At 74.4% G+C, this 41,691-nt stretch carries 36 protein-coding genes, 1 tRNA gene and 1 pseudogene; 22 read left to right on the top strand and 16 right to left on the bottom strand.

The features are described from left to right. Positions 1 to 212: 212 nt before the first annotated feature. On the bottom strand, positions 213 to 437 hold the full coding sequence (locus ACFCZN_RS12800; protein ID WP_429762645.1) for a DUF3107 domain-containing protein: 225 nt from the start codon (positions 435 to 437) through the stop codon (positions 213 to 215). 239 nt (positions 438 to 676) lie between these two features. Between ACFCZN_RS12800 and ACFCZN_RS12805 the strand changes: the two genes are divergently transcribed. Together ACFCZN_RS12805 and ACFCZN_RS12810 are read left to right on the top strand one after the other, a co-directional pair. Next, complete coding sequence (locus tag ACFCZN_RS12805; protein ID WP_430557033.1) at positions 677 to 4,057, top strand: PD-(D/E)XK nuclease family protein; 3,381 nt, start codon at positions 677 to 679, stop codon at positions 4,055 to 4,057. Further along, positions 4,054 to 7,806, top strand: a complete 3,753-nt coding sequence (locus tag ACFCZN_RS12810; RefSeq protein WP_430557034.1) for a UvrD-helicase domain-containing protein — start codon at positions 4,054 to 4,056, stop codon at positions 7,804 to 7,806. The genes ACFCZN_RS12805 and ACFCZN_RS12810 overlap by 4 nt, the downstream gene beginning before the upstream one ends. A gap of 3 nt (positions 7,807 to 7,809) precedes the next feature. On the opposite strand, the gene cynS is transcribed toward ACFCZN_RS12810, so the two are convergent. The 3 genes from cynS to ACFCZN_RS12825 all read right to left on the bottom strand — a co-directional run bounded on the left by cynS (position 7,810) and on the right by ACFCZN_RS12825 (position 10,262). Next, positions 7,810 to 8,259 carry a cyanase gene (gene cynS, locus ACFCZN_RS12815; protein WP_430557035.1) on the bottom strand — a complete coding sequence of 150 codons (450 nt, stop codon included), beginning with the start codon at positions 8,257 to 8,259 and terminating at the stop codon, positions 7,810 to 7,812. 51 nt (positions 8,260 to 8,310) lie between these two features. Next, positions 8,311 to 9,171 carry a formate/nitrite transporter family protein gene (locus ACFCZN_RS12820; protein ID WP_429762641.1) on the bottom strand — a complete coding sequence of 287 codons (861 nt, stop codon included), beginning with the start codon at positions 9,169 to 9,171 and terminating at the stop codon, positions 8,311 to 8,313. Between the two features lie 167 nt (positions 9,172 to 9,338). Next, positions 9,339 to 10,262 (bottom strand): macrolide 2'-phosphotransferase, encoded by a 924-nt coding sequence (locus tag ACFCZN_RS12825; RefSeq protein ID WP_429762640.1) that lies wholly within the window; start codon positions 10,260 to 10,262, stop codon positions 9,339 to 9,341. 120 nt (positions 10,263 to 10,382) lie between these two features. Here ACFCZN_RS12825 and nudC point away from each other — a divergent pair, with 120 nt between their 5' ends. Continuing rightward, the gene (gene nudC / locus ACFCZN_RS12830) at positions 10,383 to 11,384 is read left to right on the top strand and encodes an NAD(+) diphosphatase (protein WP_430557036.1); all 1,002 of its coding nucleotides are present in this window, start codon (positions 10,383 to 10,385) and stop codon (positions 11,382 to 11,384) included. A 19-nt stretch (positions 11,385 to 11,403) separates the two neighbouring features. On the opposite strand, the gene ACFCZN_RS12835 is transcribed toward nudC, so the two are convergent. Then, complete coding sequence (locus tag ACFCZN_RS12835) at positions 11,404 to 11,673, bottom strand: mycoredoxin (protein ID WP_429762638.1); 270 nt, start codon at positions 11,671 to 11,673, stop codon at positions 11,404 to 11,406. Between the two features lie 73 nt (positions 11,674 to 11,746). Between ACFCZN_RS12835 and ACFCZN_RS12840 the strand changes: the two genes are divergently transcribed. The 3 genes from ACFCZN_RS12840 to ACFCZN_RS12850 all read left to right on the top strand — a co-directional run bounded on the left by ACFCZN_RS12840 (position 11,747) and on the right by ACFCZN_RS12850 (position 15,269). Continuing rightward, positions 11,747 to 13,783, top strand: coding sequence for an ATP-dependent DNA helicase UvrD2 (locus ACFCZN_RS12840; protein ID WP_429762637.1), 2,037 nt, complete (start codon positions 11,747 to 11,749; stop codon positions 13,781 to 13,783). Positions 13,784 to 13,892: 109 nt separating this feature from the next. Next, entirely contained in the window at positions 13,893 to 14,408 is a 516-nt protein-coding gene (locus ACFCZN_RS12845) for a hypothetical protein (protein WP_429762636.1), read from the top strand. Between the two features lie 489 nt (positions 14,409 to 14,897). After that, positions 14,898 to 15,269 (top strand): WhiB family transcriptional regulator, encoded by a 372-nt coding sequence (locus ACFCZN_RS12850; protein ID WP_429762635.1) that lies wholly within the window; start codon positions 14,898 to 14,900, stop codon positions 15,267 to 15,269. 130 nt (positions 15,270 to 15,399) lie between these two features. On the opposite strand, the gene ACFCZN_RS12855 is transcribed toward ACFCZN_RS12850, so the two are convergent. Then, on the bottom strand, positions 15,400 to 16,485 hold the full coding sequence (locus ACFCZN_RS12855) for a ThiF family adenylyltransferase (RefSeq protein WP_430557037.1): 1,086 nt from the start codon (positions 16,483 to 16,485) through the stop codon (positions 15,400 to 15,402). Between the two features lie 144 nt (positions 16,486 to 16,629). Between ACFCZN_RS12855 and ACFCZN_RS12860 the strand changes: the two genes are divergently transcribed. Next, the gene (locus tag ACFCZN_RS12860; protein ID WP_429762695.1) at positions 16,630 to 17,169 is read left to right on the top strand and encodes a SprT-like domain-containing protein; all 540 of its coding nucleotides are present in this window, start codon (positions 16,630 to 16,632) and stop codon (positions 17,167 to 17,169) included. Between the two features lie 69 nt (positions 17,170 to 17,238). Here the strand turns inward: ACFCZN_RS12860 and ACFCZN_RS12865 are convergent, their stop codons facing one another. Further along, complete coding sequence (locus ACFCZN_RS12865) at positions 17,239 to 18,711, bottom strand: zinc-dependent metalloprotease (protein WP_430557038.1); 1,473 nt, start codon at positions 18,709 to 18,711, stop codon at positions 17,239 to 17,241. A 227-nt stretch (positions 18,712 to 18,938) separates the two neighbouring features. On the opposite strand from ACFCZN_RS12865, the gene ACFCZN_RS12870 reads away from it, so the two are divergent. From ACFCZN_RS12870 to ACFCZN_RS12890, 5 genes are all read left to right on the top strand, one after another. After that, on the top strand, positions 18,939 to 20,108 hold the full coding sequence (locus ACFCZN_RS12870; RefSeq protein ID WP_430557039.1) for a PDZ domain-containing protein: 1,170 nt from the start codon (positions 18,939 to 18,941) through the stop codon (positions 20,106 to 20,108). A gap of 118 nt (positions 20,109 to 20,226) precedes the next feature. Beyond that, positions 20,227 to 23,307 carry a UPF0182 family protein gene (locus ACFCZN_RS12875; RefSeq protein WP_429762631.1) on the top strand — a complete coding sequence of 1,027 codons (3,081 nt, stop codon included), beginning with the start codon at positions 20,227 to 20,229 and terminating at the stop codon, positions 23,305 to 23,307. A gap of 194 nt (positions 23,308 to 23,501) precedes the next feature. Next, positions 23,502 to 23,578: transfer RNA gene (locus tag ACFCZN_RS12880), tRNA-Met, on the top strand. Between the two features lie 154 nt (positions 23,579 to 23,732). Next, a complete protein-coding gene (locus ACFCZN_RS12885) occupies positions 23,733 to 24,002 on the top strand; it encodes a DUF7218 family protein (protein ID WP_429762630.1) in 270 nt (89 codons plus the stop codon). 88 nt (positions 24,003 to 24,090) lie between these two features. After that, positions 24,091 to 24,585 (top strand): dsRBD fold-containing protein, encoded by a 495-nt coding sequence (locus ACFCZN_RS12890; protein WP_430557040.1) that lies wholly within the window; start codon positions 24,091 to 24,093, stop codon positions 24,583 to 24,585. A 19-nt stretch (positions 24,586 to 24,604) separates the two neighbouring features. Here the strand turns inward: ACFCZN_RS12890 and ACFCZN_RS12895 are convergent, their stop codons facing one another. From ACFCZN_RS12895 to ACFCZN_RS12905, 3 genes are read right to left on the bottom strand one after another with little or no spacing between them, the layout of a single operon-like run. Further along, on the bottom strand, positions 24,605 to 25,846 hold the full coding sequence (locus tag ACFCZN_RS12895; RefSeq protein ID WP_430557041.1) for an RNA polymerase sigma factor: 1,242 nt from the start codon (positions 25,844 to 25,846) through the stop codon (positions 24,605 to 24,607). A 22-nt stretch (positions 25,847 to 25,868) separates the two neighbouring features. Further along, positions 25,869 to 26,219 carry a YciI family protein gene (locus ACFCZN_RS12900; protein ID WP_430557042.1) on the bottom strand — a complete coding sequence of 117 codons (351 nt, stop codon included), beginning with the start codon at positions 26,217 to 26,219 and terminating at the stop codon, positions 25,869 to 25,871. After that, positions 26,216 to 26,602, bottom strand: coding sequence for a YciI family protein (locus tag ACFCZN_RS12905; protein WP_430557043.1), 387 nt, complete (start codon positions 26,600 to 26,602; stop codon positions 26,216 to 26,218). Before ACFCZN_RS12905 ends, ACFCZN_RS12900 begins: the two co-directional genes overlap by 4 nt. A 178-nt stretch (positions 26,603 to 26,780) precedes the next feature. On the opposite strand from ACFCZN_RS12905, the gene ACFCZN_RS12910 reads away from it, so the two are divergent. The 3 genes from ACFCZN_RS12910 to ACFCZN_RS12920 are packed head-to-tail and all read left to right on the top strand — an operon-like array spanning position 26,781 to position 29,324. Continuing rightward, positions 26,781 to 27,641, top strand: coding sequence for an ABC transporter substrate-binding protein (locus ACFCZN_RS12910; RefSeq protein WP_429762624.1), 861 nt, complete (start codon positions 26,781 to 26,783; stop codon positions 27,639 to 27,641). A gap of 7 nt (positions 27,642 to 27,648) precedes the next feature. Continuing rightward, complete coding sequence (locus tag ACFCZN_RS12915) at positions 27,649 to 28,554, top strand: ABC transporter permease subunit (protein WP_429762623.1); 906 nt, start codon at positions 27,649 to 27,651, stop codon at positions 28,552 to 28,554. Continuing rightward, on the top strand, positions 28,551 to 29,324 hold the full coding sequence (locus tag ACFCZN_RS12920) for an amino acid ABC transporter ATP-binding protein (protein WP_429762622.1): 774 nt from the start codon (positions 28,551 to 28,553) through the stop codon (positions 29,322 to 29,324). The genes ACFCZN_RS12915 and ACFCZN_RS12920 overlap by 4 nt, the downstream gene beginning before the upstream one ends. 128 nt (positions 29,325 to 29,452) lie before the next feature. Here ACFCZN_RS12920 and ACFCZN_RS12925 read toward each other — a convergent pair. After that, positions 29,453 to 30,004 (bottom strand): annotated as a pseudogene (locus ACFCZN_RS12925) (response regulator); the annotation flags it as partial. Between the two features lie 51 nt (positions 30,005 to 30,055). Then, complete coding sequence (locus ACFCZN_RS12930; protein ID WP_429762620.1) at positions 30,056 to 31,282, bottom strand: sensor histidine kinase; 1,227 nt, start codon at positions 31,280 to 31,282, stop codon at positions 30,056 to 30,058. A 241-nt stretch (positions 31,283 to 31,523) separates the two neighbouring features. Here ACFCZN_RS12930 and ACFCZN_RS12935 point away from each other — a divergent pair, with 241 nt between their 5' ends. The 4 genes from ACFCZN_RS12935 to ACFCZN_RS12950 all read left to right on the top strand — a co-directional run bounded on the left by ACFCZN_RS12935 (position 31,524) and on the right by ACFCZN_RS12950 (position 35,267). Next, on the top strand, positions 31,524 to 32,306 hold the full coding sequence (locus ACFCZN_RS12935) for an Ltp family lipoprotein (RefSeq protein ID WP_429762619.1): 783 nt from the start codon (positions 31,524 to 31,526) through the stop codon (positions 32,304 to 32,306). 53 nt (positions 32,307 to 32,359) lie between these two features. Next, positions 32,360 to 32,761, top strand: a complete 402-nt coding sequence (locus tag ACFCZN_RS12940) for a hypothetical protein (protein ID WP_429762618.1) — start codon at positions 32,360 to 32,362, stop codon at positions 32,759 to 32,761. Between the two features lie 149 nt (positions 32,762 to 32,910). After that, the gene (locus ACFCZN_RS12945) at positions 32,911 to 33,789 is read left to right on the top strand and encodes an NAD(P)-dependent oxidoreductase (protein WP_430557044.1); all 879 of its coding nucleotides are present in this window, start codon (positions 32,911 to 32,913) and stop codon (positions 33,787 to 33,789) included. A 116-nt stretch (positions 33,790 to 33,905) separates the two neighbouring features. After that, on the top strand, positions 33,906 to 35,267 hold the full coding sequence (locus tag ACFCZN_RS12950; RefSeq protein ID WP_430557045.1) for a DUF2235 domain-containing protein: 1,362 nt from the start codon (positions 33,906 to 33,908) through the stop codon (positions 35,265 to 35,267). Here ACFCZN_RS12950 and ACFCZN_RS12955 read toward each other — a convergent pair. Both ACFCZN_RS12955 and ACFCZN_RS12960 read right to left on the bottom strand, forming a co-directional pair. Then, positions 35,221 to 36,636 (bottom strand): alanine/glycine:cation symporter family protein, encoded by a 1,416-nt coding sequence (locus ACFCZN_RS12955; RefSeq protein WP_430557046.1) that lies wholly within the window; start codon positions 36,634 to 36,636, stop codon positions 35,221 to 35,223. The two genes, ACFCZN_RS12950 and ACFCZN_RS12955, sit on opposite strands and share 47 nt — an antisense overlap. Before the next feature lie 91 nt (positions 36,637 to 36,727). Then, positions 36,728 to 37,114 carry a universal stress protein gene (locus ACFCZN_RS12960; protein WP_429762613.1) on the bottom strand — a complete coding sequence of 129 codons (387 nt, stop codon included), beginning with the start codon at positions 37,112 to 37,114 and terminating at the stop codon, positions 36,728 to 36,730. 80 nt (positions 37,115 to 37,194) lie between these two features. Between ACFCZN_RS12960 and ACFCZN_RS12965 the strand changes: the two genes are divergently transcribed. Beyond that, positions 37,195 to 37,590: a zf-TFIIB domain-containing protein gene (locus tag ACFCZN_RS12965; protein WP_430557047.1), complete on the top strand. Its 396-nt coding sequence runs from the start codon at positions 37,195 to 37,197 to the stop codon at positions 37,588 to 37,590. 29 nt (positions 37,591 to 37,619) lie between these two features. On the opposite strand, the gene ACFCZN_RS12970 is transcribed toward ACFCZN_RS12965, so the two are convergent. Together ACFCZN_RS12970 and ACFCZN_RS12975 are read right to left on the bottom strand one after the other, a co-directional pair. Next, complete coding sequence (locus tag ACFCZN_RS12970; protein ID WP_429762611.1) at positions 37,620 to 38,063, bottom strand: SufE family protein; 444 nt, start codon at positions 38,061 to 38,063, stop codon at positions 37,620 to 37,622. Between the two features lie 101 nt (positions 38,064 to 38,164). Further along, positions 38,165 to 39,091, bottom strand: coding sequence for a sulfurtransferase (locus ACFCZN_RS12975; RefSeq protein WP_430557048.1), 927 nt, complete (start codon positions 39,089 to 39,091; stop codon positions 38,165 to 38,167). 432 nt (positions 39,092 to 39,523) lie between these two features. Between ACFCZN_RS12975 and ACFCZN_RS12980 the strand changes: the two genes are divergently transcribed. After that, a complete protein-coding gene (locus ACFCZN_RS12980; RefSeq protein ID WP_429762609.1) occupies positions 39,524 to 40,048 on the top strand; it encodes a nucleoside deaminase in 525 nt (174 codons plus the stop codon). 27 nt (positions 40,049 to 40,075) lie between these two features. Then, positions 40,076 to 41,566: an NCS2 family permease gene (locus ACFCZN_RS12985; protein ID WP_430557049.1), complete on the top strand. Its 1,491-nt coding sequence runs from the start codon at positions 40,076 to 40,078 to the stop codon at positions 41,564 to 41,566. Positions 41,567 to 41,691: the final 125 nt, after the last annotated feature.

Raw genomic sequence — 41,691 nt, forward strand, 5'->3', positions numbered from 1 at the left:
CTCGCGCCGCACCTCCCGTTGCCCGCGCTGCCCCCCCGCGCGCGGGCGGCCAGCGACGACGGCGGCGCGTCCGCGCAGGCGTGGCTCGTCTCGCGGCTCACCGCCGAGCACACGCGCCGGATGGACCGCCTCGGCCTCGCCGCCTGACGCCGACCGACGCCGCCTGACGCCGACCGACGCCGACCGACGCCGCGCCGACGCCGCGCCGACGGTCAGAGGGCGCCGAAGCCCACCCGGGCCTGCTCGGTGGCGCCCACCTCGACGTAGCCGATCGTGGCGGTCGGCACGAGGATGGTGCGCCCCCGCGAGTCGGTGAGCTCCAGGAGCCCCCCGTCGGCGATCGCGCTGCGCACCGCGGCGGTCACGTCCTCCGCCGTCTGGTCGGTCTCGACGACCAGCTCGCGGGCCAGGTTCTGCACACCGATCGTGATCTCCACGTTGTCTCCTTCGCGAGCCGCGCCGGTCGTGCCGGCGCGTGTCTGTCGGCCGTCTAGCGGCCGTCCGTCGTTCCCGGTCGTCCCGGACGTCTCGTCGATCCTAGCCACGGCCGCGCGCCGCGACCGGCCCGGACGGCGCTTGTCAGCGGAGGGTGAAACTGCTCGTCGCACGGGGCGGGGCGGTCGGGTCGGTCGGGCTGTCGGTGGGGCTGTCGGTGGGGCATGGTCGAATCGGTCCCGTGACGTCAGCTCCCTCCACCGCCGTGCGCCTCGTGGCGCCGGAGCCCGCCGCCGTCGGTAGCGCCGACGTCGTGCTGGACGCCACGCAGGAGGCGGCCGTGGAGAGGGCGCTCGCCGGCGACGTCACGCTCGTGGTCGGCGCGCCGGGCACGGGGCGGACGACGGTCGCGACGGCGGTGGCGGTGCGGGCCATGGCGGGCGGCGAGGGGGTGCGCGGCGTCGATCCGTCGCGCGTGCTGGTGCTCGCGGCGTCGCGCCGGTCGGCCGCACGGCTGCGCGACGAGGTGGCCGCGCGCGCGGGCCGCACGGTCGGGGCCCCGATGGTGCGCACGCCCGCGTCGGCGGCGTTCGCGGTGCTGCGGTCGCGGGCTGCGGCGCACGGTGACGCCGCGCCGACGCTGGTCTCCGGGCCGGAGCAGGACCTGGTGCTGGCCGAGCTGCTCGAGGGGCACCTGTCCGGGGAGGGGACCGACCTCGCGCTGCCGCCGGGGCTGCCCGAGGAGTCGCTCGGCCTGCGCGGGCTGCGGCAGGAGCTGCGCGACCTGCTCATGCGCGCCGCAGAGCGCGGGCTCGGCCCGGTGGACCTCGACGAGCTGGGCCGCCGGCACGACCGCCCCGAGTGGGTGCTCGCCGCGCGGCTCTACGAGGAGTACCTGGACGTCACGACGCTGCGCCTCGGCACGCCGGACGCGGGCGCCCGGTACGACCCGGCGGGCGTGATCGACGAGGCGGCGCACGCCCTCGCGGGCTGGGACGACGAGCTGCCGGACGTGCCGCGCCCGTCCTGGGACCTCGTCGTCGTGGACGACTACCAGGAGGCGACCGTCGCCACGGCGCGGCTGCTGCACGTGCTGCACGACGCCGGGGCCCGGCTCGTGCTGCTGGCCGACCCGGACTCCGCGGTGCAGGGGTTCCGCGGCGCGTCCCCGGGTCTGGTCGGGCGCGCCGCCGCGCCCGCGCGCGCCGGCGTCGTGGGGGCGTTCGACGCGCGCACCGTGGTGCTGGGCACCGCGTGGCGGCAGCCGGAGGGGCTGCGGGAGGTGACGCGGGCCGTGACGTCGCGCATCGCGACCGTCTCCGGCGCCCTGCACCGCGGCGCCGCCCCGCGGCCCGACGACGACGGTCCGGTGGGTGACGGCGGCCCGGACGCGGACGGCGAGGACGGGTCGAGGGCTGCGGCGTCGCCCGGCGCGGGGGACGGGCCCGAGGCCGTGGGGCCGTCGGGCGTGCAGGTCGCGGTGCTCGCCGGGCCGGCCCAGGAGGCCGCGTTCGTGGCGCGGGAGCTGCGCGCGGAGCACCTGCTGCACGGCACGCCGTGGGAGCGGATGGCGGTCGTGGCGCGCAGCGGCGACCGGCTGGCCTCGCTGCGCCGCGACCTGGTCGCGGCGTCGGTGCCGGTGGCGCTGCTCGGCTCGGACCTGCCCCTGCGCGACGAGCCGGCAGCGTCGCCCCTCCTGGCGGCGCTGCGCGTGTGCGCGGCCGGCGGCGGCGTGGACCGGCTGCTCGCGGAGGAGCTCGGGGAGCCCGGCGTGGGCTCCGCCCTCGACGCCGAGACGGCGGCGCTGCTGCTCACGTCCCCGGTGGGCGGGCTCGACGCGGTGGCGCTGCGCCGCCTGCGGCGCGCGCTGCGGGCGGAGGAACTGTCGGGCGGCGGCGGACGGTCGTCGGACGCGCTGCTGGTCGAGGTGCTGGACGACCCGGCGCGCGCGGAGACGCTGCCGACGCCGGTGCGGCGCGGCCCGCACGCCGTCGCGCGGGTGCTGGCCGCGGGCCGGGCGGCGGCGGGCGAGCCGGGCGCCACCGCGCAGACCGTGCTGTGGGCGGTGTGGGCGGCCACCGGGCTCGCGGACCGGTGGCGCGACCAGGCGCTGGCGGGCGGCCCTGCCGGGGCGCGCGCGGACCGCGACCTGGACGCCGTCCTGGCCCTGTTCCGCGCGGCCGAGACGTACGTGGACCGCATGCCCGGCGCCCCGGTCGCCGCCTTCGTCGACTACCTCGCGTCGCAGGACCTGCCCGCCGACTCGCTCGCGGCGTCCGCGGTGGGCGCGCACGCGGTCGAGGCGCTCACCCCGGCGGGCGCGGCGGGGCGCGAGTGGGACGTCGTCGTGGTCGTGGGCGTGCAGGACGGCGTGTGGCCGGACCTGCGGCTGCGCGACTCGCTGCTCGGCTCGCAGGCGCTCGTGGAGCTGCTCGCCGGGCGCTCCGACGACGCGCACGGCATGGGCCCGGAGGCCCGCCGCCAGGTGCTCGCGGACGAGCTGCGGGCGTTCGCGGTCGCGACGTCGCGGGCGCGGCGCCGGCTGGTCGTGACGGCGGTCGAGGACGCCGAGGACGCGCCGTCGGTGTTCCTCGACCTGGTCGAACCGCCCGACGGCGACCGGGCGGGCGCCGAGGGGGCCGACCCGCGCCGCGTGACCGTGGGCCCGCCGCTCGACCTGCGCGGCGTGGTGGCCGAGGCGCGCGCGACGCTCGTCCGTGCGGGCGGCCGTACCGATGACGACGGACCGGTCGACGTGGCCGCCGCGCTGCTCGCCGACCTGGTGGACGCGGGGATCGCCGAGGCCGACCCGCGCACCTGGTACGGCGTGGCCGCGACCTCCAGCGACGCGCCGCTGTGGGGGCCGGACGACGTCGTGACGGTCTCGCCGTCCAAGGTGGAGACCGTGAGCACGTGCGCGCTGAAGTGGGCGTTCGAGTCGGCGGGGGCCACGGCACCCGACGCCACGCACCAGACGCTCGGCACGCTGGTCCACGCGATCGCGGAGGACCTGCCGAAGGCGTCGCTCGGCGAGCTGCGCGCCGAGCTGGACCGGCGCTGGCCGGAGCTCGCGCTGCCCGACGGCTGGCCGTCGCGCCAGCTGCGGAACCGCGCCGAGCAGATGATCGAGCGCCTCGCCGCCTACTACGGGCAGGCGGGCGACCCGCTGCTCGTGGAGCCGGCCTTCGAGCTCACCGTGGGGCGGGCGCGCCTGCGCGGCAAGATCGACCGCGTCGAGGACGCGGGCGACGACGGCGTGACGGTGGCCGACCTCAAGACCGGCCGTAGCGCGCCCGCCCGCGCGAAGGCCACCGAGCACCCGCAGCTCGGCGCGTACCAGCTCGCGGTGTCCGAGGGTGCGCTCGACCTGCCGCCCGGCACGCCCAGCGCGGGGGCGCGGCTCGTGTACGTGGGGACGCCGACCGTGGCGCCGACGCTGCGCGACCAGCCCGCGCTCCAGGTCGGCGAGGACGGGTCGAGCTGGGCGCGGGCGCTGGTGGAGAGCGCCGCCGACACGATGGCGGCGGGCCGCTTCACCGCGCACGAGAACGACCTGTGCCCCATGTGCCCCGTGCGCCGGTCGTGCCCCGTGCAGCCCGAGGGAAGGAATGTGATCGAGTGACCGGCGACGGCACCACCGGCCCGGCCGTTCCCGAGCCGCAGGACGACCGCCCCCACGGCGGTCGCGACGACCTCGCCGGGGCGTTCGCGGACGAGACGTGGGCCGCGCTGGGCGAGCCGGGCCGCGAGGCCGGCCTCGGGTTCCCGGAGCTCGCCGGCGTGGGCCTCGCGTCGCCGGACGCGGTGCTGTTCGACGACGCCGCGCTGCTCGGCGACTCGCTGCTCGGCGGCGCGACGGCGGACGACGGCCCCGGGACGTCCGGGCGCCGCGCTCCCGCGGAGCCGCGGCTGTCCGCCCGCGAGATCGCCGAGCTGCTCGGGCGGCCCTCGCCCACGGACGAGCAGGTCGCCGTCATCGAGGCGCCGCTGGAGCCCGTGCTCGTCGTCGCCGGGGCCGGGTCGGGCAAGACGGAGACGATGGCGGCGCGCGTGGTGTGGCTCATCGCGAACGAGCTCGTGGCGCCCGAGGAGGTGCTCGGGCTGACGTTCACGCGCAAGGCGGCGGCGGAGCTCACCCAGCGGGTGCAGTCCCGTCTCGCGCAGCTCGCCCGCGCGCAGGGCCGCGCGACGTCGGGGCTCGACCTGCTCGCGCGGCCCACCGTCGCGACGTACAACGCGTACGCGGCGTCGCTGGTGGCCGACCACGGGCTGCGGCTCGGCATCGAGCCGGGCTCGCGCCTGCTGGGCGAGGCGAACCAGTGGCAGCTCGCGGCGCAGGTCGTGGAGTCGTGGGCCGACGACCTCGGCACCGACAAGGCGGTGAGCACCGTCACCGGGGCCGTCCTGGCGCTGTCGGGCGAGCTCGGCGAGCACCTGCTGCCCGTGGACGAGGCGCGCGACGCGCTGGCCGACGTCGTCGCCCGCCTGGAGGCGCTGCCGCTCGGCCCACGGCAGAAGAAGCGGACCAAGGAGATCCAGGGGCTGATCGACTCGGTGGCGGAACGCACCCGCCTGCTCGACCTCGTCGCGGAGTACCGGCGTCGCAAGCGTGTCGCGGACTCGCTGGACTTCGGCGACCAGATCGCGTTCGCGGCCGAGCTCGCGCGGTCGGTGCCGGCGGTCGGGGCCACGGAGCGCTCCCGCTTCCCGGTCGTGCTGCTCGACGAGTACCAGGACACGTCGTACGCCCAGGTCGAGCTGCTCGCCGGGCTGTTCGGCGGCGGGCACGCCGTGACCGCGGTGGGCGACCCGCACCAGTCGATCTACGGCTGGCGGGGCGCCTCGGCGTCGGGGCTGGCCCGCTTCGGCGAGCGGTTCCGCACGCGCGGGGGAGCGCCGGCCGCCGTGCGCTACCTGAGCACGTCGTGGCGCAACGACGCGGCCGTGCTCGCGGCCGCGAACGTCGCCGCGGCGCCGCTGCGCGAGCGCGCGCGGCACACCGGCACGGGCGTCGACGTCCCGCCGCTCGACCTGCGGCCCGGCGCGGGGACGGGCGTCGTGCGCGCGCACGTCGCCGCCACGAGCGAGGAGGAGGCGGAGGCGGCCGCGGAGTTCGTCGCGGCGCGCTGGCGCCGCGCGACCCGCCGGGACGGCTCCGACCGGGTGACGGCCGCCGTGCTGTGCCGGGCGCGGTCGCAGTTCGCGGCGGTCGAGGTCGCGCTGCGCCGCCGCGGGCTGCCGGTCGAGGTCGTGGGCCTGGGCGGGCTGCTGTCCACGCCGGAGGTGGTGGACGTCGTCGCGCTGCTCGAGGCCGTGCACGACCCGTCGCGCGGCGACTCGCTGCTGCGGCTCCTCACCGGGCCGCGGGTCAACCTCGGCGCCGCGGACCTGCACGCCCTCGGCTCGTGGGCGTCGGACCTGGCCCGCGCCGACGGCGCACGGCCGGGCGACCGCACCGCGGCACGGGACGAGGTGCCGGAGGGGGAGGACGGCGACGCCCCCGTCGTCGTCGAGGGCGACGTCGTGGACCACCGCTCGATCGTCGACGCGCTCGACGACCTGCCGGCGCCGGGCCGCCCCGCCCGCGACGGCCGCGTCCTGTCCGCCGCGGGCCACGGCCGGCTGGCCGCCCTCGCCCGGCTGCTGCGCGAGCTGCGGGGCCTCACCTACCTCTCGCTGCCCGAGCTGGTGGTGGCGGCCGAGCGCGCGCTCGGGCTCGACGTCGAGGTCGCCACGGCGCAGGTGCTCGCGGACACGCTCACCCCGGTGACCGGCCCCGGGGGCGGCGGAGCCACCGCGGGGGTGAGCCTGCGCGGGCGCGAGCACCTCGACGCGTTCCGCGACGTCGCCGCGAGCTTCGCGCAGTCGGCCGACGTCGCGACGCTCGGCGCGTTCCTCGCGTGGCTCGGCGTGGCCGGCGACCAGGAGCGCGGGCTCGACATGCCGGTCCGCGAGCCCGACCCCGACGCCGTGCAGGTCATCACCGCGCACGCCGCGAAGGGGCTGGAGTGGGACGTGGTGGCGGTGCCGGGGCTGGTGGACGGCGTGTTCCCGAGCCAGGCGGAGTCGGCGCAGGGGCGCCTGGACAGCGGCTGGCTCACCGACGTCTCCGCGCTGCCGTACCACCTGCGCGGCGACGCCCCGGACCTGCCCGAGTTCACCTGGGCTGAGGCGGCCGATACCAAGGACCTCGCCGCCCGGCGCGACCAGTTCCGCGCGGACAGCGGCACGCACCGGCTCGCCGAGGAGCGGCGGCTCGCCTACGTCGCGTTCACGCGCGCCCGCCGCGAGCTGTTCCTCACCGCGCACTGGTGGGGCACGGGCAGCACGCCGCGGCGCGTCTCGCCGTTCCTCGCGGAGCTCGTCGAGGCCGGGGTGGTCGACGCGGGCGGCTGGGCCGACCAGCCCGACCCGGCGACGGGCAACCCTCGCGACGCCGTGGAGCACGCCGCGCCCTGGCCCGCGCCGGAGCAGGCCGCCGGGTCGGGAGCGGCGGACGACGCCGAGCCCGACCCTGCGGCCGGAGCACCGCCCGGGCCCGTCGACGCCGAAGGCCCGACGCCGCGCGACGTCCTGCGGGCGTCGGCGGCCCGGGTCGACGCGGCGCGCGCCGACCTCGCGAGAGCCGAGGGCGAGGGCGTCGCGACCGGCGTGCTGCGCGACGCGGCGGGGCGCGACCTGGTGCTGCTGGCCCGCACGCTGCTCGTGGAGCGCGGGGAGCGGGGGGCGCGGCAGGTCGAGATGCCGGCGCACGTGTCGGCGTCGGGCCTGGTCCGGCTCGCCGGGGACCGCGACGGCTTCGCTCTCCAGCTGCGCCGGCCGGTGCCGCAGGAGCCCACGGTGCACGCCCGCCGCGGCACGCACTTCCACGAGTGGGTGGAGCGGTTCTTCACCTCGTCGTCCCTGGTCGACGTCGACGACCTGCCGGGCGCCGAGGACGGCGAGATCGCACCGGACGTCGATCTGGAGACGCTGCGGCAGCGCTTCACGGAGTCCGTGTGGGCGTCCCGCACCCCGCTCGCTGTCGAGGTCGACGTCGAGACCCCGGTGGGCGGCGTCATGCTGCGCAGCCGGATCGACGCCGTCTTCCCCGACGACGACGCGCCGCCCCCCGCGGAGGGCGAGCCGCCGGCCGTCGTCGTCGTGGACTGGAAGACCGGGCACGAGCCCCGCGACGCGGGCGCACGCTCCGCCCGCGAGGTGCAGCTCGCGGTCTACCGGCTCGCCTGGTCCCGCTACACCGGGCTGCCGCTCGACAAGGTCTCCGCCGCGTTCGTCTACGTCTCCAGCGGCACGACCGTCCGCCCCCGACGCCTGCTCGACGAGGCCGAGCTGGAGGCGCTGGTGCGGGGCGCGCCGCACCAGCGGTAGGGCTCACCAGCGGTAGTCGAGGAACTTCCCGTCGAGGGTCACCACCACCCGGTCGCCGTCCGGGTGGGCGCGCCGGGCGATGTCGACCTGGAAGTTGATCGCCGACATGATCCCGTCGCCGAACTCCTCGTGGATGAGCTCCTTGAGCGCCGGCCCGTACACGGCCAGCGCCTCGGTGAAGCGGTAGATCGTCGGGTCGGTGAGCACGGCCTCGTCGCGCACGCGGTAGGGCTGCAGCCGCAGGGCCTCGGCGACGTCCTCGCCCAGGCCGAGCAGCGTGCACGCCGCGGAGGCCTGGTCCGCCGTCATCGGGTGGTTGCCGAGCAGGGCGGCCGTCGTCCAGACGACCGGGGCGCCGACCTTGTCGGCGATCTCCTGCCAGGTGAGGCCGGAGCGGAGGCGGGCGGTGACGACCTGCTCGGCCGCGGCGGCCTTGGTCATGATCGGGTCCACGGGTGTCCTTCGTTCGGGGGTTTGCTGTCTGACGGCGGCGGGGGCGGCGGCTCAGCCGACCGGCGTGGCCACGCGCTCCTCGGCGACGGTCTCGACCGGCGCGGGACGACGGCGCTCGGGCCGGGTGCGGTAGTGCGTGAGGTACAGGGGCAGCCCGACGAACGTCAGGCCGCCGACGAGGTTGCCGAGCACGGTCGGGATCTCGTTCCAGACCAGGTAGTCCATGACGGTGAAGTCGCCGCCGAGCAGCAGGCCCGAGGGGAACAGGAACATGTTCACCACGGAGTGCTCGAAGCCCATGTAGAAGAACAGGAACACCGGCATCCACATCACGACGGCCTTGCTGATCGTGTCCTTCGACATGAGGAACGCGACGACGCCGGTGGAGACCATCCAGTTGCACAGCACGCCGCGCACGAACAGCGTGAGCATCCCGGCCGCGCCGTGGTCGGCGTACCCGACGGTGCGCCCCTCGCCGATGTGCCCGATGGCCTGCCCGATCTCGTTGGGCGGCGTGGAGAACCCGTACGTGAAGGTGATCGCCATGAGCACGGCCACGGTGAACGCGCCGGCGAAGTTGCCGCAGAACACGAGGCCCCAGTTGCGCCACATACCGGCCCAGGTGGCGCCCGGGCGGCGGGCGATGACGGCGAACGGCACCAGCGTGAAGACGCCGGTGAGCAGGTCGAAGCCCATCAGGTAGAGCATGATGAAGCCGATCGGGAAGAAGGCCGCCCCGAGCAGCGGGTTCCCGGTGTTCGTCGAGATGGTCACGGCCATCGCGGCGGCCAGGGCGAGGATGGCCCCGCCCATGAACGAGCGGATGAGCGTGTCCCGGGTGGACATGAACAGCTTCTTCTCGCCGGTGGCGATCATCTGCGAGACGAAGTCCTGCGGCATCACGTACGACATGGCGGACCCTTCGGCGGGAGTGGAGGCGCTGGTGTGCCGCCGAGTCTCGTCGCCGCAGGTTGTGGCCACGTCGCCGTGGTGTTGAGGTCGTGTTTCGGCCCGTCCCGAAGTGGTGAGCCCGCGGTTTCCGCGACCTCGCACCGGCGCGCGCGGGCCGGTGAGGCCGGTCAGGCGGGGGCGTCCTCGCGGGTGGCCTCGTCGAGGTCGGCGAGCATGGCCTCGGCGTCGGCGACGACGTCGCCCAGGCCGCGGCGGACGCCGTGCAGCAGCCAGCGGGCCAGCGCCAGCTCGCCCACGAGCAGCGCGCGGTCGACGAGGCGCGCGTCGTGCAGCTCGGTGCGGCGCAGCTGGTAGGCCTCCATGATCGAGTCGACCGCGTCCGGCGGGGCGGCGACGAGCAGCCAGGCGAGGTCGTCGGCCGGGTCGGCCACGCGGGCGTCGGACCAGCCGCTGATGGCGGTGACCCGCCCACCGGTGACGAGCATCTGGTCGGTGGCGAGGTCCCCGTGCACGACGACGGGCTGGAAGCGCCAGAGGGCCACGTCCTCGAGCGCGGCCTCCCAGCGGCGCAGCAGCGTGGGCGGCACCTTGCCGGTCGCGGCGGCCTCGTCGAGCTCGACCAGGCGGCGCTCGCGGTACTCGGCCGCGGTGTACGACGGGAGCCCGCACGACTCGACGACGGACGCGGGCAGCTCGTGCACCGCGGCGAGGGTGCGGCCGAGGTCGGCGGCGAGGCCGGGGCCGGGCCGCAGGGCCTCGAGGTCGAGCGCGGTGCCCGTCACGTGCCGGTGCACGACGGCGCGCCCGCCCTCGGGCAGCAGCGCGAAGCCGGCCACCTGCGGCACGGTGAAGGGCAGCACGCCGGCGTCGACGTACAGGTGCAGCGCCTCGAGCAGCTCGGTCTCGGCCTCGAGGGCGGCGCCGGCCATGGTGGTGCGGGGCGCGCGCACGAGCCAGTCGACGCCGTCGTCGGCCGTGACGACGGCGACGTCGTAGTCGCCCGGGAGCTCCTCGGGGCGGACCGAGCGGGCGTCCAGGCCCGGGACGGCGGCCGTCGCGAGGGCGGCGAGGGCGAGCGGACTGCGTGGCACCCGCCCACCGTAGACGCTGCCGGGGTCCGCCCGGGAGCACCGCGGCGCGCGTGTCCGCCGTCGTCCCACCGTCCTCACGCCGTGCGCCCGGGGCCCCGCCGCCGCGGGTACGGTCGAGGCGTGACGGCCCCCTCTGCGATCCCCGACCTCTCCTTCACGCACGCCACCCACGACCGGGCGGCCGAGCGCCGCGCCGAGCCGGGGCTGCCGGCCCGGCTGCTGGGCGACCCCGCCACCCGGGTCGTGCTGGTGCTGCGCGGCCGCGTCGCCGTCGACGCCGCGGGCGACCTGCTCCTCGTCGACGTCGCGGCGGTCGACGGGCTCCCGGCCGAGCCCGAGCGAGCCGACCGGCCCGACGCGCACGTGCCCGGGCACCGCTGGCTGTTCCTCGGCGAGCAGGACGGCGCGGGGCTGCTGGGCCTCGTGCTGCCCGACGAGGCGGACGCCGACGCCGTGGGGATCGAGGGCGTCTCCCCGGCCGCGCCCGCCTCGCGGCTGGCGCGCGAGCACGCGTGGGCCGGGCTGCGCGAGGTGGGCGGGCGGCGTGGTGACGCGCTCGCCGCGGAGGCGGTGGCCCTGGCCGCGTGGCACGCGTCGCACGAGCGCTGCCCGCGGTGCGGCGAGCCGACCGTCGTCGAGCAGGCCGGTTGGGTGCGCCGCTGCGTGGCGCAGGACGTCGAGGTCTACCCGCGCACCGACCCGGCGGTGATCATGGCGGTCGTCGACGACGCCGACCGGCTGCTGCTGGGGCACGCCGCGCACTGGCCGGAGGGCCGCTACTCGACGCTCGCCGGCTACGTGGAGCCGGGGGAGGGTCTGGAGCAGGCGGTGCGCCGGGAGGTCGCCGAGGAGACGTCGGTCGTGATCGGCGACGCGCCCGGCGACGTCGTCTACCGCGGCAGCCAGCCGTGGCCGTTCCCCGCGTCGCTCATGCTCGGGTTCCGGGCGCGGGCCGTGGCGACCGACGTCGAGGTGGACGGCGCGGAGGTGACCGCGGCGCGCTGGTTCACCCGCGAGGAGCTGGCCGCGGGCGTGGCTGCGGGCGAGGTGGGCCTGCCGGGCCGGCCGTCGATCGCCCGCGCCCTCGTGGAGGAGTGGTACGGGAAGGAGCTGCCCGGCTGACGCGGCCTCCGACGGCGGGTCAGGCGGTCAGGCGCGCCTTCACGTCGAGCAGCGACGGGTTGGTCGCTGCGGTGCCGTCGGGGAAGACGACGGTCGGGACGGTGCGGTTGCCGTCGTTGACCTGCTCCACGAACTCCGCCGTCCCCGGCTGCTCCTCGATGTCGACCACCGTGTACCCGATGCCCTCGGAGTCGAGCTGGGTGCGCAGCCGCCGGCAGTACCCGCACCACGCGGTCGAGTACATGGTGACGGTGCCCGGGGCGGGGAGCTGCGGCGTGACGACGGTCATCGGGATCCTCCTGTGACGGCGGCTGGGGACGACGGGAGCGGGGTGTCGGCGACGGCTGCGAGAATCGCAGACGATGCCGACCACCACCAACTCCCCGAGCGCCCCGCTTCATCCCGACGCGATCCTCGACGCCCTCGACCCCGAGCAGCGCGACGTGGCGCTGGCCCTGACGGGGCCGGTGTGCGTGCTCGCGGGCGCGGGCACGGGCAAGACGCGCGCGATCACGCACCGCATCGCCTACGGCGTGCGGAATGGCACCTACAAGCCGACGTCGGTGCTCGCGGTGACGTTCACCGCCCGGGCGGCGGGGGAGATGCGCACCCGGCTCCGCGACCTGGGGGTGGTGGGCGTGCAGGCGCGCACCTTCCACGCGGCGGCGCTGCGTCAGCTCGGCTACTTCTGGCCACGCGTCGTGGGCGGCGCGCCGCCGCGGATCCTCGAGCACAAGGCGCCCGCGGTCGCCGAGGCCGCCCGCCGCGTCGGCGTCAGCGTCGACCGGGTCGCCGTGCGCGACCTGTCCTCCGAGGTGGAGTGGGCCAAGGTGTCGCTCGTCACGGCGGAGGACTACGTGAAGGCGGCCCAGGTCGACGACCGCCCGGCGCCGTCGGGCTACGACCACCAGACGGTCGCCCGCCTCATCACGGCGTACGAGGACGTCAAGACCGAGCGCGGCGTCATCGACTTCGAGGACGTCCTGCTCATGCTCGCCGACATGCTGAACTCCCACCGGCAGGTGGCCGACGAGGTGCGCTCGCAGTACCGCCACTTCGTCGTCGACGAGTACCAGGACGTCTCGCCGCTGCAGCAGTTCCTGCTCGACCAGTGGCTCGGGGACCGCAAGGAGCTCTGCGTGGTGGGCGACCCCTCGCAGACCATCTACTCCTTCACGGGCGCGACGCCGCACTACCTGCTCGACTTCACGCGGACCTACTCCGAGGCCCAGGTGGTCCGGCTGGTGCGCGACTACCGCTCCACGCCGCAGGTCGTGCACCTCGCGAACCAGGTGCTGCGCCGCGGCCGGGTCCCCGGGGCGCTGGAGCTGGTGGCGCAGCGCCCGGCGGGTCCGCCCGCGAGCTTCACGGCCTACGACGACGACGACGCGGAGGCCACGGGGATCGCGGCCCGCGCGGGCCGGCTGATCGCGTCGGGCGTGCGGCCCAGCGAGATCGCGGTGCTCTACCGCACCAACGCGCAGTCGGCGGCGTTCGAGTCGGCGCTCGCGGACGCCGGGATCAGCTATCTCGTCCGCGGGGGCGAGCGGTTCTTCCAGCGCAAGGAGGTGCGCGACGCGATCGTCCTGCTGCGCGGCGCGGCCCGGTCCGCCGACCCGGACCAGCCGATGCCCGAGCAGGTGCGCGACGTGCTCACCACCGCCGGCTGGACGGAGCAGCCGCCCGCCGCGCGGGGCGCCGCGCGCGAGCGGTGGGAGGCGATGCAGGCGCTCGTCGGGCTGGCCGACGACGTCGCGGCCGCCGCCCCGCAGGACGCGCCGGCCACGATGGCCACCCTCGTCGGCGAGCTGGAGGAGCGGGCCTCGGCGCAGCACGCACCCACCGTCGAGGGCGTCACGCTGGCGTCGCTGCACGCGGCGAAGGGGCTCGAGTGGGACGCCGTGTTCCTCGCGGGGGTGAGCGAGGGGCTCATGCCGATCTCGCTCGCGGAGACGGACGAGGCGGTCGCCGAGGAGCGCCGCCTCCTGTACGTGGGGATCACCCGCGCCCGCGAGCACCTGGAGCTGTCGTTCGCGCGGTCCCGCAACCCGGGCGGCCGGGCCACGCGCAAGCGCACCCGCTTCCTCGACGGGCTGTGGCCGGACGACCCGTCGGACCGGCGTGGCCGCGGGCGGGCGGTGCGCGGCCAGGCGCGCCAGCTGCTCACGGGGGAGCACGACGTCGCCCTGTTCGACGCGCTGCGCGAGTGGCGGCTGTCGGTGGCCCGCGAGACGGACAAGCCGGCGTTCACGGTGCTGGGCGACGCCACGCTGGCCGCCATCGCGGAGCTCAAGCCGACGTCGGTGGCGCAGCTCGCGCGTGTGAACGGCGTGGGCCCGGCGAAGATCGACCGGTACGGGCCGACGATCCTCGCGATCGTGGCGGAGCAGGCCGGCTGAGCACGTACGGCATAACCCGTATTTGTGAGCGGACCTGCCGAAAGGTCTTGTAGGCAGGTCGCAGGGCTGCCAGATTGTCGGGGTCCGTCCCCGACGAGAGGTGTCCTCCATGTTCCCGGCACGGTTCCCGCCCCACCGTTCCCGGTGCCCCCGTCCCGACGGCCGTCGTACCCGCACGGCGCTGACGGCGGGCGCCGGCGTCGTCCTGGCCGTCCTGCTGGCGGCCTGCTCCGCCGGCGGCGGCGAGCCGGGTGACGGTAACGGCCCGCGTGGCGGCGGCGACCACGCCGACCACGGCGGATCTCAGGGGACCTCGGAGGGTCACGCCGCGCACGTGATGCCCGAGGGCTTCACCGAGGCCCTCGAACGGGTCACGACCGACCGGGGGACCGAGATCCTCGAGGACGGGCTGATCACCAGGGCCGAGGTGCAGGACCTGCAGCAGGTCCAGGTGGACTGCCTCGTCGACGAGGGCTTCGACGCGAGCCGCGGGGACGGCGGGCTGCAGGTCCGGGCGGTCCCGGACGGCCTCGACGACGCGGGCGTCGCGGCCGCCGTGGAGGGCTGCCTGGGTGACCTGAAGGTCATCGGCCCGCTGGAGGCGGCGACCTCCTCGGGGGCCTGAACGGGTGCCCGAAAAAACTCGTCGAAGAAAATCTCGAAAAAGATGTGGCGGCCTGGGCGGGGCCGTCTATGCTCGGAGAGTCCCAGACGGAGTGGCGTCTGCCGAGAGGCGGAGGTCCGAGAGCAGTGAGGAGGTGGGTGCACAAGATGGACACGATGACTCAGATCGTGATGGCGACCGCGTCTGCCGGCGCGCCCGGGTACACGTCTGCCCGTGGCGAGCTTGACGCCGTTCGTCCGTTCCGCGCGCGTCAGCACGGAGCAGGCAACGCCGATCTCCACATCGCACCCGACTCCGCCTCCTGGAGACATCCGGTCTAGAACCGGATCCAGGCCGCGGAGTCCCCCCGGGACCCGCGGCCTTCGTCTTTCCGCTCAGGGAAGAAGACCTCACCAGGTCGTTCGAGCCGGACCTCTGACTCCAGAGGTCCACCCGCAGGTCCTGAACACCGACGTTCACATCAACACTCAGGACCTGACGGAGGAACTCGTGCGTCTCGCACAGCTGTTGGACGAGCGGCTGCTCGACACGATCCCCCAGGGCGGAAACGGCCCCTGGACCCCGCATCAACCCCTCACCCAGAGCCCGGCCGAGGTGGCCGAGCTCGACCGCCAGTTCGCGGCGCTGCTGCCGTGCCGTACCAACGACCCGGAGCTCTGGTTCGCCGAGCACACCACCCAGGTCGAGGAGGCCAAGGCGCTGTGCCGTGGCTGCCCGCTGCAGGCCGGCTGCCTCGCCGGTGCCCTCGAGCGGCAGGAGCCCTGGGGCGTCTGGGGTGGTGAGGTCTTCGTCGACGGCAAGGTCGTGGCCCGCAAGCGCGGTCGCGGCCGGCCCCGGAAGTCGGAGACCGTCGCAGCATGACCGCGCAGTGCGCCCGGGACCCCCGGCGTGCTGACCAGGCAGGAACCATCACAGGCCTCCGGCGAGACCTCGGGGAGCGCGCCCGCACCACGTGCGGCCGGCTCTCCGCGGTCTCGCCCGGGGCCTGTCCTCATTCCGGCAGGCGGGTGCACCCGCAGTCCGGGTGCGGCGCGACGTCCCGCGCCCGCGGTACCGCCTCGGGCAGCGCGACCTCGAGGCTGCGCCCCACGGTCGCGGGCATCGCGCCGTCGAGCAGCGCGAGCACCTGCCCGGCCGCGAGCGCCGCGGCCGTCGCCGCCAGCATGGTCTCGTGGGCGACGTCGTCGTCCGGGCGGAGCGCGAGGTCCGCGGCGACGAAGGGCCAGCGCCGGTCCGCGTCGGCGGCGTGACGGTCGCAGCACCCCACGCACGGCGAGCGGCCCGGCAGCACGAGCGGGCCGACCACCACGTCGGCCTCCCGCACCACGACCGGGAGGTGGGGGACCCCGGCGCCGAGCAGCCGCTCGTAGCGCTCTGGGCGCGCGGCGTGACCCTCCACCACCACGACGGCGTCCGGCAGGCGGGGCTCGCCGGCCGCCGTGACCGGCAGCGCGCTGCCGACGCGCAGGCGCGGGTGCGCGGACGCGAGCCGAGCGGCGGCGGACTGCTCCCGCGGGCGACCGACGTCGCCGGGTGCGTGGCCCCCGAGCCCCAGGTCGCCCACCTGGACGGGTACGCGGTCGTCGAGCACGAGGGTGCCGACGCCGGCGCCCGCGAGGAGGCCGGCCAGGGCGGTGCCGGTCCGGCCGAGGCCGCGCACCCCGACGACGCGGGCGCCGCGGACGGCGAGCGTGGCCGTGCCCGCACCGTCGGGGCGCAGCGCGCCCAGCACGGTGGCGTCCGGGGTCCAGCCCGGCGCCGCGTCCGCGGCCTCGAGCGGCCGGTCCGGGGCGGCGCGGACGAGGAACCCTCCGTCGGCCAGCGCGCGCACGATCTGCTCCTGGCGCTCGGGGCTCACGCCCCAGTGCCGCGCGCCGCGGGCCAGGGAGCGGTGCCGCCGCGCGCCGGCGTCGCGCAGCCACCGCGCCTCGTGGTCGTCCAGCCCGGACAGGACGAGGCTCCAGCGAGGGTCCGTCCCGAGCTGGACCTCGCCGGCTCCGTGGTCGAGGACCGGGGTCGCCGGGCGCAGCGTGAGGAGGGGCCCCGCCGAGGTGGTCGGGCTGTCGGCGTCTGCCATGCGGTCACCCTGGCACGCACGTCGGAGGCCGGCCGGGCGTCGTCCACAAGCCCGACGCCCGGGCCTCGTGGCCGCCCGGTTCGTGTGTTGTGACACACAAAGTTCACGATTCCCCGGTACCGTCGTGCCGTGGCCCACGACACGATGATGACGTCGGTGGAGGTCCGGCGCAGTCGCCGGCGGACCGCCACGGTCAGCGCGTACCGCGACGGCGAGCGCACCGTCGTGGCCATTCCCGCGCGCTTCTCTCGTGCCCAGGAGCGTGAATGGGTGGCGAAGATGCTCGCGCGGCTCGAGGACAAGGAGCGTCGTCGGCGCCCGTCCGACGCCGAGCTCGTCCAGCGGGCCAGGGAGCTCTCCGAGCGGTACCTGGACGGTCGTGCCCACCCGACCAGCGTGTCCTGGTCGCCCCACCAGGGCCGACGCTGGGGGTCGTGCACGCTGGTCGACGGCTCGATCCGGATCTCCACGCGCGTGCAGGGGATGCCCGAGTGGGTGCTCGACTACGTGCTGCTGCACGAGCTGGCGCACCTGCTGCACGCGGGGCACGGCGCCGCTTTCTGGCAGCTGCTCGAGGGCTACCCGCGCACCGACCGCGCGCGGGGGTTCCTCGAGGGCGTCTCCTTCGTCCAGGACGACGGCGGCGCGCAGCCCGGGCCCTCCGGCGGCGACACCGCCGGCTGAGCCTGCCGGCCGTCGAGCCTGTCGGAACGAGCCCCGCGCGACGGTCCCGACAGGCCGACCGGCGACAGGTCAGGAGCTCGGGGAGTCCCCGTCCTCGGCGTCGCCGTCCTTCGCCGAGCGGTCCGCGGCGTCCAGGATCTGCGCCAGCGCCGCGTCGACGTCGGACTGCTCCTCCGCCTGCTCCTGACGGCGCGTGAAGTAGCCGGCGGGGTCGTCGAGGTCCGCGGTGCCGGGCAGCAGGTCCGGGTGCTCCCAGACGGCGTCGCGGGCCTGCGGGCCGCCCTCGGCGAGGACGTGCGCGAAGAGCGCGGTGGCGTCGCGTGAGCGCCGCGGGCGCAGCTCGAGCCCGACCAGCGTGGCGAAGGTGTGCTCCGCGGGGCCGCCGGCCGCGCGGCGGCGGCGGATCATCTCGCGCAGCGGGTAGGTGTGCGGCAGGTGGGGGAGGGCCGCGGTGGCGGCGACCTCCGTGACCCAGCCCTCGACGAGCGCGAGCGCGGTCTCGAGGCGCAGCAGCGTGGCCTCCTGCTCGGGGGTGTGCTGCAGCCCGAACACGCCGCCGGTCAGCGCGCCGCGCAGCGCCTCGGGGTCGCTGGGGTCGATGTCGCGCACCTGCTGCTCGAGCACGTCCAGGTCGATGGTGATGCCGCGCGCGTACTGCTCGACGAGGCCGTGCAGGTGCGCCGCGAGCCAGGGGACGTGCGTGAACAGCCGGGCGTGCGCGGCCTCGCGCAGCGCGAGGAAGTGGCGCACCTCCTCCAGCGGCGCGTCGAGCCCGTCGGCGAACGCCGTGACGTTGGTCGGCAGCAGCACGGTGGCGGGCTCGGACAGGAGCGGGACGCCGACGTCGGTCGCGCCGAACACCTCCCGCGACAGGGTCCCCGCGGCCTGCCCCACCTGCATGCCGAACACGGCCGACCCGAGCCGGCGCATCATCTGGGCGGGGTCGAACGCGCCGCCGCCCAGGGCGCCGGCGGGCAGGCCCGCGAGACCCGGCATGTCCAGCGCGTCGTCTCCGAGCTCCCCGGGGAGCTGGTCGCGCAGCACGGTGGCGAGGGCGTCGGCGACGGACGTCGCGACGGGTGCCACCAGCCGGTTCCAGGCGGGCAGTGTGGCCTCGACCCACTCCGAGCGGCTCCACGCGTGCGCGCGACCGCCGGCGGGCGGCAGGTCGGTCACGGCGTCGAGCCACAGCTCCGCCACGCCGAGGGCGTCGGTCGCGGCCTTGGCCTGGCCGCCCGTGAGCGACGGGTCGCCCTCGGCGACGGCGACCTGCCGGGCGATGTCGTGCGCGACGTCGGTGTTCACCGGGCCGTCCCCGGACGCGGACAGCAGCCGCTGCACCTGGGCGAGGACGTGCTGCATGGTCGCCGGGTCCGGGGTGCCGGCGCCGGGCATTCCCGCGAGCGCGGCCGGGTCGATGCCCTGCGCGCGCATCTGGGCGAGGACCTCGTCGGTGCGGTCGCCGAAGAAGCCCTCCAGCATCGAGCGCAGCATGCGCTCGCGCTCCTCGGCACCCTCGGGGTCGTCGGGAAGGTTGCTCATGCGCGGGGCTCCTCGGCTGTGCGGTGGAGGGACGTCGGGCGACGGCGGCCGTCTTCCGACTGGTTCACCGTAACCACCGACGACGTCCGGTCGGGTCGTGGGGTTCCGGCGGTTCGCTCTGGGCGCAGATCTCCCGGACACCCTGACCCGGGGACGGGTCCCGGCCGCGCCACCGACCGTGCCCGTGACCGGGCGCAGCGTCCAGGAACGTCGGCGATGATGTGCCCGTGACCTTCGACCGCGACATCCTCGCGCCCGACGACCCGTCGTCGCCCGACGAGGACACGCTCCCTGGCGCGCGTGCGTCGCGCCGCAGCGTGACGCTCGGCGTCTCCCTGCTGACGACGGCGCTCCTCGCGGCCGTCCTCCTGGTGCTCCCCACGCCCTACGCGATCCGGGCCCCGGGGCCGACGGAGGACACGCTCGGGCTGCAGGGCGCGGACGTGCAGAGCGGTGCGGACGAGACGTCGAGCGGAGGCAAGAGCGCGACGGCGAAGCCCGTCGTCGAGATCGAGGGCGCCGAGACCTACGACGTCTCGGGCGAGCTGCGACTCACCACCGTGTCCGTCTACGGCGGGCCCGGCGGGGACGTCCTGCTCGGCGACGTGCTGTGGGGCTGGGGCTCGCGCGAGCGCTCGGTGCAGCCGGTCGAGTCGATCTTCCCGGAGCAGACCACGCGGGAGCAGCAGCAGGAGGTCGGCCAGGCGCAGATGGCGGGGTCGGAGTCGGCCGCGACCGTGGCCGCGCTGACGGAGCTGGGGTACGAGGTGCCCGCCACCCTCACCGTCGCGGGCACCGTGCCCGACTCCGGCGCCGACGGCGTCGTCGAGGCGGGGGACGTCGTGCGCAGCATCGACGGGCACCAGGTCACGACCCACCAGGACCTGCTCGCCGCCCTCGACGACGTGACGCCGGGCGCCGACGTCACGCTGGGCGTCGAGCGCGACGGCGAGCCGACGGACCTCACGGTGACGACGTCGGAGGGGGACGGGCGGGCCGCGCTCGGCGTGCTCCTCGACCCGGCGTACGACTACCCGGTCGACGTGACCATCCGGCCGGGCGACATCGGAGGGCCGAGCGCCGGCACGATGTTCGCGCTGGCGATCATCACGAAGATGACGCCCGAGGACGAGCTGGACGGCGCGCACGTGGCGGGCACGGGCACGATGAGCGTCGACGGGCTCGTCGGCCCGATCGGCGGCATCCAGCAGAAGCTCTTCGGCGCGGTCGACGCCGGCGCGGACTGGTTCCTCGCCCCGGCGGACAACTGTGACGAGGTCGTCGGGCACGTCCCCGACGGGCTGCGGGTGGTCCGGGTGGCCACCCTCGACGACGCGCGGACCGCGATCGAGGCGATCGGTGCGGGGGAGGGCACGGACCTTCCGACGTGCTCGTGACCGGCGAGTGAAGGGCCGGTCGCCCACCCGCGCGCGAAGCGTGGGAACCTGAGGGATGACAGGGACGTTCCACACCAGAACGTCCGTCCGTCCCGAGCACGAGTGAGGTGCCCGCACCGTGTCCTTCGCTGCCCCACCCCGTCGACGGCCAGGCGGCCCGCCCGCCAAGCGCCGCCGCAGCCCTCTGGCGATCACGCTGGTCGTGATCGCCGCGGTCGTCGTCGCGCTGCTCCTGCTCGCGCAGTTCTGGACCGAGATCATGTGGTTCGACGCGCTCGGCTTCGGCAACGTGATCTGGACGGAGTGGATCACCCGCGGCGTCCTGTTCGTCATCGGCTTCCTCGTGATGGCGGCCGCCGTGTTCTCGTCGTTCGCCGTCGCGTACCGGGTGCGCCCGGTCTACGCGCCGTCGACGCCCGAGCAGGCGACCCTCGACCAGTACCGCGAGGCCATCGAGCCCCTGCGGCGCGTCGTGACCATCGCCGGGCCGGTCGTCGTCGGATTCTTCGCCGGTGTCGCGGCGTCCGCGCAGTGGCGCAGCGTGCTCCTGGCGATCAACCCCTCGTCGTTCGGCGAGAAGGACCCGCAGTTCGGCATCGACCTCGGGTTCTACGTCTTCTCGCTGCCCGCGCTGCGGTTCATGGTGAGCTTCCTCATGGCGGTCGTGATCATCGCCGGCATCGCCGCGCTGGTGACGCACTACCTGTACGGCGGGCTCCGGCTCGGGCCGGTGCCGGCGGGCACCCCGCGCACCACGCGCGCGTCCCGCGTGCACCTCGCCGTGCTGGGCTCCGCGCTCATGCTCGTGATCGGCGCGAACTACTGGCTCGACCGGTACTCGTTGCTGACGGCGACGAACGGCGGCAGCACCGCGGCCACCTACAACGGCGCGTCCTACTCGGACGTGCACGCCGTCATCCCGTCGAAGGAGATCCTCACGGGCGTCGCGGTGCTCGTGGCGCTCCTGTTCGTCGTGGCGGCGGTCCGCGGCACGTGGCGCCTGCCGGCCATCGGCGTCGGCCTCATGGTGGTGTCGGCGATCGCGATCGGCGGCATCTACCCGGCCGTGGTGCAGCGGTTCCAGGTGAACCCCAACGCCCAGGAGCTCGAGGCCGACTACATCCAGCGCAACATCGACGCCACGCACGCGGCGTACGGTCTGGACGACATCGAGACCCAGCCGTACGACGCCACCACGGAGGCGGAGCAGGGCGCGCTGCGCGAGGACGCGGACACCACCGCGTCGGTACGTCTGCTCGACCCGCAGATCGTCAGCCCGTCGTTCCGTCAGCTGCAGCAGAACAAGCAGTACTACAACTTCGCCGACAACCTGTCGGTGGACCGGTACGAGATCGACGGCGAGTCCCGCGACACCGTGATCGCGGTGCGCGAGCTGAACCTCGGGGGCCTCGGCGACGGGCAGCGCAACTGGGTGAACGACCACACCGTCTTCACCCACGGGTACGGCGTCGTCGCCGCGTACGGCAACCAGCCCGGACCCGACGGTCAGCCCGCGTTCTACGAGGGCGGCATCCCGACGCAGGGCGCGCTCACCGACAAGGGGTACGAGCCGCGCATCTACTTCAGCCCCTCCACCACGGAGTACTCCATCGTGGGCGCGCCGGAGGACACGAAGCCGTGGGAGCTCGACTACCAGGCCGACGACGAGCAGGGTGGCCAGCAGGTCAACACGACGTTCCCCACGGAGGAGGTGACCGCCGGCCCGTCCGTCGGGTCGTTCGGCAGCAAGCTGCTGTACGCGCTGAAGTTCGGCTCGCAGGAGATGCTGTTCTCCGACCGCGTCACCGACGAGTCGCAGATCCTCTACGACCGTGACCCGATGACCCGCGTGCAGAAGGTCGCCCCGTGGCTGACCCTCGACCAGGGCATGTACCCGGCGGTGGTCGACGGACGCGTCAAGTGGATCGTCGACGGGTACACCACCTCGGACGCGTACCCGTACTCGACCAGCCGCCCGATGCAGGAGGCGACGGCGGACTCCCTGACGCTCGCCGCGCAGGGCGTGCCGGTGGAGATGCCGCCGGAGGTCAACTACATCCGCAACTCGGTGAAGGCGACCGTCGACGCGTACGACGGCTCGGTGGACCTGTACGCCTGGGACACCGACGACCCCGTCCTCAAGGCGTGGTCCGACGTCTTCCCGACGTCGGTGAAGCCGATGTCGGAGATCTCCGGCGACCTCATGAGCCACATCCGCTACCCCGAGGACATGTTCAAGGTCCAGCGCACGCTGCTGACGCAGTACCACGTCGAGGACGCGGGGCAGTTCTTCTCCGGCCAGGACTTCTGGGCGAACCCGGCGGACCCGGTGTCCACCGGTGGCGCGACCGGCTCGAACGCGGCGAAGCAGCCCCCGTACTACCTGTCGCTGCAGATGCCGGGACAGGAATCCTCGGCGTTCTCGTTGACCAGCACCTTCATCCCGGGCGGTAACACCGACCGCGAGATCCTCACGGGATACCTGGCCGCCGACGGCGACGCCGGGTCCACCGCGGGCGAGGTGGCGGAGGGCTACGGGAAGCTCCGGATGCTGGAGCTGCCCCGCGACTCGACGGTGCCGGGCCCGGGCCAGGTGCAGAACAACTTCGACTCGAACCCGACGATCTCCGAGCAGCTGAACATCCTGGAGCGCGGCTCGTCGAACGTCGTGCGCGGCAACCAGCTGACCCTGCCCGTGGGTGGTGGCCTGCTCTACGTGCAGCCGGTGTACATCCAGTCCGCCGGTGGCACGGCGTACCCGCTGCTGCGCCGCGTGCTCGTCGCGTTCGGCGACCAGACCGGGTACGCGGAGACGCTCGACGAGGCCCTGGACCAGGTCTTCGGCGGCGACTCGGGTGCGACGGCCGGCGACGCCGACGGCGGGACCGAGACCGAGGTGCCCACCGCGCCGGTCGAGGGCGAGGACGGGGCGACCGAGCCGTCCACGGAGCCCAGCACGGAGCCGAGCACCGAGCCCAGCACGGAGCCGTCGACGGAGCCGAGCGGCGGCAGCACGCCGTCGGGTGACGCGCAGTCGCGGCTGAACGCCGCCCTCCAGGAGGCGAACGACGCGATGACCGACAGCGACGAGGCGCTGAAGGCCGGCGACTTCACCGCGTACGGCGAGGCGCAGGACCGCCTGCAGCAGGCGATCGAGGACGCGCTCGCTGCGGAGAAGGAGATCGGGTCCGCCGGCTGACCGGCCGGTGGTGCGAGGCGCGGGGTCGTCGGTCCGTCCGGACCGGCGGCCCCGCCGTCGTCTGCGCCGCCGTCCGGTGGTCGTGGTCGGGGGCGTCGTCGCTGGTCGGAGGCCACCGCGAGTGTGACCTCCGTCCCATTCGCCCGATGCGATTTGATTCGTGTCCGACGACGCCGTAATGTTCAGGGAGTCGACGCGGGGTGGAGCAGCTCGGTAGCTCGCTGGGCTCATAACCCAGAGGTCGCAGGTTCAAATCCTGCCCCCGCTACCACGGGATGTCGTCGACATCCACGAAGGCCCCGACCGGGATCCGGTCGGGGCCTTCGTCATGTCCGGGTGCCGGCACCACCCGTGAGTGATAGGTCTCGAGCGTGGGCCCCGCGTGAAGCCACCGCGCGGGCACGCCCGGATCGGGAGGAGCCACCATGCCGCGACGAGACGCAGGGCCGAGCGTCAAGGACAAGGAGCTCTACGAGGAGCTCCGCGACGAGGGCAACAGCAAGGAGAAGTCCGCGCGGATCGCGAACGCCGCCGCGGCGCGAGGCCGGAAGAAGGTCGGCGCCAAGGGCGGGAAGTCCGGCTCCTACGACGACTGGACTGTCGCCGACCTGCGGAAGCGGGCGTCGGAGATCGGCATCGAGGGACGCTCGTCGATGCGTAAGGCGGAGCTCGTCAAGGCGCTGCGCTCGCACTGACCGCGCCGTGCCAGGGGCCCGTGCCGGGCGCATGATGGAAGGAGCCGGCACGGGGACGGCGGGCACCCGACGACGCGAGGAGGCGGCGATGAGAGCGACGGTGGGCGACCGGATCGTGGTGGCGTCCGGTGTGGTCGGCGGGGCGGTGCGCGACGGCGTCGTGATCGCCTGCCCGCACGACGACGGGTCGCCGCCCTACCAGGTGCGCTGGTCCGACACGGGGGAGGAGACGCTGGTGTTCCCCGGCGCGGACACGCTCGTGCAGCACGACGACGGCGGGACGGAGCACGCACGGTCGCCGCGACCGTCACCCGCCCGGGCCCTGACGTGGGACGTGCGGGTCTCGCTCGTGGAGTCGTCCGGGAGCACGACGGCGGAGGCGATGCTGACGCCCGGTCCGGACGTGGGCTCGTTGCGCGGCGTCGGGCACGCGCGCAAGGACCCGGGCGACCTGCAGGTCCCGGTCATCGGGGACGAGGTCGCGGCGGCACGGGCCCTGCGACGCCTGGCGGACGCGCTGCTCGAGCAGGCGGAGCAGGACATCTCGGCGCAGACGGGGCACCAGGCGCACGTGCACCCCTGACCGACCGCCGCCCGGGCGGTCAGGCGAGCTCGGCCCGACGCCGGCGCAGATGGTCGTGCTCGGCCCCCGGCCCGCACAGGGCGAGCGCCGCGTCGTAGGCCCGCAGGGCACCGTCGGGGTCGCCCGCGCGCCGCAGCAGCTCCGCCCGCAGCGCGGGCAGCCGGTGCCCGGGCAGCGCGACCTCGGCGAGGGCGTCGAGGCCGGCGCGCGGACCGGAGACCTCGGCGACGGCGACCGCGCGGTTGAGGCGCACCACCGGGGTGTCGGCCAGCGTCAGGAGCTCGTCGTAGCGGGCGAGGATGCGGTCCCAGGCGGTCGCGTCCGGGGTGCGGGCGATCGCGTGCTCGGCCGCCACGAGGGCCTGCAGCAGGTACGGCGTCGGGGCAGCGGTGGCGAGCGGGGTGAGCAGCTCGAGGGCCTCGGCGATCTCGTGCTGGTGCCACCGGGAGCGGTCCTGGTCCGGAAGCAGCACCAGGGCGCCGTCGTCCACGCGGGCGTCGCGGCGCGAGTGCTGGAGCAGCACCAGCGCGAGGAGCGCGTCGAGGTCGCGCGCCGCCACGCCGCCGCCGGCCTCCCCGCCGGCCCCCAGCGTGGGCCGGACGTCGCGCAGCACGCGGACGAGCCGCACCGCTTCGCCGGCGAGCTCGGCTCGCACGACGTCGTCCCCGCTGGCGGGCGCGTAGCCCGCGGTGAAGGCCAGGTAGGCGACGTCGGCCGCGACACCGAGGCGGTCGGCGACCTCGTCGGCGGGCGGCAGCGCGAACCGCTCGCCCGCGAGCTTCTTGCGGGCCCGGGTGAGGCGCGCCGCCATCGTCGGCGTGGACTGGAGGAACAGGCGGGCGACGTCGGCCGTGGGCACGCCGAGCACCAGGCGCAGCGAGAGCGCCGCGGCCGCCTCGCGCGACAGCCGCGGGTGGGCGCACAGCAGCACCAGCCGGAGCCGCTCGTCGGTGAGGGGCTCGCCGACGTCCGCCATGACCCGCTGTGCCCGGGCGGCCAGGTCCGCCTCGACCTCCAGCAGCGGCATCGACCGCGCCAGCACCTGTTCCGACCGGAGCCGGTCGAGGACGCGGCGCCGGGCGGCGGTGAGGAGCCAGGCCGGGCCGTTCGCCGGCACGCCCTCGCGCGGCCAGGTGCGCGCCGCCGCCTCGAACGCGTCCGCGAGCCCGTCCTCGGCCAGGTCGAGGCGGCGGAACCGCGCGACGAGCAGGGCCAGGAGCCGGCCCCACTCGTCGCGCACGAGGTCCTCGAGGACCGTCACGAGCGTCTCCCCACGGGGTGCCCTACCCGGCCACGGCCGGCCGCAGCTCGACCGTGAGCTCGTCCGGGAGCAGCCGCGCGAGCTCGACGGCCGTGCCCAGGTCGGGCACGTCGACGACGTAGAAGCCTCCGAGCTGCTCGGCCGCCTCGGCGTACGGGCCGTCGGTGACGGCGCGGTCGCCGTTCGCCCCCGGCCCGAGCGTGCGGGCGGTGCCGGGGTGGCCGAGGCCCTCGCCCGCGAGGACCGCGCCCCGCTCCGCGACGGCGGAGTCGAACGCCTCCAGCCGGGCGTAGAAGCGCTCGCGGTGCGCGTCGTCGGCGGCGCCCCAGATCTCGTCGTGGTCCGGCTGCGTGAGCAGGACGACGACCTTCATGCGTCCCCCTCCTCGTGGTCGACCGCGGCGCGGACCTCGACGACGCCGTCGGCGTCGCCGCCGCCGGTCGAGCCGACGAGGGTCGCACTGACCTGGAGCAGGTCGTCGAGGTCGTCCGACTCGACCAGGTAGAACCCGGAGAGCTGCTCCGCCGTCTCGGCGAACGGACCGTCGGTGACGACGACCCGGCCCGCGGCGTCGCGGGAGACCTGCTTGGTGGAGCGGGAGTGCGTCAGCTCGGCACCGCCGGTGATGCGGTGCCCGCGCTCGGCGAGCAGTCGGGCGAACTCCTCGTGCTTCGCGTAGACGGCGGCGCGCTCCTCGGCGCTCGCGCGTTCCCAGACGTCCTCGACGCCGGGCAGCAGTACGACGTACGTGGTCATGGTCCCATCGTCCTTCCTCGTGGCGGGTCGTACACGGTGATGACGCGCCAGGGGCGGGAAGATCGACAACCGCGCCGAGGTTCCTCTGTGACCACCGCCATGCCGCAGGGACCCGCGGTCGGCATAGGCTCGTCGGCGGCGTGACCCGCCGCGTCCCCCTCGTCGGAAAGGCTCCACCGTGCGCACCTCCCGTCCTGTCCTCGCGGTCGCTCTCGCGTCGGCCGCCACGCTCGCGTTCGCCGGCTGCTCGACGTCGGACGACGGCGACGGCGCGCCCGTAGCGTCCGGCAGCGCGACCGACTGCACGCCCGAGGGGATGCAGACCCTCACCGACGGCACGTTGACCGTGGGCGCCAGCGACCCCTTCGAGCCCTGGTACGTGGGCGAGCCGAGCAGCGGGGAGGGCTTCGAGTCGGCGCTCGTGTACGCCGTCGCGGACGAGCTCGGGTTCGCGAAGGATGACGTCGAGTGGACGTCGGTCACCTTCGAGCAGATCATCAGCCCGGCCGTGAAGACCTTCGACGTCGCCGCCTACCAGACGACGATCACGGACGAGCGGAAGAACGCCGTCGACTTCTCCAGCCCCTACCTGACCAGCCGCCAGGGCGTCATCGTCGCCGACGAGGGCGACTTCTCCGACGCCGCGAGCCTGGCCGACCTCAAGGGCGCGACGATCGGCGTCACCGCCTCGCAGACGTCGCTCGCCGTCGCCGACGCCGCGTGGGGCGACGACGTCGAGGTCACCCCCTTCAACGCCGCGGGCGACGGCATGACGGCGCTGAGCTCGGGCACCATCGACGCCATGGTGATGGACGTCGACCAGGGCGTCGCCGCCTCGACCGTCTACTTCCCCGACACGCACGTGATCGGCACCCTGCCGCCCGTGGGCGAGCCCGAGCAGCTGGGTCTGGTGCTCGACAAGGGGTCGTCGCTCACCGCGTGCGTCTCGGCCGCCGTCGACACGCTCGAGGAGAACGGCACGCTCGACGAGCTGCGCACCACGTGGCTCAAGTCGGACGACATCACCGAGCTGTCCTGACGCGCACGTGAGCACCCCGACGTCCGGACCCGCGACGACGCCGACCGGCGGATGGCAGCCGTCGGAGCGGGCGCGCGCCCGCGCGGCGTACCGCCGGGCGCAGCACCGCCGCGCGCTGCTGGTGGCGGGTGTCGCGACCGTGCTGGTGGTGGCCGCCGTCGCGTACGTCGTGACGACGGCGCCCGGCTGGGAGCGGGCGCGCGAGGCGTTCTTCTCCCCGGAGCGGGCGTGGGAGGTGCTGCCCGAGGTCGCGGCGGGGCTGTGGCTCAATCTGCGGGTGTGGGTGGTGGCGAGCGTCGTCGCGCTGGTCGTGGGGCTCCTGCTGGCGGTCGTGCGGACGTCGCGGGTGCCGGCGCTGTTCCCGCTGCGGATCCTCGCCGTCGGGTACGTGGACGTGTTCCGCGGCGTGCCTCTGCTGCTCGTGCTGCTGCTGGTCGGCTTCGGCCTGCCCGCCCTTCGGCTGCCGTGGCTGCCGGTGAGCGCGGCCTTCCTCGGCGGCCTGTCGATCGTGGTCTGCTACACCGCGTACCTCGCGGAGATCTTCCGGGCGGGCATCGAGGCGGTGCACCCGTCCCAGGTGGCCGCCGCGCGGTCGCTCGGGCTGACCCGCGCGCAGGCGGCACGGCGCGTCGTGCTGCCGCAGGCGGTCCGCAACGTCGCCGCGCCCGTGGCCAGCATGCTCGTGTCGCTGCAGAAGGACTCCGGCCTCATCTCCATCCTCGGCGCCGTCGACGCGATCCGCGCGGCCCAGATCGCCACCACCGGGGACTACAACTTCACGCCGTACGTCGTCGCGGGCCTGCTGTTCATCGCGATCTCGATCCCGCTCACCCGGCTGGTCGACGCCTGGTCGGCGAGGCAGGGCTGGCGCGGCGAGCTGCGCGGCGTCGCGGGCGCGGGGGCGATCCGATGACCGCACCCCTGCGCGCGCCGCTGCTGGCGCTGCGCGACGTGCGCAAGTCCTTCGGTACCGGCGCCGACCGCAAGGTCGTGCTCGACGGCGTCGACCTCGACGTGGCCGAGGGGTCGTGCGTCGTCGTGGTCGGGTCGTCCGGCTCCGGCAAGTCCACGCTCCTGCGCGTCGTCGACCTGCTCGAGGAGGTCGACGACGGCCAGGTGCTGCTCGACGGCGAGGACGTCGCCGACCCGTGGGTGGACGCCGACGCCGTGCGCGCCCGCCTCGCCATGGTGTTCCAGCAGTACAACCTCTTCCCGCACCTGCGCGTGCTCGACAACGTGACCCTGGCGCCGCGCGTCGTGCACAAGGTGCCGCGGGCCGAGGCCGAGGCGGCCGCGCTGGCGATGCTCGAGCGCGTCGGCCTCGCGGACAAGGCCCGCGCCTTTCCCGACCAGCTCTCGGGCGGGCAGCAGCAGCGCGCCGCCATCGCCCGCGCGCTGGTGAACGGGCCCGAGCTGCTCCTGCTCGACGAGGTGACGTCCGCTCTCGACCCCGAGCTGGTGGGGGAGGTGCTCGACCTCCTGCTGTCCCTGCGCACCGAAGGTGTCGCCGGGCGGCCCACGACGATGCTCGTCGCCACGCACGAGATGGGCTTCGCCCGCGAGGTCGCCGACGAGGTCGTCTTCCTGCACGCCGGGCGCGTGCACGAGCGCGGTACGCCGGAGCAGGTGCTCGGGGACCCGCACGAGCAGCGCACCCGGGAGTTCCTGCGCCGGCTGCGCTGACGGCCCGTCAGGAGCCGGTGCCCGGCGCGGTCGCGCCCGCCCTGTCGACGAGGACGGCCAGCTGTTCCCCGAGCCGTGAGGTCGAGCTTGGCCATGGCCCGCCCCAGGTGGGCCTTGACCGTCGACTCGGACAGGTAGAGCCGCCGCCCGATCTCTCGGTTCGACAGCCCGTGCGGCAGGAACGTCGCGATCTCCCGTTCCCGAGTGGTGAGGGCGTCGAGGGCGCTACGGGCCTCGTCGCGGCGGCTGTCGAGGCGCCGGCTGCCGGAGAGGTGGCGGATCACCGCGCCCGCGGAGACGTGGTCGAGCGCGCCGGAACCGGCGGCGACGTCACGCACGTGGGCGGCGATGTGCTCGGGGTCGTCGTCCTTGCTGAGGAAGCCCTGCGCGCCCGCGGCCAGCGCGGCGACGACCGTCTCGTCGGTGCCGAACGACGTGAGCGCGATGACCGCGGGAGGACCGGGACGACGCCGGAGCTCGCGGATGGCGTCGAGCCCGCCGGTGCGGCGCATGTGCAGGTCCATGAGCACGACGTCGGGCCGGTACTCGGCGACAGCCGGCACGACCTCGTCGCCGTCGGTCGCCTCACCGACGACGTCGATGCCCTGGGCGGCCAGCACCGTCGTGAGAAGCCGCCGCACCATCGGGTCGTCGTCGACCACGAGGACTCGGACCTCCATGCACGCGAACGATAGCCCCGGGCGCCAGCGTTCGCCGGACGAACGCCCGGGTCACGTCGCGCGGGCGACCCACGGCAGGTGGGCGCGGACGATAAACGACCCGTCCTCACGGCCGGCGACGAGGGTGCCTCCGACGGCGTCGGCCCGCTCGTGCATCCCGAGCAGCCCCGAACCGGTACCCGGCAGCGACGGCGCACGAGCACCGTCGGACGGCAACAGGTTGCGCACCGTGATGTCGACCCCACGCTCCGGCGCAGCGTCGACGCGGACGTCGACGGGCTGACCACCCGCGTGCTTGTGGGCGTTGGTGACCGCCTCCTGCACCACCCGGAACGTGGCACGCACCAGGGTGGGTGCGGCGTCCTGCCCGCCCGTGACGGAGACCGCGGCGGTGGTCCGGGGGTCGTCGCCGGTCATCCGGCCGAGCAGTGGGCGCAGGTCGTCGAGCGTCGCGCCGGGGAATCCGGTCACGGTGTCGCCCGAGCGCAGGGTGGTCACCAGCGAACGCAGCTCCCTGATGGCCTGCTGCGCCGAGGCGCGCATCTCTCGGGCCGCCCGCGCCGCCGCCGGGTCGTTCGTGCTCGTGACCTCGAGGGCCGAGGCCTGCAGCGAGATCTCTGCGACATGGTGCGCCACGGTGTCGTGCACCTCCCGCGCGATGAGGCGTCGCTCGTCCTGGCGCCCCGCCTGGTCGCGCAGGACGGCCGCCGCGGCGGCTGCCGCCTGCTGCTCGTCACGGGCACGCTCGGCCGCCAGGTGCGCACGGCGGACGAGTCCGGCAGCGACCGACAGGCCGAGCAGCACGATCCCCACCGCGACGTAGGCCGCCGCCGTCGGGTCGGAGGACAGCACGCGGGTCTGCTCGTCGACGGTCACCAGCACCTGGGCCTCGTGGTCGCGCAGCGCGTCCCGCAGGAGCGCCGTCGCGGTCGCGGCCGTCGTCGCACCGGCCGCGGTCAGGCAGGCCCGGACAGATCCCGTGGCCAGCACCCACGGGAGGGTGAGGAGCGCCGCCGACGCGTCCAGAGGGAGCAGGACCGAGCACGCCGAGGCGCCGAGGCAGAGGGCGAACGGGAACCGCCGCCTCCACACGAGCAGACCCGCCAGCGCGAGACCGACGACGGCGCCCACCACGTACAGCGTCGGGTGCAGGGCACTCTCCCGTCCCGTGGCCTGCGACGCGAACCACACCGCCACCAGGGCGCTCGCGGCCGACACCGCCACGGCGACCACCGTGCCGGCTGCCGACGCCCAGCGCAGGACGGCGGCACGCCGCACCCGCGAGCTTCTGTCCGGGCCTGGCGTGTCAGCCGCTCGAGCGAACATGCGTCGACAGTACGGCGGGCCGTGCCGCCGCGCGTCTGCCGACCGGGTACGTCCGGCCCTTCCCGGCGTACCCGACCGGGCACCCGGCTCTGCCCGATCGGGCGATGTAGTGAGGGCGTGCCCGGGCTGATCCTGGCCATGGACCGAAGTCAGGCATCACGCAGGGTGCCGCCGTCAGAGCAGGAGTAGCCCGATGACCGATCAGTTCCCGTCCTCCGTCCCGCCCACCGACGCGCCGGCGACGAAGGCGCAGCTCAAGCAGCAGGCTCGCGAGGCCAAGGCGGTCGCGAAGGCGAACCGCAGCTGGGTCCGGCGCCACAAGATCCTCACGGGCCTGGGCGTGGCCGGGGTGGTCGCGGTCGGTGCGACGGCGATGAACTCAGGCGGGGAGGACCCGGCCGTTGCCGAGCCGCCCGCGGCGGTGGCGGAGGCGGCACCCGCCGCTGAAGCCGACCTTCCTGCAGAGACCGGGACGGACGCTGACGCGTCCGAGGACACGGCGACCGTGGAGGCGACGACGGACACGTCGAGCGAGGCGTCCACCGAGACGACGTCACAGGCCAACGCGCGCAGCAGCGCGGAGTCGTACCTGGGCACCATGGCGTTCTCGCGCTCGGGGCTCGTGAAGCAGTTGAAGTTCGACGGGTACTCGGACAAGGACGCGAAGTACGCGGCCGGCGCGGTGGACGCGGACTGGAGCGAGCAGGCCGCGAAGAGTGCGGAGTCGTACCTGGACACGATGGCGTTCTCGCGGTCGGGTCTCGTCGACCAGCTGGAGCACGACGGCTTCTCTGCGAAGCAGGCCGAGCACGGCGCGGACACGGTAGACGCGGACTGGAGCGAGCAGGCCGCCAAGAGCGCCGAGACGTACCTGGACACCATGTCGTTCTCGCGCTCCGCGCTCGTCGACCAGCTGCAGTTCGACGGCTTCAGCGCCGACCAGGCCCAGCACGGTGCGGACTCCGTCGGCCTCTGATCCGCCAGACCGCTGATCGTGCGGCGCCCAGCCTCTCTCATCAGGAGACGAACATGACTGATCACATCGCCACCGCATCGCTGCGAGACGGTGCCGTCCAGCCGATCTCAGGCCCGGCTGCCGTCACTCCCACCGTGACCTTCCGCGCCATGCGGCTCGGAGTCCGCCCCGTGGTCACGGTCACGGAGAAGGCTGTGACTTACGAGCAGCGGTACGCGAACTGGCTGACTTGGCTTCTCGTCGTCTGCACGGCCGGCTGCGCTGCCTTCGCCTGGCCGTGGGTACTGTTCGGCAAGCGCATCCAGACGCTTCCCGCCAAGGCGATCTCGAACGTCGAGGTCGCCAGCGGCGCGACGTCCGTCCTCCGACTTACCACGTCGGGCGGCGTGATGGAGTTTCGTACCGATTCCGCGACAGCCGACCGTGCCAGGAGCGTCCTCTTCGGTGCGCTGTGAGACCCGGCCGCTGAGGTGATTCCTCCGTCGGTCAGGTGCCCGTCTCACGTTTCCTCCGCCGAGGTGCCGGGACGGCCGGGAAGCTAACCTGGCCGCTTGACCGTAGCCCGGGCCCCGGTGCTGCTTCGACGACGTCGCGGAGGTAGCCAGTGCAGCGCACGTCGATCGGTTTCGTCGGCACGGGGCCGATGGGGGCGCCGATGGCGCGGAATCTGCTGGCGGCGGGTTTCGACGTCGCGCTGTGGAACCGCACGCCGGAGAAGGCGGAGGCGGTCGCCGAGGGCGAGTCGCGTGCGACGGTCGCGGCGACGCCGGCAGAGGTGGCGCGGTCGGTGGTGGTGGTGATGCTCCCGGACCTGCCGCAGGTGCGCGACGTCGTCCACCGGCCCGACGGGCTGCGTGCGGGGTGGCGCGCGGCGGGGGTGGGCGACCCGGTGCTGGTCGTGATGAGCACGGTGAGCCCGGTCGAGGTCGCCGCGTGGGCGAAGGAGCTCGCGGCGGACGGCATCCGCCTGGTGGACGCGCCCGTGAGCGGCGGCGTCGAGGGCGCGGTGGCGGGCAGCCTGAGCATCATGGCGGGCGGCGCGGACCACGACCTCGCCGCCGTCCTCCCCGTGCTGGAGGCGATGGGCTCGACGGTCCGCCACCTCGGTGCGGTGGGCGCGGGCTCGCTCACCAAGACGTGCAACCAGATCGTGGTGGGCGGCACGCTCAACGCGCTGGCCGAGGCGGTCGCCATCGCCCAGTCCGGTGGCCTGGACCTCGCCACCGTGCTGGAGGTGCTGGGCGCCGGGCTGGCCGGCTCGCAGGTGCTCACGGACAAGTCGCGGCGCTACCTCTCGGGCGACTATGCGGACGGTGCCGCGTGCCGCACCCAGCTCAAGGACCTCGAGTTCGGCCTCGCGGTCGGGCGGCGGCTCGGCGTCGACACCGCGCTGACGGCGGTCGCCCGCGACCGCTACCAGCGGATGGTCGACCGCGGCGACGCCGAGCTGGACCACAGCGCCGTCATCCGCGTCGTCGTCTGACCCTGCGCATGTCGCCGCACGCGGCGCCGTCGGTGGACGGACGTCGCGCGACGGCGTGAACGCTCGTCGTATCAGCGTCGCCCTGCCTCCCTCCGAGGTACATGGAGGGGACGACGATGAAGCGACTGGTGCTGTGCTGCGACGGGACGTGGAGCCATGCGGTGAACCCGCAGGTGTCCAACATCGAGAAGCTCGCGCGGTCCGTGCTGCGCTCCGGAGGGAGCGCTGATCCGGACGTCGAGCAGATCGTCGGCTACGTGGCGGGCGTCGGTGCCCGCGGCTACCTGGTCGACCAGCTGCTGGGCGGCGCGTTCGGCTACGGGTTCACCCGCAACGTGGTGGACGGCTACCGGTTCCTGGCCATGAACTACGAGCCCGGTGACGAGATCGTCGTCCTCGGCTACTCCCGCGGGGCGTACACGGCGCGCAGCGTCGTGGGGATGCTGTCGCAGGTGGGCCTGCTGACCGTGGAGGCCCAGGACGCCGGGCTGCTGTGCGAGGCGGAGCGCGTCTACCGCCTCAAGCCGCCGACGGCGCGCCGCGTCGCGAGGGCGGAACGCACCGTGGCCCGCACCAGGCCCGGCTCGTGGCGGCGCCGGCGGGCGGAGGCCGTGCTGCGGCAGGGCGACGAGGTCCGGGCGGAGAAGAAGGCGTTCCGCGCGGAGCACGGGATCGAGGTCCCGGTCCGCTTCCTGGGCGTCTTCGACACGGTCGGCGCGCTCGGGGTCCCCGGGCCGTCGCGACGCAAGAACCGCTTCCACGACGTCTCGCTCGCGCCCGCCGTGCAGACCGCCCGGCAGGCGCTCGCGATCGACGAGCGTCGCCTGACCTTCGCGCCGTGCCTGTGGTCCGTGCCCGACGACGACCCGTCCGGCCGCGTGGAGCAGGTGTGGTTCCCCGGCACCCACGGCGACGTGGGCGGCGGCGGCTCGCGCTGCGGCCTGTCCGACCTCGCGCTGCAGTGGATGGCCGCCGAGATGCGCGCCGTGGGCGTGCAGTTCGACGAGCACCGTCTCGCGCGTCAGCTCGCCCCGCGCGCCGCCCTGGTCCTGGACCAGGCGCCGCCGTGGCCGTTCCGCATCCTCAACGTGGCCACCCGCGTGCGTCCGCGGTACGCGACGGTCGACGGCCGCCTCGTGTTCCGCCGCGGCCTGCGGGTCCTCGCGCTGCCGGTGGCCTCGTCCCCGGCGGAGTTCGCGGCCGGCGCCACGGGGCACGACGTCGTCCCGGCGGAGGTCGTCGGGGCGTGGCGCGACGGCGTGCGCCTCGCGGACACCGTGCTGCGGCACGTCCTGCGCGACGGCTACGCCGCCCTGGCCCCGAACCTCGGCTGGTGGATCACCGAGGCCGGGGGAGTGGAGCGCGTCCCCGTCGAGCGAGTCGACGCCGCCCGCGGCGACCTGCGCCCGTTCGTCGTGCCGGGCGACGACGTCATCGGACCGGTGCGAAGTCCTCGAGCGCTGCCGGCGGGTCGGTGAGGTCGGGGTCCTTCGCGAGGTAGGCCTTCGTCTCCCGCGCGATCAGTCCGGACAGCAGGAGCAGCCCGACGAGGTTCGGCAGCGCCATGAGCCCGTTGAGGACGTCGGCGACGCCCCACACGAGGTCCAGCTCCCAGACCGCGCCCACGAGGCACACGAGCGTGAAGATCGCGCGGTACGGCAGCGACACCCTGATGCCGAAGAGCGAGGTGGCGCACCTCTCGCCGTAGTACGCCCACCCGATCACCGTGGAGAGCGCGAAGAACACGACGGCGATCGCGACCACGGCGCCGCCGAACTGCGCGAGCGGGCCGGACGACATCGCCGTCGACGTCATCGCCGCGCCCTCCTCGCCCGACGTCCACGCGCCGGACGTGATGATGACGAGGCCGGTGAACGACACGACGACGATCGTGTCGATGAAGGTCTGCGTCATGGACACCAGGCCCTGGCGCACCGGGTGGTGCGTCTTCGCCGCGGCGGCGACGATCGCGGCCGAGCCCAGGCCCGACTCGTTGGAGAACAGGCCGCGCGCGACGCCGAACTGCAGTGCGAGGGCGACGGTCGAGCCGACGAAGCCGCCCGTGGCCGCCGTCCCGGTGAACGCGTCGGTGAACACGAGCGCGAGGGCGTCGGGGATGGCGGTGACGTTCGCGCCGAGCACCAGGAGCCCGGCCAGGATGTAGAAGAGGATCATCGTCGGCACGAACGACGCGGTGACCGCGCCGATCCGCTTGATGCCGCCGAGGAGGACGACACCCACGAAGAGCACGATGACGATGCCCGTCGCCAGCGGCGGGACGCCGAACGTGTCGTCGAGGGACTGCGCGATCGTGTTGGTCTGCGTCATGTTGCCGATCCCGAACGCGGCGAGCGCGGCGAAGACGGCGAACGCGACGGCGAGGATCGTGCCCAGCGGCCCGCGGATGCCCCGCTTGAGGTACTCCTGGGGCCCGCCGCGCTGCTCGCCCTTCTCGTCGACGACGCGGAACTTCGAGCCGAGGAACGCCTCGGAGTACTTGGACGCCATGCCCAGCAGGCCGGTGACCCACATCCAGAACAGGGCGCCGGGGCCGCCGATGCCGATGGCGGTCGCGACGCCGGCGATGTTGCCGACGCCGACCGTGGCGGCGAGCGCGGTGGTCAGCGCCTGGTAGTGCGAGATGTCGCCCTCGCCGTCCCCGTCGCCCGCCGAGGCCTCCTTGCGCTGGAGCAGCCCGAGGCGCAGTGCGGGCCCGAGCTTGCGGAACTGCAGCCCCTTGAGCCGGATCGTGAGGTACAGGCCCGTGCCCAGCAACAACGGGATCAGGAGGAAGGGGCCCCAGACGAAGGAGCTGGCTGCCGCGATGAAGTCAGCGAAAGAATCCACGCCGCGCACCGTAACCCGTTGCCGTCGTCATCCGTCGGGGGGGCCACGGCGCGTGTCGCCGGTCGGGCGAAGCCCGACACGTCGCAGCTGGTCAGGAGTCGTAGGCGTCCTTGACGACGAGCACCGGGACCGGGGCGTCGAGCAGCACCCGCTGCGTCGTCGTGCCGACGAGGAAGGTGCCCGCGTTGGAGCGCTTGCGGGAGCCGAGGACGACGAGCGTCGCGCCGGACGCCTCGGCGGCGTCGAGGATCGCGTCCGCGGGCTCGGTGCCGGAGGGCCGGCGGGTGACCGGCAGGACCTCGACGCTCTCGCCCGCCTCGGCGAGGATGCCGTCGAGAGGGTCGCCCTCGACGGGGTCGTCCGACCGGGCGAGGTGGACCACGTGCAGCGGCAGCCCGCGCCGGGTCGCCTCCGCGATCGCCGTCCGGACGGCCGCCTCACCGTGGGGCGACGGGTTGTAGGCCACGAGCACCGTCATGCGCACACTCTCGCACACGGAGGGAACCTCGCGCCGGTCCGACCCGTTGACCTCACCAGCCGACGAAGGAGCAGCGCATCATGCAGTGCCCCCACGACCAGTCCGTCCTCGTGATGTCCGAGCGCAAGGGCATCGAGATCGACTACTGCCCGCAGTGCCGGGGCGTGTGGCTCGACCGGGGTGAGCTCGACAAGATCATCGAACGATCCCTCGAGTCGGAGATCGCCGCCGAGGCGCGCGGGCCCGTGCCGCCCGCGCCGGCCTCCCCGGGGCCGCCCTACCCGGCGTCGTACGACGAGCGCCGCTACGACGACAAGCGCTACGACGACCGTCGCTATGACGACAAGAGGTACGACGACAAGAGGTACGACGACAAGAGGTACGACGACAAGAGGTACGACGACCGCGGGTACGACCCCCGCTACCGCAAGCGCAAGAAGAAGGACTCGTTCCTCGGGGACCTGTTCGACTTCTGACGGGCCTGAAGCCCGCGTCGGCGGGTGCGTCAGGCGGCGGCGAGCTGCTCGCGCACCTGCCGCTTGGCGCGGGTGAGCATGCCCGCCATGCCGTTGAGACGCAGGGGGCTGACCGCGCGGGTGAGCCCGATCATCAGCGGGAAGTCGTCGGGCACGTCCAGGACCTGCTGGGCCGAGAGGCCGGACAGCCCCTGGGCCAGGATCGACGCGAACCCGCGCGTGGTGGGCGCCTCCTGCGGGGCGGTCGCGTAGAAGTGCACGACGTCGCCGTCGACCTCCGCGAACGCGCGCACGGGGGACTGGCACTCCTCGACCGCCTCGAGCAGGCCGGGCGCGCTCTCGTACCGCGGGGGCAGCCCCGGCAGCTCGCGGGAGAACTCGAGCAGCAGCTGCAGCCGGTCGCGCTCGGGCAGGGCGAGGAACTCCTCGCGGATCTCGGCGAGCGGCTCGGGCAGGGTGGCGGCGTCGGTCATGGTCCCAGTCTCTCGTAGGGAGCCGGACGCCGGTCGAGCCGGTCCGGACCGCGGATGGGTCTGGACCGGCTCGAGCGCGGCGCCGTGGCCGGTCGGGTGGGTCAGGCGGCCTGCGCCTGCTTGACGCTCGCCGGGACCTCTCCCGGCTCGGCGCCCGCGACGATCGGCACGCGCACGGCGTTGCCCCACTCGGTCCAGGAGCCGTCGTAGTTGCGGACGTCGTCGATGCCGAGCAGGTAGCGCAGCGCGAACCACGTGTGGCTGGAGCGCTCGCCGATGCGGCAGTACGTGATCACGGAGTCGCCCGCCGTGAGGCCGAGGCCGCCCTCCTGGTAGATCGCCTCGAGCTCGGCGCGCGGCTTGTAGGTGCCGTCCTCGGCGACCGCGGTGGCCCAGGGGACGTTGCGCGCCGACGGGATGTGGCCGCCGCGCAGCACGCCCTCCTCCGGGTAGTCCGGGATGTGCAGGCGCTCGCCGGAGAACTCCTGCGGGGAGCGGATGTCGACCAGCGGCCCGTTGCCCAGGTGGGCGAGCACGTCCTCCTTGAAGGCGCGGAACGTGGCGTCGTCGCGCTCGACGACGGGGTAGGTGCCGCGGGCGGGGGACGGCACGTCGGTGGTGAGGTCGCGCCCCTCGGCCACCCACAGGTTGCGTCCGCCGTCGAGCAGGCGGACGTCCTCGTGGCCGAACAGCGTGAAGACCCACGCGGTGTACGCGGCCCACCAGTTGTTCTTGTCGCCGTACAGCACGATCGTCGTGTCGCGGGAGATGCCGCGGCTCGCGAGCAGGTCGGCGAAGCCGGCGCCGTCGAGGTAGTCGCGCTCGACAGGCTGCAGCAGGTCGGTGTGCCAGTCGATCTTCACGGACCCGGGGATGTGGCCGGTCTCGTAGAGGAGCACGTCCTCGTCGGACTCCACGACCACCAGGCCCGGGGTGTCGAGGTTCTCGGCGAGCCACGACGTCGTCACGAGGCGCTCGGGGTGCGCGTACTCGGCGAGGCGCGGCGTCGGGTCGGTGGGTGCGGGCATGGGTTCCTCCATCTGTGCGGCGCGGGGCGCGCCGGGCGCGGCGGGTCGTGGCCACTCGGGTTCGTGGACACTCTAGGAACAGGCGGACCTGCCGCGACAGTCCGTGTCCATCATGTGGGACCACGATGCGAGACGGTGTTCATCGCGACGAAACGCCCGCGATACGGAAATGTGATTCCGAAATTCTTGTGGTGCCCGTCACCGAGTGCTAGCGTCGCGGATGCCTAAGGCGGGCCCGGGCCGCGCGGACGTCGACGTCGACTCCCGCACGGTGATCGACGAGATCGATCCGACACCGGCAGCTATCTACCAGGCGGCATGAAGGACAACTCGCCTGCAGCGACCCGCCGAGCGCCCGGTCTCCACCGGGACCTCGAGGGGCCGACGGACCCGAGCACCCGGGGGCCGCTGCCCGAACCGTGGAGACTCACCATGGACCGCAATGCCGTGATCAACCAGTCAGTCCGCACGGCCGTTCCCGTGGACGCAGCACACCTCGAGAAGGCCGTCTCCCTCGCCGTCGACAGCGTGGCGAACGCGGGCGGCCCCTTCGGAGCCGTCGTCGTCACCCGTGACGGCCGCGTCATCGAGGGCAACAACCGCGTCACCCAGGACAACGACCCCACCGCGCACGCGGAGGTCACCGCCATCCGGCGGGCCTGCGCCGAGCTCGGCACGTTCGACCTGTCGGGGGCCGTCCTCTACTCGAGCTGCGAGCCGTGCCCGATGTGCCTCGCGTCCGCCCTCTGGGCGCGCGTGGACGCCGTCTACTTCGCTGCCGACCGCCACGACGCGGCCGCCGCCGGGTTCGACGACGCCGTGTTCTACGACTTCTTCGCCGCGACACCCGAGACCCGGGCCGCCGGCGGGGTGATGACCGTGCGCCACGAGCGCACGGGCAGCGCCGTCGCGCCATTCGACGCGTGGCGTGTCCTCGAGACCCGCATCGACTACTGACGTGCGGGCCGGAGAGGACACAAGGACGTGACCATCCTGGGAACCCGGCGGGACACCGCCGAGAACGACAAGACGCCCTCCACCGGCGCCCGCCGAGGCGTGCTGGAGCGGCTGTTCAAGATCACCGAACGAGGCTCCACCACGGGACGCGAGATCCGTGGCGGGCTGGTGACCTTCTTCGCGATGGCGTACATCGTCATCCTCAACCCCCTGATCCTCGGCGGCACCAGCGCCGGGAACGCCCCCACCGACGTCGCGGGCGGGTGGCTCGCGACGGCCCAGGTGGGTGCCGTCACCGGCCTCGCCGCGGGCGTGCTGACCATCCTGTTCGGCCTCGTCGCGAACCTGCCGTTCGCGCTCGCGGCCGGGCTGGGGATCAACTCGTTCCTCGCCGTGGCCGTGGTCGGCGACGTCACCTGGCCCGAGGCCATGGGCCTCGTGCTCATCAACGGCCTGCTCATCGTGCTGCTCGCCGCGACGGGCGCGCGGTCGGCGATCTTCAACGCCGTCCCGCGGCAGCTCAAGGCGGCCATCACGGTCGGCATCGGGCTGTTCATCGCCTTCATCGGCTTCGTCGACGCCGGCTTCGTCACCCCCACCGAGGGCGGCCCGCCGGTACAGCTCGGCGACGGCGGCTCGATCACCACCGTCCCGACGATGATCTTCGTCTTCGGCCTGCTGCTCATGGGGATCCTCGTGTCCCGCGGGGTCAAGGGCGGGCTGCTCATCGGCCTGGTCGGGACCACGATCGTGGCAATCGTCGTCGAGGCGGTGCTCCAGCTCGGGCCCGCGAGCGACGACAACCCGGGCGGTTGGCACCTGTCGGTGCCCGCGCTGCCGGACTCGCTGGTCTCCGTGCCCGACCTGTCCCTGCTGGGGCAGTTCAGCTTCGGCGCCTTCGACCGCATCGGGGCGCTCGCCGCCACGATGCTCGTGTTCACGCTGTTCTTCACGAACTTCTTCGACGCGATGGGCACGATGACGGGCCTGGCCAAGCAGGGCGGGCTCGCCGACAAGGACGGGAACTTCCCGAAGATCAAGTCGGCGCTCGTCGTCGAGGGCGTGGGCGCCGTCGTGGGCGGCGCGTCGTCGTCGTCGTCGAACACCGTGTTCGTCGACTCGGCGGCGGGCGTCGGCGAGGGGGCGCGCACCGGCCTGGCGTCGGTCGTGACGGGTGGCCTGTTCCTGGTCGCCATGTTCCTCACGCCGCTGACCGCCGTCGTGCCGATCGAGGTCGCCAGCGGCGCCCTCGTGGTGGTCGGCGCGATGATGATGAGGGAGATCAAGGAGATCGACCTGGGCGACTTCTCCGTCGCCCTGCCGGTGTTCCTCACGGTCGTGACGATGCCGTTGACGTACTCCATCGCCAACGGGATCGGGATCGGCTTCATCACGTGGGTGCTGCTGCGCTTCGCCTGCGGTCGGGCGCGTGACGTGCACCCGCTGCTGTGGGTGGTCGCCGCGGGCTTCCTCGTGTACTTCGTGCGCGGCCCGCTCTCGGCGGCGCTCGGCGCCTGACGGCAACGTCGGTCGGGGCTTCCCTGGACCAGCCAGACTCAACAAAAGGGGGGGGAACCCAAGTCTTCCCCTTGGTGGCGCCCTGGGCTGGGGGTTTTAATCCCGTGCGCATACATTTTTCCTTG

The sequence above is a fragment of the Isoptericola sp. NPDC056134 genome, assembly GCF_042264825.1.
GTDB classification, from domain to species: Bacteria; Actinomycetota; Actinomycetes; order Actinomycetales; family Cellulomonadaceae; genus Isoptericola; species Isoptericola nanjingensis.

What these genes read in the sequence shown, in the direction of transcription:
- ACFCZN_RS12820 (WP_429762641.1), bottom strand. Translation starts at nt 9,171, where the DNA reads ATGTCGTACGTGATGCCGCAGGACTTCGTCTCGCAGATGATCGCCACC.
- ACFCZN_RS12835 (WP_429762638.1), bottom strand. Translation starts at nt 11,673, where the DNA reads ATGACCGTCGTCACGCCGCAGCTCCCCGCCCCGGGCACCGTCACCATG.
- ACFCZN_RS12840 (WP_429762637.1), top strand. Translation starts at nt 11,747, where the DNA reads ATGCCGACCACCACCAACTCCCCGAGCGCCCCGCTTCATCCCGACGCG.
- ACFCZN_RS12845 (WP_429762636.1), top strand. Translation starts at nt 13,893, where the DNA reads ATGTTCCCGGCACGGTTCCCGCCCCACCGTTCCCGGTGCCCCCGTCCC.
- ACFCZN_RS12855 (WP_430557037.1), bottom strand. Translation starts at nt 16,485, where the DNA reads ATGGCAGACGCCGACAGCCCGACCACCTCGGCGGGGCCCCTCCTCACG.
- ACFCZN_RS12860 (WP_429762695.1), top strand. Translation starts at nt 16,630, where the DNA reads ATGATGACGTCGGTGGAGGTCCGGCGCAGTCGCCGGCGGACCGCCACG.
- ACFCZN_RS12865 (WP_430557038.1), bottom strand. Translation starts at nt 18,711, where the DNA reads ATGAGCAACCTTCCCGACGACCCCGAGGGTGCCGAGGAGCGCGAGCGC.
- ACFCZN_RS12885 (WP_429762630.1), top strand. Translation starts at nt 23,733, where the DNA reads ATGCCGCGACGAGACGCAGGGCCGAGCGTCAAGGACAAGGAGCTCTAC.
- ACFCZN_RS12890 (WP_430557040.1), top strand. Translation starts at nt 24,091, where the DNA reads ATGAGAGCGACGGTGGGCGACCGGATCGTGGTGGCGTCCGGTGTGGTC.
- ACFCZN_RS12900 (WP_430557042.1), bottom strand. Translation starts at nt 26,219, where the DNA reads ATGAAGGTCGTCGTCCTGCTCACGCAGCCGGACCACGACGAGATCTGG.
- ACFCZN_RS12905 (WP_430557043.1), bottom strand. Translation starts at nt 26,602, where the DNA reads ATGACCACGTACGTCGTACTGCTGCCCGGCGTCGAGGACGTCTGGGAA.
- ACFCZN_RS12920 (WP_429762622.1), top strand. Translation starts at nt 28,551, where the DNA reads ATGACCGCACCCCTGCGCGCGCCGCTGCTGGCGCTGCGCGACGTGCGC.
- ACFCZN_RS12935 (WP_429762619.1), top strand. Translation starts at nt 31,524, where the DNA reads ATGACCGATCAGTTCCCGTCCTCCGTCCCGCCCACCGACGCGCCGGCG.
- ACFCZN_RS12940 (WP_429762618.1), top strand. Translation starts at nt 32,360, where the DNA reads ATGACTGATCACATCGCCACCGCATCGCTGCGAGACGGTGCCGTCCAG.
- ACFCZN_RS12950 (WP_430557045.1), top strand. Translation starts at nt 33,906, where the DNA reads ATGAAGCGACTGGTGCTGTGCTGCGACGGGACGTGGAGCCATGCGGTG.
- ACFCZN_RS12960 (WP_429762613.1), bottom strand. Translation starts at nt 37,114, where the DNA reads ATGACGGTGCTCGTGGCCTACAACCCGTCGCCCCACGGTGAGGCGGCC.
- ACFCZN_RS12965 (WP_430557047.1), top strand. Translation starts at nt 37,195, where the DNA reads ATGCAGTGCCCCCACGACCAGTCCGTCCTCGTGATGTCCGAGCGCAAG.
- ACFCZN_RS12970 (WP_429762611.1), bottom strand. Translation starts at nt 38,063, where the DNA reads ATGACCGACGCCGCCACCCTGCCCGAGCCGCTCGCCGAGATCCGCGAG.
- ACFCZN_RS12975 (WP_430557048.1), bottom strand. Translation starts at nt 39,091, where the DNA reads ATGCCCGCACCCACCGACCCGACGCCGCGCCTCGCCGAGTACGCGCAC.
- ACFCZN_RS12980 (WP_429762609.1), top strand. Translation starts at nt 39,524, where the DNA reads ATGGACCGCAATGCCGTGATCAACCAGTCAGTCCGCACGGCCGTTCCC.